Genomic DNA, 56,795 nt, shown 5'->3' with positions numbered 1-56,795 from the left:
GCAGCGGCTGGCCGATCGAGGTCTTGTAGGCGTAGGCGGCGATCGTCGGCAGCTTGGCGATCAGCCGGATGCTGGACTGGTCGACCTGCTCGGGGTCGAACGGGTCCAGGCTGTCCTGGTAGAAGGTCGACAGCGCGCTGACCGCCGAGGACAGCACCGCCATCGGGTGCGCCCGCCGCGGGAAGGCCGAGAAGAACGCCTTGAACTTCTCGTCCAGCAGCGTGTGGTTGCGGACCCGGTCGGTGAACGACGTGAGCTGGTCGGAGGTCGGCAGCTCGCCGTAGATGAGCAGGTAGGCGACCTCCAGGAAGGAGGACTTCTCCGCCAGCTCCTCGATCGGGTAGCCGCGGTAACGCAGGATGCCCGCCTCACCGTCGATATAGGTGATGGCCGAGGTGGTGGAGGCGGTGTTGGTGAAGCCGGGGTCGAGGGTCACATGACCCGTCTCTTTCAGCAGCTTCCCGACACCCAGGCCCGACGGGCCCTCGGTCGCCTGCGTCACTTCGAGGGGCATCCGACCGCCGCCGCCGTGGCTGAGCTCGAAATCCGACATACTCGCTCGCTCCCAACTCCGTCCACAACTGCGTAGACGTTCCGATCCTCATCGTATCCAGGCGATCATGCTGGTTTGATCCCGGGCGTCACCGTTGACGAACGCGCGTTCACGATGTTGCGCTGGGCGACATGGACTCCCACAGCGCACCCGAACTCGTCGCACGGGCCCGGGAGGAGATCTCGGTCACGCCGTTCCGCAACCGTTTCCTGGACCTGCTCGACACGGGCCGCATACCGCGCGAACGCCTCGCCTGGTTGGCCGGAGAGGAGTATCGCATTGTCGGCAGCGACCGGCGCAGCTTCGCCCTGCTGGCCTCCCGCCAGCCCGGACCGCCCGCCGACGAGCTGTTCCTCGGGCTCGCGCAGGGGGAGGGGCAGGCCCTGGCGCTGCTCCAGGACTTCGCCGCGGCCCTCGGCCTGAGTGAGAAGGATCTCAGAGAGTACGAGCCGCGACCCGCCGCCCAGGCCTATCCCGCCTACCTCGCGCAGCGCGCCGCGTTCGGAACGGCCGCCGAGGTCGCGCTGGCCATGCTCGCCAACCTGGAGGAGTGGGGCGGCTACTGCGCCCGCGCCGCGGAGGCGCTGCGCGCCCACTACGGGATGGACGAGAAGGCGGTCGCGTTCTTCCGCTTCTTCGCCGAGTCGCCGCCCGGCTTCGAGGAGCAGGCCACCGCCGTCGTCGCCGCCGGGCTCGCCGCGGGCGAGGACCCGAACGCCGTCCTGCGCGCGGCCCGCCTGCTGCACGCCTACGAGACCGGCTTCTGGGACTGCCTGGTGGAGGGGCTGGGGTAGGCCCGCCAGGTAGACCCGTCACCGGGTTTTCCACAGAACGCGGTTCGCCCTGGCGGGGCGGGGGCGCGGAAGCCGAGGCTGGCGGAAACGCCCCGGCGACAACGAGGAGCAGCCATGCCCGCCCCCACCAAGCCCACCGCCAAGCCCACCGCCAGGCCCACCACCAAGCCCGCCGCCCTGAACGCCCGCGACCTCGCCGCCGAGCTCGGCCTCACCTCCTGGCAGCTGCGCCTGGCCAGGGCGGACGGGATGATCCCCGAGGCCGATCTCGACGGCCGCTGGTCGCCCGAGCTCGTCCGCTCCTGCGTCGAACGGGTCCCCGACATGCTCGCCGCGTACGGCGACCGACCCCCGATCGGCGCGGTCCGCGCCGCCGCCCTGCTGTCGACCCGCGCCGGTATCGACGTGGAACGCGCCGACGTGGAGACGCTGGTCACACGCGGCGTCCTCCAAGTGATCGGGAATTACCGGGGCAAGCCCCTCTATCTACGGCGCGATCTGGAGGAACTGGATGACGCGACGGTCGTGGAGGTGGTCACGGCCCGCAAGGGAGTGCTGCACGACACCGTCGACGGGCACGGGGCGGCCCGCGTGCTCGGCTGGCCGAAAGCGGTCTTCGATCTGATCGCCGCACGGAGCGGCCTGACCGCCGACCGGCTCGGCCGCTACCCCCTGGACGGCGTCCGGGCCCTGGCCGCCGACCCCGAACTGTCCGAGCAGGCCCGCCAGAAGGCGCACGCCGCCGCGCTGGCCAAGGCGCGCAGGGACGAGAACCGCCACGAGGAGACCCTTCGCGACTGGCTCCAACGCTGCGCCGCCTACCTGGATCGGGCCACCGAACGACCACCCGACGCGACCCAGGTCGCCCGAACCCTGCGCGCCCTGATCACCGCGAGACGGCAGACCGCCGAGCCGCCATCCTGACCGCCACCCTGACCGTCGGCCCAGGCGAGGCCGCCGGAGAGGAACCGCATCTCGATCGGCGGTTTCGGCCCGGGTGCCATGGGTTGGCTGCCTGCGCGAGTGGAACGTCGGGGCGGCGGTGTGCCCGGACAGGCGGCCTGGCTGACCTGTCCGGTCTCCCCGGCCGTCTTCAGACCCTCCGATCCGGTGATCACGCACGAACCGAAGGCGGCCTCTCGGGAGCGTGGTCACGGGGCCCCGGTCGTCATGGAGGTGAGTCGCTGGACTTGAGCAGGTTGTCGGGACGGACGTGGTCGATCGGCTCGCCGGGCCCCGGCGCGGCGGGGGAGCGGCCTGGTCAGGGGCGTTTGGGACGTCGCTTCCTGGGGCGGCCGGCTTCGACCGCGGCGCGGAGCCGGTCGAGGGCCTCTCCCCGGGACATCGCGGGCACTCGTTCGGGCAGGTCGATGGTCAGTCCGGGAGGTGTGCGGACCAGGCCTTCGTCGTCCACCGCGACCCGGGCCCCGGGCCAGTCGCCGAGGAGGACCGCCGACAGGACCTCGGGGTGGCGGTCGAGCATCCGGAGGACGCGTTCGGCCTCGGCCTCGATGTCGGCCACCAGCAGCAGGCGGCGGGTGGAGGAGCCGTGCCCGTCGCGGCGGGCGGCCAGCTCGGTCTCCAGGTAGGCCAGCGCGGCGTCGAGATTGCCGGGGATGAACAGCTCCTCGGCGGTCTCGTCGGGCCACTCGTCCTCGGCGAGCCCGAACAGGGCGGTCGCGTCCGGGCGCGGCACCACCACCAGCGCGGTGTCCCGGCACTCCTCCAGCGCGGTCAGCGCCATCACCCGCGCGGTGTCGGCGGCCCCCGGGCCGGCCAGCCCCAGCACCGGGACGGCGAACGGGTCGATGCTCGGCCGATACGTGAAGTGAACGGTCTGCTCCGGGCCCTCGGCGCTGACGGCGGGGGCCGGCAACGCCGCGCCCGCCGCGGCGTAGATCCGGCGGCGCAACGGATAGGCGATGCCCGCGGCGGCCGGGATCAACAGCCCGAGCAGCAGCAACGGCTGCAACGCGCTCGCCTCGTCGGCCCCGCCGCCCGCGCGGGGCCTGACCGGCGGGGGCGCGGCGGTGCCGGACGGGCGCGCGGTCGGCGTCGGACTGTTCACCCTGGGAGAGGGGGACTTCACCGGTGGAGCGGGCTTCGCGGCGGGCGTGCGCCGGACGGCGCGCGGGGTGCGGTCCGGGGGCGTCCGGCGGTGCGGCCTGCGTTCGGCGGCGCGGGGACGCTTGATCCGTTTCGACGGCCCGTACATCACCCGCCACGCCTCCTCGCACATGCGCGCGGTGTACCAGTCCTCGAACGCGGCGGCCCGGCGGCACACGGCCGGGATCTCCTCGCGCGGATTCGGCCGCGCCGCGACGGCCGCTCCCGCCGTGGCGCTCGCCTGCGCCGGAACGGCCGTGACCAGCAGGGACGCGCCGAGCACGGCCGGAGCCAGCACGGCCGGAGCGAGAGCGCGGACTCCGGCCGCGGACACGCAGCCCAGCGCGCCGCACGCGCATCGCCAGGCCGCACCGGCGAGCCTGCGGTCTGCCAGGAAACGGTTCATCTATCGCCTCGGGGGATCGCGGTGGGCACCGTCAGGACGACGATCGTAGTCAATCCGGCTACGGAGCGTCGCGAATTACTCACAGTAGATCGTTCGCGGTGCCCGCGAAAGGCCGGCGGGCTTCCCGGTGGAACCCCGGACAGAAGTGGCAACGGTTTGTAAAATGATGGTCACCCGCAGTGAGTTCGCCGAACGTGGGGCTTGCATTCCGGCGACCGCTCGGGATTTCGGACGTGTTCCCCGCGGGGAGCGTCCGGGGCACCGGCTCATCCCGCGTATCCGGGCCGGAGAGAACACGGCACTACGGACGAGTGAGAGGTGACGGGATGTGCCGACTGTTCGGCATGAGCACCGGCGGACCGCGCGCCACGGCCGCGTACTGGCTGCTGGACGCTCCACAGAGCCTGCGGGCGCAGAGCCATCGCATGTCGCACGGGGCCGGGCTCGGCTGGTTCTCGCTGGGGAACGAACCGGTCCGCGACCGCGCGCCGCTGGCGGCGTTCCAGAGCACCGACTTCGCCCTGCACGCGCGCAACGTGGTGTCGCACACCTTCGTCGGGCACGTGCGCGACGCCTCGGTGGGCGGGCTCACCGTGCACAACTGCCATCCGTTCGTCATGAACGACCGGTTGTTCGCCCACAACGGCGTGGTCAAGGGCTGGGACACGCTGCGCTCCTGGCTGACCGACGTCGAGCGGGCGCACGTGGCGGGGGAGACCGACTCGGAGCTGGTCTTCGCCTACATCTCGGCGGAGATCCGTAGGCGCGGCGACACCACGAAGGGCATCATCGAGGCGGTGGGGCGCATCGGCGCCGAGCTCCCGCTGTTCTCGCTGAACCTGATCATCGCGGAGGCGGGGCGGCTCTGGGCGCTGCGCTACCCCGACTCCAACGAGCTGTGGGTGCTGTCGTCCGGCACCCGGGAGCCGGGCGGCGCTCCCGGCGGGCCGGGCCGCGCCCCGGGGCCGTCGGGGACGGTTCCGGCGGTGGTGGTCGCCAGCGAACCCATGAACGGGGACCCCGGTTGGCGGCTCATGACCCCCGGTGAGCTATTGATAGTGGAGGGGCTGGCGGAGACGTCGCTGACCCCGTTCGACCCGCCCCGCCATCCGCTGCGGCGGTCGGACCTGACCGCGCGCGAGGCCGCCTCCCAGGACCTCGGCGCGGGCGCGCTGCCGGAGGGGATCACCTTCGGGGAGACCGCTCCCCTCGGGTCGGTCACGGTGGGGAACGGCCCCGCCACGGAGCCGTCCCCGACGGACGGGATCGCCGATGGTGTCGCGGAGCCGTCTGTCCAGTGTTGACACGCCCCAAGCCACGAAAAAGACCGGCTGTGGCCGATCTCGTGGCGTTTCCAGTGGTATCGACAGGAAATTTGCGGGGAATGTGTACGTTGGGTAGATCAACAGCGTCGTGAGCTGCGGGGTCGTTCGCAGCCCGGCGTACCGCACCATCAGGAGGTACACGTGACTCGCACTCTGGCGAGGGGCACCCGCGTCACAGGGGCCGAACGCACCCAGCTGGCGGCCGAACTGGCACCGCGCTACGCGGCCGGGGAGAGCATCCGCGACCTGGCCGCCGAGACCGGTCGCTCCTACGGCTTCATCTACAACGTGCTGAAGGAGGCGGGCGTCACCCTCCGTGGCCGCGGCGGCAACACGCGCAAGAAGAAGGGCTGACGCGGTGTCCCCCTTGCCCCCCAGGGGGGCGCCGGCAGCCTAGGGACGGCCGGACGTCTCCGTGACAGCGGCGCGTCCGCCGAGGTCGGCCAGGTCTGCTGCCGCCCGCCCGGCCAACCATCCCTCATAGTTGGAAACCGAGCCCGTCCGGCCCCGAGACAGATTCGGGAACATCTCGTCAACGGCCCGCCGGACGGCACGGTCACGCTCGACCAGCACGGGAAGCAGATCCTTCCCGGCGGTCTCCGCGGCCACCCGGTCCACCGTCTCCCGCAGCCGCTCCCCGACACGCGTCGCGTACGCGTTGAGAAAGGCGTGGCGGAACGACCGGGTGCGTGACCTGCCCCGCGCGTCGCGTCGAGGCCCCGCGTGCACCATCTCCGCGGTCGCCTGCACCAGCAGCGAGGTGAACAACACCTCCACCGCGGCCAGGTCCGCCGGGAACCCCAGCACCGTGGAGAACCCCAGCTCGCGGTGCCACACCGCCCGGCAGCGGTTGGCCTCGGCCACCACCGTCAGCAGCACGGCCTTGGGAGCGTCGTAGGGGCTGTCGACGGCCACGCGGCGCCCCGCCGGGGCGAGTCCCGGGCCGTCGCCCGCGCCCAGCAGGGCCTGGTCGATGCTGTAGCGGGCCATCAGCTCCTGGGCCCGCGCGCTGAGCGCCTCGGCCTCCTCGGGGAACTCGGTCGACTCCGCCTTGGCCAGCAGCGCCCGGACCCGGCCCAGTATCCGCTGGTCCACCTCGTGCTCTCCCGCGCCGCTGAGCGGCCCGGCCCCGGCCCCACCGGGCCGCGGCCCGAGATGCGGAAGCCGGGGGAGCGCGACCAGCAGCCGCAGCAACTCCACGGCGCACGCGTCGAGAACGTCCGGGGCGACGCCCTCGCGTTCGCACCAGGCACGCGCGTGGTCGCCGTCCCCGCCCCACCACACCCGCGCGCCGAGCGTGGAAAGCTGATCACGCCACCGGCGGTCGAACGTCTCGGCGGGGTAGGCGCGGACCTCGGCGGCGACGGCGTCCACCAGCAGCCGCCGGTGCCGTGCGCTGAGCCTGCGGCCGGCGTAGTGGACCAGGTCGGCGGGTTGCCAGCCGCGCTCCCAGACGACCGTGACCGCCCGGCTCAACCGCCCCAGCTCCCGGCCCCCGCCCGCCGTCACATCCGCCTCCGTCGTCCCACGAGCCCCGGCGGTTCCAGGGCCCTGAGCATCCTGTCACGCGCCACCGACAAACATGCCGAACGACGAACATCCGTTCCCCGCCACGCCGACACGACACCGACCCGGCCGACCGCACCCACGCGAACAGCCTTGTCCACGCCCACCACGCCCACCACGCCAACGCCGCTCACGCTGCCAACGCCGCCCGTGCCGTCAACGCCATCTGGCCGTCAACGTTGCCGGGGCCGTTCGCGCCTCCAACGCTGTTCAGGCCGCCAACGTTGTCCAGGTCATCAACGTCGTCGGAGCGAGAGTGACTGGTCGTGACCGTCCGTTCTTACGCTGACCAGTGCCGTGCGGTGCGAGAGCGGCTCCTGTCCTTCGGCGCTGCCCGCATGACCGGCTCGCATGTGCTGGCGGTGTCTGGAAGGGGATGAGGAGGCTTCGACGGGGTGGAGCTGGAGTCGTGCCGTGCTCGATCGCTTGCGGCCGTCGACCGGATCCTGGCTCTCTGGGGGCGACACGGCCCGAGCCGGGCCGGGCGCCGTTGGCGTGGGTCATGCCCTCAACGCGTCGCGGCGCCGACGAAGTGGTCGGCGCCCCGGAAACCCATACGTGCGATGTTATGAACTTGTTTCATTATTCATAATGACACCGACGGTCATTGGTCCACTAGTGCTTGCGATATCGCCGATTTTTCTCAGTGCCATTGATGCTTATGGCGTCATTGGCTCTTGCGGCGGTCGTCCGCGCGGTCTCGGGGGCGTCGATCAGGGCTGGGCTTCGCCGCGGAGTTCCTCGTTCAGGACGCTGCGGTAGGCGCGGGTCGTGTCGGGGACGTAGGTGAGGCGGGCCAGGGCTTTGCCCCGGTCGTCGCGGATCTCGAAGTGGTAGCCCTCACTGGAGTCGCCGATGCGGGCGGCGGCCTGGTCGTGCCGCAGGCGGCATACCGTGTCGACCTTTTCCAAGGCGAGCCTGAGGCTTCCGGCGTCGCTGATGAGCCGGGCAGGTTCGCTCGTCTCCCAGATCTCGAACATGGTCGCGTCCCGTCGGCGGTTCGTTTCCCGGTGAATCGGATTCGGTTGCTTTGTGCGGTCTTTCGGACGTTCCTGGACAGGATGCGGCCGAACGGCGCTCCTTTCAAGCGCCATAGATTTCGGAAAGATCACTTTTCGGAGTCGGGCGCCTTCGCGGGGTCATCCGGGGAGGGAGGCGCCCTTCCACCGGTGTCGCGGCGTGGGTAGGGTCACATGCCGGATACCGAATGGCGTTCGGAAAGGGGTCGCTGTGGGCTACCGGGTCGTCTCGATCGTCCGTGACCACGCGCGGGAACGCGGCGCGGAGCCCGCTCTCACCGGCGGCGGCCGCACCGTCAGCTACGCCGGGCTCGACGAGCGGTCCAGCCGGGTCGCGCAGGCGTTGCGGGCCGCCGGGCTCGGATACGGCGCGCGGGTCGGGTACGTCGGCAAGAACGCCCCCGAGTACTTCGAGGTGCTGTTCGGGGCGGCGAAGATCGGGGCGGTCGTCGCCCCCGTGAACTGGCGGTTGACCCCCGCGGAGATCGCCGCCGTGGTCGCCGACGCCGAAGCCCCGGTGACGGTCGTGGACGCCGGGTTCGCCGCCCTCGCCCCCGATCTTCCCGGACAGACCGTCCTCACCGGCGACGACTACGAGAAGTGGCTCGCCGGTTATCCCGCCGAGGACCCCGGTTTCGTCGGCGAGCCCGACGACATCGTCGTGCAGCTCTCCACCTCCGGCACCACCGGCGTCCCCAAGGGCGTGCAGCTCAGCAACGTCAACTTCTCCGTCGGGGAACGCATGGCGGCCCGCTGGCGGCTGGACGCCACCTCCGTCAGCCTCGTCCCGATGCCCCTGTTCCACATCGGCGGCACGGGCTGGGCGCTGGCCGGACTGTACGCGGGGTGCCGCCAGGTCCTGGTCCGCGACATCGACCCGGCCGCGCTGGTGGACCTCCTCGAACGCGAGCGCGTCACCAATGCGTTCGTCGTTCCGGCGGTGCTGCGGTCCATGTGCGAGGTGCCCGGCGCGGCCGGACGCGACCACTCGGCGCTGCGCGCCATCACCTACGGCGCCTCACCGATCACCACCGACGTGCTGCGGCGGGCGCTGGAGACGTTCCGGGCCCCGCTGTTCCAGCTGTACGGGATGACCGAGACGACCGGCGCGATCGTCCAGCTCGACCCCGAGGACCACGACCCGGACGGGCCGCGCGGGCACCTGATGCGTTCGGCGGGCCGCCCCTACGACTGGGTGGAGGTCCGGATCGCCGACCCCGTGACCGGGGAGGAGCGCGCGCCCGGCGAGGTCGGGGAGGTCCTGGTCCGCTCCGACCAGAACACCCCCGGCTACCGGGGACGGCCGCAGGAGACCGCCCGGCTGCTGGCCGGGGACGGCTGGCTGCGCACCGGGGACGCCGGGTACCTCGACCCCGAGGGCTACCTGTTCCTCACCGACCGGATCAAGGACATGATCGTGACGGGGGCGGAGAACGTCTACCCGATCGAGGTCGAGGAGGTCCTGGCGTCCCACCCCGACATCGCCGACGTCGCCGTCATCGGCGTGCCCGACGAGCGCTGGGGCGAGACCGTCAAGGCCGTCGTGGTGCGCCGCCCCGGGTCCGCGCTCACCGAGGAGGAGGTGCTGGAGTACGCCCGGGAACGCCTGGCCGGGTTCAAGCGCCCCCGCTCGGCCGACTTCGTGGACGCCCTGCCCCGCAACCCCAGCGGCAAGATCCTCAAGAAGGACCTGCGCGCTCCCTACTGGAAGGGCGCGGGCCGTGCGATCGGCTAGTCCTCGACGACCACGCCGTGCTCGGCGGCGTCCGGCTCGGCGAACCGCAGCAGCGCCTCGCCCTCGGCCGTCAGCGCCGCCACCGCGTCGCCGTCCAGCGGCGCGAACGGCCGCAGCCGCAGCGTGGCGGCCCTGCGCCCGCGTTCGGTCTCCCACAGCCCGGCCACGAACCCGTCCCACAGGAACGTGGCGCGGACCCGCAGGTTCCTGGTGGTCAGGGCGGGCCGGTGGGTGTCGGCGACGATCCGGGAACGGTCGGCGTGCGCCAGCACCAGGCTGTCGAACTCCGGCAGCAGCCGCGCCGGGGCGGGCGTGTCCGGGTCGGGGCGCGGCGCGTCCGGCAGGTCGAACAGCTCCCGGCCGTTCTCGTCGCGGAACGTCCGGAGCACGGGCCGCAGCCGTTCGAACACCTCGCCCAGGCCGCGCAGCCCCGACCAGGTCTGCGCGTCGGCGACCGACGCGGGCCCGAACGCCGCCAGGTACCGCAGCACCAGCCCGTCCGGCTCGGCCCCGGGGCGCAGCGCCACGCCCGTCCACTCCTCGGCCAGGGTGAACTCCGCCGTGCGCGGGAAGCCCCACCGGTCCCGCGTCGGCACCATCGCCAGCGGCAGGAGCATCCGCACCGCGAACCCCAGCGCCCGCTCGTCGACGTCGGGGAACCTCTCCTGGAGCAGGTTCCGCAGCTCGGTGAAGGTGCGGGGCCGCTCGGCCAGCAGTTCCCGCGCGACCGGCGGCACCCGGTCGGTGTCCAGCCCGGCGGCGCGGTCGCCCAGCGCCTTCAGGCCCGCGTCCAGCACCGGTTGCAGCGGGCGGCGGAAGGCCGCGTAGTCCCCGGTGGCCAGCAGGTGCAGGGTGCCGCGCATCGCCGTCGCCCGCACGATCGCGCGGTCGTGCAGCGCGGCGAGCAGGTCGGCGGCGGCGAAGCCCTCGACCCGCGACCACAGCCCGAGGAACGGCGGCCTGGGCTCCTGCGCCTGCATCCCGCCCAGCCGCTCGACCGCCGGGACGACGCCCACCCGCTCCCGTGCCAGCAGCATCTGCCGCGCCAGCGTGGCGCGGTTGAGGTCGCGAAGGGTGAGCGCGTCCGCCATGGTCCGACCGCCTTACGTCCGGAGGTAGCGGTGACCCTACCGAGTGGCGGGGACGGTCAGGCGAGGCGGCCGAGGCGGGTGTTGCGGGCCAGGACGCTGAGGCCGATCAGGGCGGCCATCAGCGCCCCGATCACCGGGACGGGCCAGGGGGTCAGGCGGGCGGCGACCGCCAGCAGCCCGACCAGCGGCATCGTCCAGCCGAACGGGGCGTCCGCGCCGTGCGGGCGGACCAGCAGCAGCCAGGTCGTCAGCAGGTACAGGAACACCGGGACGCCCAGCGCGAGCCCGGCGACGGCGGTGGAGACGTGCGCGTGGTGGGCGGAGCGGGTGGCGTTGACGGCGATCCCGGCGCCGACCGCCGCGCCCGACGCGAAGATCACATAGTGGCCGTAGCCCCACAGGACGGCCGTGCGCCTGCCCTCCAGCAGACCCGCCGAGGACATCGGGAAGTACACCCACCACAGGGCGAACACGGTGACCAGCCCGCCCGCCGCGACCGGCCACAGGCCGGCGGAGTGCGCGCCGGCCAGCCCCTCGCGGACGGTGTTGGTGGACGACAGCACCACCTCGCCCAGCACGATGATGGTCAGCAGCCCGTACCGCTCGGTGATGTGGTGCGGATGCCAGGGCGTCCTCCCGGCGGATTCGGCCCACGGCGGGACCGCCAGCTCGCAGGCGGCCGCGAGCAGCCACACCGCCAGCATCCACCCCTGAGGCACCACAAAGACCGCCAACGCCCACAGCGCCATGCAGCCGAGGTCGCCCGCCACGCAGCGCAGCATCGCAGGACGCGCCCGCTGCGCGCAGCCGCTGGGAGTCCAGGCCGATCCGCATCACCAGGTAACCGGCGAACACCACCCGGAAGTCGCGCTCCTCGAACGCCTGCGGCACGCCCGCCGCCAGGATCAGCGCCCCGGCCATCACCACCATCGTGGCGAGCCGGTAGGGGGTGTCGAACGGAGGCGAACCAGGTGAAGTTCATCCACGCCCACCAGATCGCGAAGAAGATCAGCAGGAGCTCAGGGTCCCGCCGCCGAGATGCCCCTCGGCCAGCGAGTGCTCCAGCCGGGCGGCGTTCGCGCCGATGGCCACCACGAAGCACAGGTCGAAGAACAGCTCCAGCGGGGTCGCGACCCGGTGCGCCTCCCGCGGGTCGCGCGGGCGCATCCGCAGCCGCCACGGGCGCGGGTCCGCCTCGACATGATCGCTCATGCACGCGTCGTATGGATTCCCTCACAGAGGGTCGCGGGCCGGGGGTTCCCCGGCGACCTCGGCGACGGTCTCCCGGACCAGCCCGCGCAGCCAGGCGTGCGCGGCGTCGGCGTCGTAGCGGGCGTGCCAGGCCAGCGACATCCGCAACGGCGGCAGCTCCAGCGGGATCGGCGCGGTGACCAGGCCGAACCGCTCCACCAGCCGGCGGTGCGTCCGCTCGGCGGCGAAACCGACCAGGCCGGTCTCCACGACCAGCAGCAGGGACGTCACCACGTTCGACACCGACCCGACCAGGCGGCGCGACCGCCCCTGCCCGGCCAGCAGCTCGTCCACCGGGCCGCTCAGCCGCCCGCGCCGCGTCGAGACCAGCTGCGCGGCGGCGGCCCACTCCTCCAGGGTGAACCCGCCGCGCGCCAGGGGGTGGTCGGGCCGCACGACCGTCACGAACCGGTCCTCCAGCAGCGGCTCCACCCGCGTCTCGGGGCTCCGCTCGCCGATCACCCCGATCTCCAGGTCCACGGTGTCGCGGCGCAGCGCCCCGGTGTCGCGCGGCCCCTCGCCGAGGAACCGCAGCCGCAGCCCCGGCGCCTCGCGCGCGACGCGTCGCAGCAGCGGGCCGCCGAGCACCGCGACGATGCCCTCGTCGGCCTGGAACGTGAAGTCGCCGGTGAGGGTCCCGGGGTCCAGGTCGTCGCCGGCCGTGAACACCGCCCGTGCGCGCTGCACCAGCTCGTGCACCTCGGCACGTAGCACCAACGCGCGGGGCGTCGGCACCATTCCCCGGCCCGAACGCACCAGCACCGGGTCGCCCAGCGCCCGGCGGATCCGGCCGAGCGTGCGGCTCATCGCGGGCTCCGACAGGTGCAGCCGCTCGGCCGCCCCGGTGACGCTGCCCTCCTCCAGCAGCGCGTCCAGGGCCACGAGCAGGTTCAGGTCCATCCTGGATTGCACGAAACGCATTCCTCACGTGCGAAAGATGCATTTGAAAGCAGGTCACGGCCACCCTACGTTGAGGGCGCGGAGGCGACGCGCGCGGCCCGGATCCCGCCTCCGCCCCTTCCTTCTCCTCTCACCGAGTTCGAGGTGTGACCTCATGACGACTTCCGCCGTGCCCGTCGCCGCGCCCGTTCCGGGCCGCGAGCGGCGCCGGGCCATGACCCTCCTGATGTCGGCCTGCGTGGTGCTGGTGGTGGGGATGGTCGCCGCCGTCAACCTGGCCGTTCCCAAGCTGGCGGCCGGGGGCCTGCGCCCGTCGCGGACCGAGCTGCTGTGGGCGGTGGACGCCTACGTGCTGGTGTTCGGCTGCCTGCTCATCCCCGCCGGGGCGCTCGGCGACCGGTTCGGCCGCAAGGGGACGCTGCTGGCCGGGCTGGCGCTGTTCGCCGCCGGATGCCTGCTGACGGCCGCCGCCCCGACCGTGCCGGTGCTGCTGGCCGGACGGCTGGTCACCGGCGCGGCGGCGGCCCTGATCATGCCCGCGACGCTGTCGCTGCTGCTCCAGGTCACCGAGCCGGCCGCCCGCCCGCAGGCCATCGCCGCCTGGACGGCCGCCACCGGCGTCGCCGGGGCCGTCGGCAACCTCGCCGGGGGAGCGGTGCTGCAGTGGCTGCCCTGGCAGGCCCTGTTCCTGCTGGGCGTGCCCGCCGCGCTGCTGCTGGCGGCCCTGGTGGCGCGGCTGGCCCCGCGCGGCGAGCGGCACCCCGCCGACCTGGACCTGCCGGGCGCGGCGCTGCTCACCCTGGCGCTGTTCGCGCTGCTGTTCGGGATCATCGAGGGCCCCGAGCGCGGCTGGGCCTCGCCGCTGGTGCTGGGCGCGTTCGGCGGCGCGGCGCTGCTGCTGGCCGCGTTCACCGCGCACGCCCTGCGCGCCGCGCACCCGCTGCTGGACCCGCGGATCTTCGCCGACGGCGGGCTGCGCGCCGGGGTGCTGGGCGTGGGCGCCGCGTTCTTCGGGCTGTTCGCGCTGTTCTTCGTGAACGCCCAGTTCCTCCAGTACGTCAAGGGCTACTCGCCGCTGGTCACCGGCATCGCGATCGGTCCGCTGGTGATCGGGATGCTGGTGGTGTCCAGGCGGAGCGTGGGATGGGCCGCGCGGATCGGACGGCGCACGGTCGTGGCGCTGGGCCTGGCGAGCCTGGCGGCCGGGCTGGGGCTGCTGTCGACGGCCGACGCCGCCACCCCGTACCCGCTGTACGCGCTGTTCCTGACGATCATGGCGGTCGGCATGGGCCTGTGCGTGCCCTCGCTGTCGGTCGGGGTGATGGCGGCGCTGCCGCCCTCGCGCGCAGGTCTCGGCTCGGGCCTCAACGGCGCGGCCCGCGAACTGGGCAGCGCCCTCGGCGTCGCCGCCATCGGCACGGTGCTCGGCGCCCGGCTGGGGACCGGGCACGCCGCGTCCGGCGGGCGGGCGTTCGCCGACGCGACGGCGGCCGGCTTCCGGGTGGTGGCGCTGGTGGTCCTCGTGCTGGCCGTCGTGGTGGCCGCCGGTCTGCGAGAGCGCACGAGAGGTCACACCGAGTGACCGGGGATCCGGGCGACCGCTCCCGGTCAGAGAATTGTTTTCCCGGATTCACGGCCCGGTCACTCACGGTCCGGAGGCCGAGCCGTGAGTGACCATCCGGTCAGCTAGCAGCGGGAAGATCCTTCGGCGGGGGACGCGGCGGGGCGCCGGAAGAGGGAGCAGGGGCGTCTGCTCGGCCAGATGCACGTGCATCGGCTCTTGCACCTGCACGCCATACCTAGCAGGATTGCCCCGACCCCCGCACTTCCCCGCACGTGAACTCCCCGGAGATCGCGATGACCGCACACCTGAGCGACAGCGACCGACAGGCGCTGCGCCTCGCCCACGACCTGCGTGAAGAGCTGCGCCAGGCGCTTCCCGGCCAGGCCGCCCCTTCCATCTCCCCCTTCGTCGACCCCTCCGGCCGCCCCAGCGTGCTGATGCGGATGGACGCCGACACCGCCCACGCGCTGATGGCGTTGCTGGGGGAGCGGCGCGCGGCCCCGGCCGATCCGCGCCGGACCGAGGGGATGCCGCTGGCGGCCCCGGCCCCACCGCCGGCCTCGCCGCCGCCCTTCCCGGGTGAGGGCACCCTGTACGGCGGCTCGTCGTACCCCGGATCGACGCACACCGGCCCGATGCCCACGGTGCCGGGCGGCATGGTGTCCGGCGGCGCGATGCCCGGCGCCCCCGTGTCCAGCGGCGCGGTGCCGGGTGGCGCCATGTCCGGTGGTGCCCTGCCCGGCGGCATGGTGCCCGGCGGCATGGCGCAGACCGACGGTTTCGGCGGCGCGCCGCGCTCGTCGGCCGGGTTCGGCGACCCCGGCTCCACCGGGACCGGGGGCCTGCCCCTGATGCCGTCCGCATACCCGGGGCGCTGACCTCTCGTACGGGGCGACCAGAACGCGATCTCCAGCGACGCCCGGGGCGTGAAGCCCCGGGCGTCGCCTTTTTCATGTTCATCTCCAGATCGGTCAAGAACGCGCAAACCCCTATGCCATAAGGGTTTCAAGGAAAAAGATCTACCTAACCAGGGGCAAAGACGGCCTGGATTTGGCAGAAACGTGGTAAAGCTGCCTATACTCGCTGACGGGCCGCCGGCAAAGTGCCATTGACCGGGGCCCGTTCCTGAGCCGTCGTGTCCCGCCCGCCAGGCGGGTCCACCAGCCGGACCACGACCGTCCATGCAGCGGTCGTCTCCCCCTGAGGCCTGTGCGCCTCCCCGGCACCATTCCCGCTCTTCCACGTTCGCGTCGAACGCGCACGCCGCCATTCGGTCCTGCCCGTTCGCGTGGCTGACCCTGCCCTGTCGCGGGTCCTTCCCCCAGCGGGGTTCCTTCCACGACGGCCATTCATCCGAGCTTTCGACTCGGGCCGTACACCCCTTTTCGCCTGCCGTCGTGCGGGCGGGTGACGGCTGCCCAAATCCGCCGAACGAAGGATCCTCATGCAGAAGCGAGCGCTCAACGCCGTACTCACCGGTGTCACCGGCACCTGCCTGGCCGGAATGATGGTGGCCGGAGTCGCGGCCGCCAGCGGCGACAACGCTCCTGAGCAGAAGAAGATGCCGTCCCAGCAGCCGGCCGCCGCCCACGACCAGGCCCGCGCCGCCGCGCCGCCGCAGCGGGCGAGCCGGTCGGGGAACACCCGGAAGGCCGAGCCCAAGAAGAGCGAGAAGAAGGCCGAGCAGAAGGTCCTGCTCGCCGGCAAGACCACCGCGTCCTACTTCTGGGACGACGGTTCGGGCATCAACGGCGACACCGGCGCCCCGGCCGGTGGCAAGCCGATGCAGAAGGGCCTTTTCGCCAGCCCGAGCTGGCCGCTGCACACCAAGGTGAAGGTGAGCTACAACGGCCGCAGCGTCGTCGGTTTCGTCGGCGACCGCGGTCCCGGCGAGCCCTCGCACCGCGGTGTGATGCTGGACCTGGACACCTACACCTTCCGGTACCTGCTCGACGGGAAGAAGCCGGCGAGCAAGTACAACGCCGGTACCGGCGAGGGCCACCTGAAGGGCCTCAAGTGGGAGGTCCTGGAATGGGGCAAGGGCGCCGGCAAGAAGGGCGCGCCCCAGCCTTTCTGATCCCGCGCCCCACTCGCGGAACGTAAAGTCCCCGGCGACCGTCACGGTCGGCGGGGACTTTGCTCTGCGATGTGATGTGCCTTACTTCGCGAGGTTCTTCTCAAAGTCGGCCAGGACGCTCAGCGCCGCCGGGCCGCCCCAGACCGAGGCCGGGCCCCTCGTGGTCGCCGGTCAGCCGGGCCCCTGAGGCAGGCCCCCGCCGTCGTTTCCGGGGGGCGACCCGCGGGGACGGGCGGGCGGCGCGGTGCCTGGGGCGATCCCCAGCGAAAGGGCGTTACCACCTGCCCGATCCCCGCGGAGCTTCTTCCATGCTGACACGGGACCCCGCCCCGAGGTAAGGGCTCGGCTCGCGGGCCACGCGCAGCGCCTCGCGCACGCAGGACACCGGATCGTCCAGGTGGTAGATCCGTTCGGACGGCTCGATGCCGTCCAGGAACTCCTGGTAGCGGACCGCGTAGGCCAGGTGCGCGAGGGGCTCGGCGAGGGCGAGCGCGCGTTCCGGGCGGGACCCGGGCCGGTGCCGCCGCCAGGCGTCGGCCCAGGCGCGGGCGGCCACGGCCTTGCGGTCCTCGGGCAGGTAGTCGAACGCCCGCAGCCCGTCGAGCACCGGGTCGCCGAGGTGCGCGTCGGCGAAGTCGAGGACGACCGGCGGGCCGCCGCCGGACCGCCAGTTGCCGGGGTGGAAGTCGCCGTGGACGAGGGTGGCGGGCAGCCCGCACTCCGCCAGCGCGGCCCAGCGCCGGTTGAGGTCGTGGGCGGCGGCGTGCTCCTCCTCGGTCAGCCGCCCGGCCAGGCGCTCGTCGAGCAGCGCGGCGACCCGGCCGGCGAGCACCGGCGGGCGCCGGTCGGGCAGCGCCTCCCCACCGCCCTCGTAACGCGCCTGCGCGGCGGCCATGCGCGACACGGCGCTGACGACGAGCGGGGCGGCGGCGTTCCAGCAGTCCTCGCCGGGCAGGTCCTCCATCAGCAGCCGGCCGCTCCCCGCCGCCAGGACGGTCGGCACGACCCCCGGGTCGGTCCGGGCCAGGGCGGCGATGGCGGCGGCCTCGTCGGCGGCGAACGCGGGCAGGGCCTTCACCCACGCGGGCCCGGCGGCGGTCGGCAGCCGGAACAGGCCCGACAGGTTCCAGGTCCGGTGCTGCTCGGCGGGGCCCGTCACCGGACGGCCGAGGCCGGCCAGGGCGTCCGACGCCCAGTCCAGCAGCTCGCGCAGCCCGTCGAGCCGCGCCCACGGCGCCCGCGACGGCTCGGGGGCGGTGAGCGCGTCATGATCGACGGTGCCGGAGAGGACGCCGGGCGCGGGCCGCCGGAGGGCCTCGACGTGGTAGGTCACGTGCCCGTCCCGTCCACCCTCCCCGCCTGCCACCTCCAGCAGGCGCAGCACCACGACGGGAACGCCGAGCGCCTGCCGCAGCCGGGCCACGACGGGTCCGGTCTCGGCCCACCAGGGGGAGTCCACCGGGAACGGGCCGGCCACGCCGAGCCCCTCGCCGTCCGCCGTCACGTGCGCGCTGACCGTTCGCCCCATCGCACCAGGTTAGGTTCTCGGTAGCCGACGTTCACGCGAGGGAGACGATGACCGCTGCCCCGTCCCGCCGGATCGCCGAGGTCGACGCGGTCCGGGGGCTGGCCCTGTGCGGCATCCTGGCCGTGAACATCGTCGGGATGTCGGGCATGCCGCCCGGCTCCGGGGTCGCGCCCGCGCTCTACGAGACGGCGCTGCACCAGCGCTTCTTCCCGATCTTCTCGTTCCTGTTCGGGGTGGGCTCGGCGCTGTTCCTGCGCTCGGCGGCGCGGCACACCGACCATCCGGGAGCGCTGCTGCTGGCCCGCCTGGGCTTTCTGATCTTCATCGGGCTGGCGCACCGGACCCTCCAGCCGCGCGAGGTGCTGCTGTCGTACGCCGTGGTCGGGATCGTGGTGCTGCCGCCGTTCTCCCTGCTGCCCCGCTGGGCGGCGCTGGGCGCGGGGGCCGTGCTGACCGGGGCGGGCCTGGCCGCCTTCCACGGCGGCAGCGCGCTCATCCCGGGGCTGTTCCTGCTGGGGCTGGCCGCCGCGCGCTACGGCCTGGTCGACGATCTCGAACGGCGTCCCCGCCGGACGGCGGCGGCGTTCGGGGCGAGCGCGCTCCTGGCCCTGGCGGCCGACGGCGCGCAGCTCCTCACCGGCGCGCGGCCGGGCGACTCGTGGCTGCCCGCCACCGCGGGCCTGCTCACGGGGGCCGCCTACGTGACCGGCCTGCTGCTCCTGCTGCGGACGCGGGCCGCCCCTCCGCTGCTGGCGGTGCTGGTCCCGCTGGGACGGGCGGCGCTGACGAACTACCTGACGGCGACCGTGCTGATCGTGATCGCCCTGCGGGTGGTCCCGCTGGACGACGCTCCCCACCACGACCGGGTCCTGATGCTGAGCGTCGCGATCCTGGCCGTCCAGACGGCGTCCAGCCGCTGGTGGCTGGCCCGTTTCCGGTACGGCCCCGCCGAGTGGGCCTGGCGCTGCCTGACCTGGTGGAAACCCCTGCCGAACGCTATCGGTAGCGCCGGGAGAACGTCTGGTTGATCCATTCCAGCGCGAATCCGCGAGCGTCAAAGGCGGGTCTCTCCGGCGGCGGGGCCGCGCGCTCGCGGGCCGCCTCCTCCGAACGGTCCACGGAACCGACCAGGCGGCCGTTCTCGAACGTCAGCTCGTGGACGCGCTCGTACTTCCACGCCGCCTGGAAACCCATGTGCACGTAGAGGTCCCGGACGAAGTCCCGGCCGATCAGGAGCCCGCCGGTGAAGTCGACGGGGATCTCCAGCCCGGTGTGCGGGGGGTTGCCGTGCCCCCGGCCCCGGGGGCGCACCCCGAACACCTCGGTGTCCGGGTCCTCCAGCCCGAGCTCCACCTCGGTGAGGAGCAGGCGGTCCCCGACCACCGTGTACTCGGCGATGAAACCGCGCCAGCAGGCGGTCGACAGCGGCCGGACCTCCAGGCCGTGGTCGGCCGGGTCGAACAGCCCCTCGCCGTCCTCACCGACCAGCGAGTAGGTCTCGCCCTCGTAGACGACGCGGTCGTTGATCTGTCCCGTCATGGACGCAGTGTCGAGGGATTGTCACCCGGGTGACAAGACCCTGGCGCAACTGCGCCGTCCGGTCCATTGCCCCGGGGTGGGGCGGGCACGGATAGTCGGGGCGTTCCCGACGCTGGAGGTGCCGGTGGATCCGGTGGACACCGCCTGGTTCGACGTGCTCGTGGTGGGCTCGGGGTTCGGCGGCAGCGTGGCGGCGTTGCGGCTGGCGGAGAAGGGGTACCGGGTCGCCGTGCTGGAGGCGGGGCGGAGGTTCGGGGAGGAGGACCTTCCCCGCACGTCCTGGCACCTGCGCCGCTACCTGTGGGCGCCCCGGCTCGGCTGCCGCGGCGTGCAGCGCATCCACCTGGTGCGGGGCGAGGCCGGGGTGCTGGTCCTGGCCGGCGCGGGCGTCGGCGGCGGGTCGCTGGTGTACGCCAACACGCTGTACGAGCCGCCCGAGCCGTTCTTCGCCGACCGGCAGTGGGGCCACATCACCGACTGGCGGGACGAGCTCGCGCCGTTCTACGACCAGGCCCGGCGGATGCTGGGCGTCACCGTCAACCCGATCGTCACCCCGGCCGACGAGGCGGTCCGGCGCGTCGCCGAGCGGATGGGCGTCGGCCACACCTTCCACCCGACGCCGGTCGGCGTCTTCTTCGGCGACGGGACGCCCGGCAGGCCCGCCCCCGACCCCTACTTCGGCGGCGCGGGACCGGAGCGCACCTCCTGCACCGCCTGCGGGTCCTGCATGGTCGGCTGCCGCACCGGCGCCAAGAACACCCTGACCAAGAACTACCTCCACCTCGCCGAACGCGCGGGCGCGCGCGTCCTGCCCGACACCACCGTCACCGCGATCACCCCGGTGGACGGCGGCTACGAGGTGGAGGTGCTGCGGACGCAGGCGCTGCCGGGGCGGCGGCGCCGGCGGCTGCGGGCCGCGCACGTGGTGCTGGCCGCCGGGACCTACGGCACGCAGCGGCTCCTGCACCGCATGCGCGACACCGGGCGGCTGCCGGGGCTGTCGCCGCGCCTCGGCGAGGTCACCCGCACCAACTCCGAGGCGCTGCTCGGCGTGGAACGCATGACCGGCCGGCACCGCCCGGGCGACGTGGACCACAGCACCGGGCTGGCGATCACCTCCTCGTTCCACCCCGACGAGCGCACCCACATCGAGCCGACCCGCTACGGCGCGGGCAACAACGCCATGGGCCTCATCCGCACCCTCCTCATCGACGGCGGCGACGGCCCCCGCTGGCGGAGGTTCCTCGGGGAGGCGGCCCGCCGGCCGGGGACGATCGTGCGCGGGCTGTCCCTGCGGGACTGGGCGAGACGCACCGTCATCGCGCTGGTCATGCAGACCGACGACAACTCCGTCACCGTCGGCCTGCGGGGCCGCGGCCTGGTCGCGCGGCGCGGCGCGGGCGAGCCGCGGCCCACCTGGATCCCGATCGCGCACACCGCCACGCGGATGCTGGCCGAGGAGCTGGACGCGACGCCCGGCGGCACGTGGTTCGACCTGTTCGACATCCCGACCACGGCGCACTTCCTCGGCGGCTGCGTCATCGGGGACTCCCCGCGGACCGGTGTCATCGACCCCTACCACCGCGTCTACGGCCATCCCGGCCTGCACGTCGTGGACGGCTCGGCGATCTCGGCCAACCTGGGCGTCAACCCGTCCCTGACGATCACCGCGCAGGCCGAACGCGCCCTGTCGCTGTGGCCCAACAAGGGCGAGGACGACCCGCGCCCGCCCCTTGGCGCCCCCTACCGGCGGCTGAGGCCGGTCCCGCCCCGCGACCCGGCCGTCCCCGGCCACGCCCCGGCCGCCCTGCGGCTACCGTGACCCGTGCCGCGCCTCACAGCAGCTCCACCACCTGGGCGAACTCCTCCATCCGGCGATCGGGCACCAGGTAGTAGGAGAAGCCGTACCGGTCGCGGCGCGCGACCATCTGCTCGGCGATGTGCCCGGGCGGCCCGACGAACTGGCTCGGCATGTCCAGCACCAGGTCGGCGGGCAGGTCCCAGCCGCGTTCCCGGGCCGTCCGCTCGGCGACCCGGCGCGGGTCGGGGCCGAACCTCGGCGTCACCAGCATGCTGAGCTCCACCTCGCGCCCGTCGGCGGCCTCCCGAACCCGGTCGACCTTGCGGGCGATCGTGTCGGGGAGCCGTTCGGAGACCTCCTCGGAGATGGCGCCGCCCGGCAGCGCGCGCGGCAGGATCCCGACGATGTCGGCGTACCGGCCCGCCAGCCCCAGCATCCGCCCGCTGCCCGCCCCCACCAGGATCGGCGGCCTGCGCTCGGGGACCGGGAAGACCGTCAGGTCGCGCACCCGGTAGTGCGCGCCCTCCAGGGTGGTCTTGCGCCCGTCGAGGAGGCTCCGCAGCAGCCGCAGCGACTCCTCCAGCCGGTCCACCCGGACGCCCGCCGCGTCGAACGCCATCCCCGCCCGCTCGTACTCCTCCCGCAGCCACCCCGCGCCGACGCCCAGCTCGAAGCGGCCCCCGGAGACCTCGTCCAGGGTGGCGGCCTCCTTGGCGAGCACCACCGGGTGCCGGTAGTCGTTGGCCAGCACCAGCGTGCCGACCCGCAGCGTCCGGGTCGCGCACGCCGCCGCCGTCAGCGCCACCATCGGCGCGAGCTGGTCGCCGAACGGCTCGCTGACGAAGTGGTCCCGCAGCGTCAGCGTCGCGTACCCGAGCTCCTCGGCCCGCCGCGCGAGGGCGACCAGGTCCCGCGCGGTGCGGGCGGACTCGACGGCCACGCCGAAGCGGAAAGGTCTCACATCGTTCATCCGTCCATGCTGCGGGCGGTGGGAGGGAGGGTGCTGGCGGGAAAACGACATCGGATTTCCGTGAGGGCCCTGGTGCGGAGAGTGATCACCAAGCAGGATTGCGGGGACCGTGTCCGGCCGCTCCCCTCTGGAGGACCGCCCGTGAGTGAGACTCCCCCCGCGCGGACGCCCACGTTCCGACGCGTCCTGGCCGGTGTCCTGCTGGTCGTCCCGTTCGTCGTGTACCTGGCCGTTCCCAGTTACGCCAAGGTGACCCCGAAGCTGGCGGGGTTCCCGTTCTTCTACTGGTGGCAACTGCTGTGGGTGGTGCTCACCGCCGTGTGCATCGGCGTCGCGCACCGGCTGACCCGCGGGCGGGGAGGCGCCGGATGAGGAACGTCGACATCGTCCAGCTGAGCGTCTTCGTGCTGTTCCTGGCCGCGGTGACGGTCGTGGGGTTCCTGGCGGCGCGGTGGCGGCGCGGGCAGACCCTCATGCACCTGGACGAGTGGGGGCTCGGCGGGCGCGGCTTCGGCACGTTCGTCACCTGGTTCCTGCTCGGCGGCGACCTGTACACCGCCTACACCTTCATCGCGGTGCCCGCCGCGGTCTTCGCGGGCGGCGCGATGGGGTTCTGGGCGGTGCCCTACGGGGCCATCGCCTATCCGCTGGTGTTCCTGATCGGCCCGCGCCTGTGGTCGGTGTCGCACCGGCACGGCTACGTGACCACCGCCGACTTCGTCCACGGCCGGTTCGGGTCGCGCGCCCTCGGCCTGGCGGTCGCGCTCACCGGGATCCTGGCGATGATGCCCTACATCGCGCTCCAGCTCGTCGGCGTGCAGGCGGTGCTGACGGTCATGGGGATCACCGGAACCGGACCGGCGGCGGACCTGCCGCTGTTCCTCGCGTTCGCGCTGCTGGCGGCCTACACCTACACCTCGGGGCTGCGCGCCCCGGCGCTGATCTCCTTCGTCAAGGACACGCTGCTGTACCTGGTCGTCATCGTCGCGATCGTCTACATTCCGGCCCGGCTCGGCGGCTGGGGGAACGTCTTCGACAGCGCCGAGGCCGCGCTGTCGAAGCCCGACCCGGCCACCGGCAGGCCGTCGGGATCGCTCGTCACCAACGAGATGACGCACTGGGCGTACGGGACGCTGGCGCTCGGGTCGTCCCTGGCCCTGTTCATCTACCCGCACACCGTCACCGGCGCGCTCGCCGCCGGACGCCGCGACGTGGTGCGCCGCAACGCCGCCATGCTGCCCGCCTACTCGGTGGTCCTGGGCCTGCTGGCGCTGCTGGGCTACATGGCGCTGGCCGACCCGGGCGTCGTCGCCGCCGTCCGCGAGGCCGGGAACCCGCAGCTCGCGGTGCCGTTCCTGTTCGACGCGGCGTTCCCGGCCTGGTTCGCCGGGGTCGCGTTCGCCGCGATCGGCGTGGGCGCGCTGGTCCCCGCCGCGATCATGTCGATCGCGGCGTCCAACCTGTTCACCCGCAACGTCTACACCGCGTTCCTGCGGCCCGACGCGACCCCCGAGGAGGAGACCCGGGTGGCGCAGCTGGTGTCGCTGCTGGTGAAGGCGGGGGCGCTGGTGTTCGTGTTCGCGTTCGGCAGGTCCCTGGCGATCAACATGCAGCTGCTGGGCGGCATCTGGGTCGTGCAGACCTTCCCGGCCCTGGCGCTCGGCGTGTTCACGCGGTGGTTCCACCGGTGGGCGCTGCTGGCCGGGTGGGCGGCCGGGATGGTCTACGGGACGTGGACGGCCTACCTGTCCTCCTCACCGGCCCAGGAGCACTTCGCCTCGCCACTGGCGGAGATCCCGTTCCTGGAGCGGAACGGCTACGTCGCGCTGACGGCGTTCGTGCTCAACATGCTGGTCGTGGTGGCGCTGACGGTGGCGTTCCGCGCGTTCGGCGTCCCCGACGGCGCGGACGAGACCTCCCCGGCGGACTACACCGCCGACGCCGCCGACCGGCTCGCCGCCCCGGAGGACCCGGGCCGCGCCCTCACCGGGGAGGGCCCGCGCTGAGCGGCACCACGTGGAAGTGACGGACGGCCGGGTGCAGCCGCCACCCGCGAGGCGTGCCCAGAGCACATCACCGCGCACTGGACGGGGACCCGCCCCCTCATGTAAGCATTCGCTTATCATGGTGGACACGCGGAAACTGATCGTGCACGGCCCCGAGACCGTCTCCTGGCGGGTCGTCCTGGACCCGCTCATGATGGTCGCCGGAGTGCGGGCGCTGATGCTCCAGGCGTTGCAGCCGACGACGATGCGCGGTGTCTGGCAGAACTCGGACTTCCTGGAACGGCCGCTCGACCGGCTGTTCACCACCGCCGACTTCGTCGCCGTCACCGCCCTCGGCACCCCCGGGCAGGCCGAGGAGCTCGGCGCCCGCGTCCGCGCGGTGCACCGGCGGCTCCGCGTCCACGACCCCGACACCGGGCGCACCCGCCGCGTCGACGAGCCCGAGCTGCTGCTGTGGGTCCACTGCGCCGAGGTGTCGTCGTACCTGGAGGTCGTCGAACGCGGCGGGCTGAGGCTCACCCCCGCCGGACGCGACCGCTACTACGACGAGCAGAGGCACACCGCGACCTACGTCGGCCTGCACGCCGACGAGGTCCCCGGGAGCGCCGCCGCGATGGAGGAGTACTTCGCGCGGGCCCGCGCCGGGCTGGACCTGCGGGTCATCCCGGAGTCGCGGGCCACCCTGCGCTTCCTGCTGTGGCCGAGGACGCCGCGCGAGCTGCGGCTGCTCGCGCCGCTGAAACCGCTGTGGGTGCCGGTCGGGCTGATGGCCTACTACACGCTGCCGCGCTGGGCCCGCGACCTCTACCGCGCCCTGCCCGAGGTCCCCGGCGTCCAGCCGCTGGTCACCGCCGGCCTCCGGCTCACGCGGCTGTTGGCGACGGCGGTGCCGCCGGAGGTCCGGGGGAGGCCGTTCAAGCCGGAGACCCGGGCGCTGATGGCCGACCTGCACGTCCGGCTCGCCAGGTGCGGCGTGCGGCCGCGCCGCAACCTGATGAGGGCGTGGCGGCGCGCGGAGGCTACCGCCCCGAGGTGATCTCCCTGCGCGCGCCCAGCCGCACGGCGGTCTCCTCCGGCACCGGCACGGTGCGCTCGCGGTACTCCCCGGACGGCGACATGGTGATGATCCCGGTCTCGACGCCGTGCCTGAGCAGCAGCATGTCGCGGCGGCGCAGCCCCAGGCAGATCCGCCTGGTGACGACGAACGCCAGCACCGGCCCGGCCAGCAGGGCGATCCGGAGGAACCACGTGGTCGCGAACAGCGACAGCCGGAACGTCTCGGCGATCACGTCGTTGCCGCCCGCCGCCCACAGCACCCCGTAGAACACGATCCCCGCCACGCCCAGCGCCGTGCGGTCCGCGGCGTCGCGCGGCCGGTCCAGCACGTGGTGGACCGCCCGGTCCCCGGTGAGGCGCCGCTCCAGGAACGGGTACAGCGCGATCCCCGTGAAGAACACGGTGATGACCAGCAACGGCACCACGATCCCGAGCGCGACCGTGTGCCCGGCGACCGTGACGTCCCAGCCCGGCATCAGCCGCAGCGCCCCGTCGCCGAACCCCACGTACCAGTCCGGCTGCGACCCCGCGCTGATCGCGCTCGGGTCGTAGGGCCCGTACAGCCAGATCGGGTTGATCTGCAGGAACGTCGCCATCAGCGTGACGACGCCGGTCACGAACAGCAGGAACGCCGCCGTCTTCGCCATGAACACCGGGAGGAACGGCCGCCCCTCCACCGCCTTCTCCGTGCTGCGCCCGCGCCGGAAGTCGGTGTGCTTCTGCACCCACGGCAGCACGATCGCGTGGACCGGCACCAGCGCCAGCATCAGCCCCGGCACCAGCAGCACGTGCACGATGTAGAGCCGCGGCACCAGGTCCGTTCCGGGGAACTCGCCGCCCACCAGCAGGAACGAGGCGTACGAACCGACGATCGGCAGCGACTGCACCGAGCCCAGCACCAGCCGCAGGCCCGTCCCCGACAGCAGGTCGTCCGGCAGCGAGTAGCCGGTGAACCCGTTCGCCATGGCCAGCGCGAACAGCGTGAACCCCAGCAGCCAGTTCAGCTCGCGCGGCTTGCGGAACGCCCCGGTGAAGAACACCCGCAGCAGGTGCGCCACGATCGCCGCGACGAACACGTTCGCCGCCCAGTGGTGGATCTGCCGCATCAGCAGCCCGCCGCGCACGTCGAAGCTGAGGTGCAGCGTCGAGGCGTAGGCCTCGCTCATCTCGATCCCGCGCAGCGGCGCGTAGGAGCCCTCGTAGACGGTCTCGGCCATGCTCGGCTTGAAGAACAGCGTCAGGAACACGCCCGACAGCAGCAGCACCGCGAAGGAGTAGAGCGCGATCTCCCCGAGCATGAAGCCCCAGTGGTCGGGGAACGCCTTGCGCATCGCCCGCCGGGCGAAGCCCGCGCCCCCGAGGCGTTCGTCGATGGCCCGGGCCGAACGTCCGGCCGCTGACATCACACCACCCCCGGTGGTCGGTCGTCGAAGACCTGTACCACCGAACGTAATACGACAATCCGTAGTACTACAAGAGGTAGATTTCAGGGTCCGGGTGCGGTGCGCTCTCAGGAGGCGATGAACGCCTGCGCCCGCCGGAACAGCCCCAGCGTGATCGAGTGCAGCAGGTCCCCGGTCTCCTTCGGGGCCTTCCCGGCGAACGCGCGGGCGTGCGTGCCCTCCAGCACGATGCCCAGCTTGAAGGAGGCCAGCACCGCGTACCAGGTGATCGACGACAGGTCGCGGCCCGCCGCCGCCTCCGGGCGCTCGCCGTAGGCGGCCACCAGCTCCCCGGGGGAGGGCAGGCCGCCCGCCTCGCCCAGCGGACCGGCCAGCATCGCGCTCTCGGCGTCCCCCGCCGGCCAGGTCGCCAGCAGCCAGCCGAGGTCCAGCAGCGGGTCGCCGATCGTGCACATCTCCCAGTCCACGATCGCCGCGACGTCCGGGCCGTCCGGGGCGAACATCAGGTTCGCCAGGTGGTAGTCGCCGTGCATGACGCCGGGCCGCCAGGTGGCCGGCCGGTTGCCGTCCAGCCAGGACGCCACCTTGTCCAGGCCCGGGATGTCGGGGCCGGGGTAGCCGTCCAGGGCACCGTAGGACTCCAGCTCCGACATCCAGCGGCCGACCTGGCGCTCCAGGAACCCCTCGGGCTTGCCGAAGCCGACCAGGCCCACCGCCTCGTGGTCGACCGCGCCCAGCGCCGACAGCGCGCGGGCGGCGTTCAGGCCCATCGCATGGCGGACGTCCGCGTCGCCCCGGTGGAGGTCGGGGAGGGCGACGGTGGCGTTGAACCCCTCGATCGGCGTCATCAGGTAGAAGACCGCGCCGTTCAGGACCGTCTCGTCCGGGCACGCGGCGATGACCCGGGGCGCGGGGACGTCGGTGCCGTCCAGCGCCGACAGCACGCGGGCCTCGCGGCGCAGCACGTCGTTGGTGCGGGCCCGTAGGTGCCGGGGGCCGCGCCGCAGCACGTAGTCGCGGCCGCCGCGCCGGAAGCGGACCAGCACGTTCTGAGTGCCGCCCGACAGCGGGGTCACGTCCTCGAACGGCCCGCCCGGCAGCCCCTGCCGGTCCATCCATCCGGCGAGGACGGCGAAGTCCACCAGTTCGGGGTCGATCTGCTGCACGGCGGGTTCCCTCCCAGGCCACGGTCCTACCGGAGGGTAACAGTCATGCACTTGCATTAACCAATCAGGCAGGGCGATTATCACGGGGAGACCGAGCCCCGAGGCCCGAGGAGGCCGCCGATGGCGTGGGACTTCGAGACCGACCCCGAGTACCAGCGACTCCTGGACTGGGCCGACGCCTTCGTCCGCGACGAGGTCGAACCCCTCGACCTGGTGCTGGGCGACCCCTACGACAAGACCGACCCGCGGTTCAAGGAACTGGTCCGCCCCCTCCAGCAGCGGGTGAGGGACCAGGGGCTGTGGGCCTGCCACCTGGGCCCCGACCTCGGCGGGCAGGGCTACGGCCAGGTGAGGCTGGCGCTGCTCAACGAGATCCTCGGCCGGTCCCGCTGGGCCCCGTCGGTGTTCGGCTGCCAGGCCCCCGACTCCGGCAACGCCGAGATCATCGCCCACTTCGGCACCCCGTCGCAGAAGGAGCGCTATCTCGCGCCGCTGCTGGACGGCGAGATCTCCTCGTCCTACTCGATGACCGAGCCGCACGGCGGGGCCGACCCGACCCTGTTCACCACCCGCGCGGTCCGCGACGGCGACGGCTGGGTGATCAGCGGGGAGAAGTGGTTCTCCTCCAACGCCCGGCACGCCACCTTCCTCATCGTCATGGCCGTGACCGATCCCGACGTCAGCGCCTACGAGGGCATGTCGATGTTCATCGTGCCCGCCGACGCGCCCGGCCTGGAGATCGTCCGCAACGTCGGCGTCGGCGGCGAACGCGAGGGCTCCCACGGCTACCTGCGCTACGACGACGTCCGCGTGCCCGCCGAGAACCTGCTCGGCGAGGAGGGCGGCGCGTTCGCCATCGCCCAGACCCGACTGGGCGGCGGCCGCATCCACCACGCCATGCGCACCATCGCCCAGGTCCGCCGGGCCTTCGACATGATGTGCGAGCGCGCGGTGTCCCGGCAGACCCGCCACGGCCCGCTGGCGAGGCTGCAGATGACCCAGGAGAAGATCGCCGACAGCTGGATCGAGATCGAGCAGTTCCGGCTGCTGGTGCTGCGCACCGCCTGGCTCATCGACAGGCACCGCGACTACCGGAGGGTCCGCAGGGACATCGCCGCCGTCAAGGCCGCCATGCCCAAGGTCTTCCACGACGTCGTCCAGCGCGCCATGCACCTGCACGGCGCGCTCGGGGTGTCCAACGAGATGCCGTTCGCGTCCATGATGATGGGAGCGCAGGCCCTGGCCGTCGCCGACGGCCCCACCGAGGTCCACAAGATCACGGTGGCGCGGCAGGTCCTGCGCGACTACCGGCCCGTCGAGGGACTGTGGCCGACCGGCCATCTGCCCACCCGGCGCGCGGCCGCCCGCGAACGCTACGCCGCCGCCCTGGAACACCTGATCGGAAACGAGTGACCGACACCCGGGAACGCCTGCTGGACGCCGCCCGGCGCCTGTACGCCGAACGCGGCCTGGACGCGGTGAGCCTCCGCGAGATCAACCAGGCCGCCGGGGCGCGCAACGCCACCGCCGTCCAGTACCACTTCACCGACCGCGCCGGGATCGTCCGGGCGATCTTCGCCCGGCACTCCCCGCAGGTGGACGCGGGGCGGCACGCCCTGCTGGACGCGATCGAGGCCGCCGGGGAGACGGACCTGCGGGCGTTCGCCGCCGCGCTGGTCCGTCCCCTGGCCGCGCTGCTGGCCGACGAGGACGGCCGCCGGTTCCTGCAACTGTGGGCCGACGTCGTCAACCGCCCGGACCCGATCATCCCGGCGGCGGTGCTCGACGACCCCGCCGACAGCCTGTGCCGCTGGCGCGCCCTGGTCGAGCCGCTGCTGGCCGCCGACGCCGCCCGGCTGCACCGCCGCTTCACCGCGATCCTGCACGCCTCGATCGAGCTGGCCCGCCGCGCCCGGTCCGGCCCGCACGCCGACGACCGGCTGTTCACCAGCTACCTCATCGACGTGATCACCGCCGTGCTGGCCGCCCCGGTGTCGGAGGAGACCCGCCGCCTGGCCGCCGAGCGCGACGCCGTCCGCGCCCGCCGCCCCCACCCCTGACCGCCCGATAACGGGATGATCCGCCCCCGTCCCGGGTGCTAGCGTGCCGGTGCCGGCCGCGGGACTCCGGCAGCGACTTCCGGAACCCGCCTTTACAGCGATGATTCGCAGCTCGCGCCCCCACTCCCCGGCCGGCGCCGCGCTTCCTCCCGAGGGGGACCGATGGACGAGACGCTCGCCGACCTGGTCGCGTGCGAGGACGCGCTGACGTTCGTCAACGCCGCCGTCACCGCCACCGGCCAGCGCGAGTTCCACGACGACGCCCGGCAGCAGGTGCTGTCGCTGGGGTTCCTGCACGACTACACGCGGGAGAACTACCGGCACCTGTACGCCGCCGCGCTCGCCCTCGGCGTCAACGACCACAACGCCGCGCTGATCATCCGGAACCTGCTGGTCCACGCCGCCGCCGCCGTCGACGCCGGCCGCCGCCGCGCCGAGGGCCGCCTGATCGCCCGCCGGCTGGAGCTGCTGCCCGCCCAGCGCGTCTACAAGCTGTTCGGCGAGCTGCGGCGGCTCGGCGCCAACAACCGCCGCACCCGCGCGATCATGCGGGACTGGCTGGCGGCGCGCCCCGACCCGGCGTTCGACGCCGTCAAGTACCGGGGCCGCCTCAAGGTCGCCGCGCGCCACGCCCACCTGCGGCTGCGCGGCGAGACCGGCGACTTCCTGTTCGCCCCCACCGCCCGCAAGCGCTTCGAGACCCCGATGTTCGAGAGCTGGCGGCGCGCCCACCACGAGCAGGCCGCGATCTACGACCTGCCCTACACCGTCGCCGAGGGCTTCGCCGCCAGGCACGGCGTCCCCCGCGCGGTGTTCCTGGAACGCGTCGAACACCGCATGACCCGCCTGGAACGCCTGCGCCTCCAGGAGAACGCCCACGCCCGGAAGGTCGAGGCGATCCGCGAGCAGGCCGACCTGCCCGGCATGGGCCTCACCCGCCTGGCCACCTACGCGCTGTCGCTGAGGCTCGACGACCGCGCCGCCCGCCGCGCCGAGCTCACGCGCGCCCTGCGCACCGCCGCGCTGCGCGCCGCCGGGGAGCAGGCGGGCCGCTGGGGCACGGTCGCGGCCGTGCTGGACGACAGCTACTCGGCGACCGGCTCGGCGCAGAAGCGCCGCCGCCCCCTCGCCGTCGCCCTGGCCTGCCACCACCTGCTGGAGGCGCTGGCCGCGCCCGGCCGCTACACCGCGCACTGGACCTCCGGACGCGGCGACGCGCTGCTGCTGTACCCCTCCGGCCCGACCCCGCTCGGCACCCGGATCCTGGACGCCCTCGACACCGGCCCCGACCGCCTGGTGATCGTGTCGGACGGCTGGGACAACGCCCCGCCCGGCCTGGCCGCCGAGGTGCTGCGCGTCTGGCGCACCCGGCTGGACCCCGGCCGCCGCGTCACGGTCACGCACCTGAACCCGGTGTACGACGCCGAGGGGTTCGACGTGCGGCGGCTCGCGCCGACCGTGCCCACCGCCGGGATCCGCGACGCCGAGGACCTGCCGGTCCTGGTGGAGCTGGCCCGCTTCGCCGAGGGCCGCGCCGGCCTGGCCGAGCTGACCGCCTACCTCGACGACCGCGTCGCCCGCTTCCTGGAGCAGCCGTGAACCCGCTCGACCTCGACCTGTCGGGGCTGACCACCCGCCCGGCGCAGGTGTGGGGCTCGGTCCGCCTGGTGCCCCTGGTCCGCGACGAGCCGGTGCCGCGCCTGCGCCTGCACCGCCGCGCCACCGGCGACGCCCCGAGCGTGGTGGACGTGGGCGACGGCACCGCCTACGTGTCGTTCGTCCCGCACGCCTTCGTCGCGACCTGGGAGGGCGACCAGCTCCCGGCCGCCTCCTACGGCACCCGCCTGCTGGAGCGCGACACCCCCGGGGCCCCGCCGCGGATGCCGATCCGGACGGTGCGCCGCATGGCCCGCCGGATCGACAAGAACCGGCTGCGCTTCCTGCCGCTGCACCTGGCCGTCGAGGGCTATCTGGCGCTGCACTTCAACGGCCCGGACGTCCTGTGGGAGGAGTGGTCGCGGCGGGCCGTGCGCAACGGCCTGTCGCCGCGCGCCGAGGAGGCCTACCGCGGCGCGTGGGTGTCGGGCCTGGAGGACGCCCTGCGGATCTTCGAGATCCATCCCGGCCAGTGCGGAGTGATGATCTACGTCGCGGACGCGCTCGCCGGGGCGTTCGCCGTGCCGCACCCCGACGACTACCGGCAGTTGCACCCCACCCTGGTGGAGGACCTCTACGGCGAGACCGTCTACCACCACGCCCTGCTGACCCTGCACAACGACCTGTCGGCCCCGCTCGACGCGACCGCCGTGCGCTCCCTGGCCGACCTGCGCGCCCAGGCCGGGGCCAGGTGGCGCGAATGGGCCGCGTTCCACGACGAGGTCATGGCGGGCGGCCTGTTCGACCCGGACGGCTCGCTGGAGGACGTGCAGTACCTGAAGGGCTTCACGCTGAAGCGGTTCCTGCCGTCGTTCACCCCGCGCCGGGAGAACCACATCGGCGAGGCGATCGTGGGGGAGGACGGCCGCGTCGCCTACCTGAAGTCGTTCCGCCTGTCGGAGACCCAGATCCGCCGCGGCTACCTGGTCACCCGGCTGGCCGCCAACGACTGGCGGCTGTCGGCCGCCGCCGCCGACCTGGGCACCGACGAGGCGTCGCTGGCGCTGCGCCTGGAACGCGCCGGGTTCGGCCACCTGCTGCGCCAGGACGTCCTGGACCACCACCGGGCGCGGGCCCGCAAGGGGACCGGCGCGGGCTAGCGCAGCCCGGTGAACAGGTCGTCCTCCATCTCGGGGACGTCGACCCGGCTGAACACGCGGGTGAACGCCTCCCTGCCGAACATCTCCTGCCGGGCCTCCTCGGGCAGCCGCAGCAGGAAGATGCTGTCGCCCTGGCTGGCGTGCGCCTCCAGCGCCTTGAACTTGCGTCCGGCGTGCTCGGACACGTCCAGCACCGCGTGGACCATCTCGTCGGGCACCCCGAAGTCGTCGGGCAGCTCGTCGAACCCCTCGATGCCCAGCTCCCGCATCCGCCGTCCCATCTCCCGGACGGCGGAGCGGGGGACGGCGGGGTGGTAGAGCTTGTCGGCGATCCCGGTCCGCTCCACCGCCGCGACCGCGACCCGGTGGGCCTGGATGTGGTCGGGGTGCCCGTAGCCGCCGTTCTCGTCGTAGGTCACCACGACCTGCGGCCGGTACTTCCCGATCAGCTCGGCGACCCGCGCCGCGCCCCGCTCGACGGGCAGGTTCGCGAACGCCTCGGGATGGCCGTTGGCGTCCCACCCGTCCATGCCCGAGTCCCGGTAGCCCAGCGGCTCGACGTGGTCGATGCCGAGGATCCGCGCCGACTCGGCCAGCTCGGCCAGCCGCCGGCGCGCCACGCCCGCGTCGTCGTGGCCGGGCTCGCCGGGCTTGCGCCCGCCCTCGTCGTCGCCCTGCTCGCCGTTGGTGCAGGTGACCAGGACGGTCCGGATCCCCTCGGCCGCGCACCGGGCCAGCAGGCCGCCGGTGCCCAGCACCTCGTCGTCGGGATGCGCGTGGACCGCCATCAGGGTGAGCTGCCGCATGTTCCGGACTCCTCGGACGCACTGCTCGGACCGGGCCACTGTACGGCCCGGGACCGACAGTCCCGCGGACGGGCCCTACCGGGCGGGTCCGTCGTGGACGTCGCGCAGCATGATCACGGAGAGGCCCTGGCGTTCGGAGGCCTCGGCCATCTCCTCGACGGTCGGGACCCGCTCCACGTTGATCCGGAGGCCGAGTTCGCGCTGGGCGCGGCGCACGCCCATCGCCTCGATGCGGCGCACGTAGACCTCCCCGACGGTCGCGGGGTCCTCGACGAGTTCGCCGCGCATCGGCCGGACCCGGCCCCGGTGCAGCACCTCCACCTCGTGGCCGCCCCGGAAGTTGAGCCGCCATCCGGCGGCGGTGAGGGAGGCGATCCCGTCCCCGGCGGGGTGCGCGGTGACCGGGACGGCGTACCGGCGGCCGGTCCGGCGGCCGGTGAACCGCAGCACCATGCGGCGTCCGGGCAGCGGCCCGCGCAGCGGTCCGGGCAGCGGCAGGCCGAGCAGGAGCCTCATGGCCGGGTTGAGGGCGCGCAGCAGCGGCGCGGGCGGCGGGGACAGCTCCACGGGCGGGCGGCGATCGGGCATGCCCCCACCCTCACGCGACCGCCCGGCGCCGTCCAGGGCTCAGACCTGGGAGGTGGCCTCCTCCAGCGACAGGTCGTCGACGGTGAGGGGGTGGGCGGGCGGGTCGAACGGGAACAGCGACGTCGCCGTCAGGCCGTCGACCACCAGCAGCTCGCCGGGGGCCAGCAGCCGCCAGTCGGGGTCGTCGTCCATCCGTTCGCTGGCCACGACGTAGGCGGGGGTGGCGGCGTCGTCGGCCGCCACGTCCAGGCTCCCGGGCTCGTGCTCGGACTCCAGGTGCCGCACGTGCCCGACCCCGCCCAGCTCGGGGGAGAGGGCCCACAGCTCGTTGGGCTCGGGGTAGCGCAGCGCCCACAGCCGCCGGGGCTCGGCCAGCAGCAGGTTGAGGGAGTAGACGGGCAGCTCGGCGGCGATGCGCCGGACGGCCGAGACCAGCCCGGCGGTGGTGTCGCCCTGCCGCCGGATCTCGGCGGTGATGTAGGCGAACACCCGTTCGGAGTCGGTCTGCCCCTCCACCAGCGCCCGGTCCACGTCGGTCAGCCACGAGTCGAGGACGTCGAGTCCCTGCACCACGCCGTTGTGGGCGAACAGCCGGTCGTTCATGTCGAACGGATGGGAGTTGTGGACGCTGACCGCGCCGGTGGAGGCGTAGCGCACGTGCGACACGAACGTGTGCGACACCACGTGCCTGGCCATCGCGGAGAAGTCGGTGTTCTCGTACGCCGCGACCGGCGCCCGGTCCCGGACCGGTTCGTCGCCCAGCGAGAACCAGCCGAGGCCGGTGCCGTCGGGCATCCTGCGGCTCTGCGTCCGGAGGCTCTGCGGCGCGTCCAGCAGCCAGAACGTCGCCCGCACGCGGGGCCCTCCGGTGGTCATCCCGAACAGTCGGCACATGCCCACCACAATGGCCGAGGCCCCGGCCCCGCGTCAGCGGTTCCGGGACCCGGGCCTCAGGTGGGGACCGATCCTTTACACGGGGGCCGGCCCCGTCGCGGGAGCGGTCGCGGGGTCAGTCGCGCGCCCGCTCGACGCGCAGCGCCTGCTTCTCGCGGACCTGGCCGCGCACGCAGAACCAGCCGACCACCAGCGCCAGGACGATCACCGGGATGGCCAGCACGGTCATGTGGCCCGCGCCGTCGTAGTCGAACCACATGAGCACGATCACGGCCGCCAGGAAGACCAGCGTGACGATCTCCGAGACCGGCGACCAGGGCAGCCGGAACGCGGGCCGCCGCAGCTCACCGGTCTTGGTCCGGCGCACGAACAGCAGGTGGGACAGCATGATCATGGCCCAGCTGCCCAGGATGCCGATCGAGGCGAAGTTCAGGACGATCTCGAACGCCTTCTTCGGCACCCAGGCGTTCAGCCCGACGCCCAGCACGCAGACCGCGCCGGTCATGAGGATGCCGCCGTAGGGGACGTGCGAGCGGCTCATCGCGGTGGTGAACCTCGGCGCGGACCCGGCCGCGCCGAGGGAGCGCAGGATGCGTCCGGTGGAGTACAGGCCCGAGTTCAGCGACGACAGCGCGGCGGTCAGCACGATCAGGTTCATGATGTCGCCCGCGGCGGGCACGCCCAGCTTCGACATCACGGTGACGAACGGGCTGACGCCCTCCTTGTACTCGCTCCACGGCAGCAGCATGGCCAGCAGCACGACCGAGCCGATGTAGAAGACCAGGATGCGCCAGACGATCGAGTTGACCGCCTTGGGCATGACCTTCTCGGGGTTCTCGGTCTCACCGGCGGCGACGCCGACCAGTTCGGTGGAGGCGTAGGCGAACACGACGCCCTGGACGAGCACCAGCATCGGCAGCCAGCCGTGCGGGAAGACGCCGCCGTGGTCGAACATCAGCATCGGGCCGGAGTCGTGGCCGCCGACCTTCTCGCCGGTGACCAGCAGGAAGATGCCGATGCACATGAAGACGACCAGCGCGCCGACCTTGACGATGGAGAACCAGAACTCCAGCTCGCCGAAGATCTTCACCGAGATCAGGTTGACGGTCAGCACCACCGCGAGCGCGATCAGCGCCAGCACCCACTGCGGGATGGTGGTGAACATCTTCCAGTAGTGGATGTAGAGCGCGATCGCGGTGATGTCGACGATGCCGGTGGTCGACCAGTTGAGGAAGTGCATCCAGCCGGCGACGAACGCGCCCTTCTCGCCCATGAACTCGCGGGAGTAGGAGACGAACGAGCCGGAGGAGGGCCGGTGCAGCACCAGCTCGCCCAGCGCGCGCACCACCATGAAAGCGAAGAAGCCGCAGACCGCGTAGGCGATGGCCAGCGAGGGGCCCGCGTTGGCCAGCCGGCCGCCGGCGCCCAGGAACAGGCCGGTGCCGATGGCGCCGCCGATGGCGATCATGTTGACGTGCCGGGTCTTGAGGGTCTTGCTGTAGCCCTCGTCACCGGCGTCCACGACTCGCGCCGCCTCGGGGGGCGACGTTGCCGCCCGGAGCTGGTGCTCGCTCACGCCTGGTTACCGCCTTTCAACGGGGTGTCGGTGGGGGATGACCCGGGGCAGTTTCGGCCATGAGTCCCAAACGTGTCAAAACGTCGCCCAAAAATAACCCCGTAGGCACCCAAAAGTGACCGGTGACTGCTGGGACCGCCGGGCCGGGCGGGGCCGGTGGGGCGACCGCGACGGCATGCCCGTGACCAAGGCGCCGTAACGTCGCGGGCAACAAAGATCCACGACCCGGGCCCGGATGCCGTACGGTCCCGGTATGGGATCCCCGTTGGTGCTGCTGGACGTCGACGGCGTCCTCAACCCCTTCACCAAGCCGCGTCGCGGCGGCTACCGCCGCCACCGCTGCTCGCCGAACGGGGTGACCTACAAGCTGTGGCTGAGCGGCCGGCACGGCCCGTGGCTGCTGGAGTTGGTCCGGGCGGCGGGCGCGGAGCTGGCCTGGGCCAGCTACTGGTGCGACCAGGCCAACGAGTGGATCGCGCCCCGGGTCGGGCTGCCGGAGCTGCCGTTCGTGCCGATCCCGCGCTTCCCGGGCGTCGAGGAGGGGCGCACGCTGGGCGCGTGGAAGGCCCGCCACGTCGCCGGATGGACGGCGGGGCGGCCGTTCGTGTGGTTCGAGGACGAGCCCGACGCCACCGACTGCATCGCGGGCGAGCCGGACGTGGGCGAGCACCTGCTGGTCGCGATCGACCCCCATGTGGGGCTGACCGAGGACGACATCGGGCGGGCCGCCGCCTGGCTGCACGACCTGGGGCGCTGACCGGGCGTCCACCGGGACGCCGGTCGCGCGGCCGGGCGGCGGCGCGCCGGGTCAGCAGGCGCGGAGCATGCGGGACAGCGCGTTGCGCTCGGCGACGTCCACGGTCAGCTTGTAGCGGTGCTTCACGTCGATCCAGGACCGCGCGTACATGCAGCGGAACGAGGCCAGCGGGGGCGTCCACTCGGCCGGGTCCTTGTCGCCCTTGGCCTGGTTGACGTTGTCGGTGACCGCCCACAGCTGCGAGCTGGAGCGGTCGTTGGCGAACGCCCGCCGCTGCGCGGTGGTCCACCGGCCGGCGCCCGAGCGCCACGCCTCGGCCAGCGGGACCATGTGGTCGATGTCGACGTCGGAGGCGCGGCGCCAGGTGGCCCCGTCGTAGGGGCTCTTCCAGGCGCCCGCCACGGGGGAGCACCGGGAGTCGGTCCGCACGTTCCGGCCGTCGCGCCTGAGCACGGCCTCGCGGGTGTTGCAGGCCCCCGACACGGTCGTCCAGTGCGGGAACTTGGCCCGGCTGTAGCCGGTGCCCGGCCCCTCGGACGCGACCCTCAGCGCCGCCAGGTGGCGGGCGGCCTCGGCCTTGCCGGGCGGCGGGGGCGGCGCGGCCAGGGCCGGGGCGGGGCCCAGGGCGGGAACGAGCGCGGCCGTCGCGAGGGTGGCGACGATGATCCCCGTTCGCTTCACGGGTTCTCCTCTCCGTCTCATGATCATGAGGCGGCAAGTCTGGATTGCCCGCATTAAGAGGAAATGTCGATTAGATGATCAATGGGATCACAAATCGATCACACGGCGAACGGGATCCCGCCCCCTCCGTCAGGAGTCACTTACATTCCGGCCGGATCACCGGGCAGGATGGGATCCCCGGGAGAGGGTCGAAAAATCGGCCTGACCGAAAAGGAGTTTCGATGGGTTCCCTTACGGGTCGTCTCGCCCTGGTCACCGGCGGCGGTCGCGGCATCGGCCGCGCGGTCGCCCTCGCGCTGGCCGCCGACGGCGCCGAGGTCGCCATCGCCTACCGCCGGGACGAGGAGGCGGCGCGCAAGACCCTGGCCGACATCGGGAGCGCCGGATCGCGCGGCTTCGCCTACCGGGCGCCGGTCGACGACCTGGACGCCTGCCGCGACCTGGCCGCCCGGATCGAGGCCGACCACGGCCGCCTGGACATCCTGGTGCACAGCGCCGGGATCGCCAGCCGGGGCCACGCGGTCGCCGACACCGACCCCGCCGAGCTGGTCCGCGTGCTGGCCGTGCACGCGCTCGGCCCGCACCACCTCACCCAGGCCCTGCTGCCGCTGCTGCGCCGCGCCGACCGCGGCGACGTGGTCTTCGTCTCCAGCGCCATCACCGGGATCTGGCCGCCGTTCAGCGCCCCCTACGCCATGGGCAAGGCCGCCATGGAGGCCCTGGCGCACACCCTGGCCAAGGAGGAGCGGGGGCACGGCATGCACGTCAACATCGTCGCCCCCGGCCTGGTCGACACCGACATGGGCCGGCGCCTGGTGCGCGCGACGACGGGGGTCGAGGACATCCGCCGGCAGGACGCGGCCTCGCCCTACGGGCACGTCTGCTCGCCCGAGGAGGTCGCCGACGTCGTCCGCTTCCTGGTCTCCGACGCCGCCTCCTACGTCACCGACCAGCGGATCGTCGTGGACGGCGGGACGTTCTAGGCGGGCGCGTCAGGTCCGGGTCCAGTCCGGCTGCACGAAGTCGGAGACCCGGACCCGCCGCCCCAGCAGCACCACCTCGCGGAACTGCCACAGCATCGCCCCGGTCGGCGGGTGGACCAGACGTCCCTCGCCCAGCCGCATCTGGAGCAGCCTCCCGCCGTCCGGCTGCGGCAGCCAGTGCGGCGTGTCGTCGGCCGCGACGCGCCGCAGCGGCACCGGGTGCACCGAGTGGACCTCGTCCGGGCTGGGCCGCAGCGGTCCCGGATCGGCCGGGGCCACCACCACCGGCGTGATCGCGAACCCGGAGGCCGCCGGAAAGTCGTCCAGCCGTCCCAGCACCTCGCCGGGCGCGGCGCGCAGCCCCAGCTCCTCGTGCAGCTCGCGCAGCGCCGCCTGCTCCGGCGTCTCCCCCGGATCGACCCGGCCGCCGGGAAAGCCCCACTGGCCCGCGTTCCGGCCCCGGTAGGCCCGCTTGATCAGCAGGACGCACGGCACGCCGCCGTGCTCCACCACGCACACCACCACCCCCGCGCGCCGCATGCCGGGGGAGTCGGGGACGGTGGTGTGGGAGAACGCCTCCAGCCGTTCGGCGGCCGTGGCGCGGAACGCCGCCACGCCGTCGAGGAGGGAGCCGCCGGTGGGGAGGCCGTCGCGGGGATCTGCCATGCGCCCGATCCTCCCAGGCGCGTGGCGCGTTTCTTCAATACGCCCGCTCCCGCCGGTGGCTACCGTCCCCGTGATCGAACGTATGTGCGAGAAATGAGGCGTTGATGGAACTGCGCGATCTGATGGAGACCGCCGCGGAGGCCGCCGCGAAGATCGTCCACGGGGTTCCGGAGGACCGGCTGACCGCGCCGACCCCCAACCCCGGGTGGGACGTGCGGGCCACGGTCAACCACCTGTTCTTCTGGACGCGGTGCGCCGAGTTCGCCGCCCGCAAGCAGGCCCCCGACGACCTGCCCGAGGAGCACGACTTCACCGCCGAGCCCGGCTGGGCCGACCGGTTCGCCGAGCAGGCCCGGCACACCGCCCGCGCCTGGCGGGACCCGGCGGCGTGGGAGGGGGACACCAGCCTCACCGGCGCCGCGCCCGGGATGCCCGCCTCCGTCATCGGCGCGATGATCTTCAGTGAGTTCCCGCTGCACGGCTGGGACCTGGCCGTCTCCACCGGGCAGCCCGCCCAGCTGCCCGCGGAGGTCGTCCGCGCCGCCCACCGGGAGACCTCCGCGATCGCCGAGATGGCCCGCCGGTACGGGGCGTTCGGCCCCGAGGTCCCGGTGGCCGACGGCGCGCCGTTGCTGGACCGGCTGCTCGGCGTGGCGGGCCGCGACCCCCACTGGACCCCCTGACCCGGCGGGGAACGGCGTGGCGCGCGGATATCCGGGCGCGACCTGGGGTCCGCGCGCTCTACGCTTAGGGGCATGTCTTCCACGTCTTCGATCCGAGTACGTTTCGCGCCCTCCCCGACCGGCATGTTCCACGTCGGCGGGGCCCGTTCGGCCCTGTTCAACTGGGTGATGGCCAAGCAGTCGGGCGGGACGCTGGTGCTGCGGATCGAGGACACCGACGCCTCCCGCAACAGCCCCGAGTGGACCGAGGGCATCATCCGCGCGCTGGCCTGGCTCGGCATGGACGGCGGCGAGTACGAGGGCCCCTACTTCCAGTCCGCCAACGCCGACCGGCACGCCGAGGCGGCCCGGACCCTGCGCGAGCAGGGCCGCGCCTACTACTGCGACTGCACCCGCGAGCGGGTCATCGAGCGCACCGGCGACTCCAACAAGGGCTACGACGGCTTCTGCCGCGACCGCGGCCTGGAGGCGGGCCCGGGCCGCGCGCTGCGGTTCCGCACCCCCGACGAGGGCGAGACCGTCGTGGTGGACCTGCTGCGCGGCAAGCCGACCTTCGAGAACGCGGTGCTGGAGGACTTCGTCATCGCCCGCGCCGACGGCTCGGTGACGTTCCTGCTGGCCAACGCCGTGGACGACATGAGCCAGGGCATCACCCACGTGGTGCGCGGCGAGGAGCACCTGTCCAACGCGCCCAAGCAGCAGCTTCTGTGGGAGGCCCTCGGCGGCACCCCGCCGGTGTGGGCGCACGTCCCGGTGATCGTCAACGAGCAGCGGAAGAAGCTGTCCAAGCGCCGCGACAAGGTCGCCCTGGAGGACTACCGCGCCGAGGGCTACCTGGCCGAGGCCATGCGCAACTACCTGATGCTGCTGGGCTGGGCCCCCTCGGGCGACCGGGAGATCGTCCCCTGGGAGGTGATCGTCGAGGAGTTCCGGATCGAGGACGTCAACTCCTCCCCGGCGTTCTTCGACGTCAAGAAGCTCAAGGCGATCAACGGCGACTACATCCGGATGCTGCCGGTGGAGAAGTTCGTCGCCGAGTGCCTGCCGTTCCTGGAGGACGCGCCGTTCGAGGTCGACATGGAGGTCTTCAACCAGCTCGCGCCGCTGGCCCAGACCCGCGTGGCGCTGCTGTCGGAGATCGTCCCGATGGTCGACTTCGCGTTCCTGGACGAGCCGGTCTCCGACGAGCAGTCCTGGACCAAGGCGATGAAGGAGCCCGCCGCCGAGATCCTCGCCGCCGTGGAGGAGTCCTACCGGGACGCCCGCTGGACGGCCGAGGAGCTCAAGAACCGCCTGGAGCAGGTCGGCACGGCCCACGGCCTCAAGCTCGGCAAGACCCAGGCCCCGGTCCGGGTGGCGACCACCGGCCGCACCGTCGGCCTGCCGCTGTTCGAGTCGCTGGAGATCCTGGGCCGGGACCGCACCCTGGCCCGCATCGCCGCCGCCCGCGCCCGGCTCACCGCCTGACCCTCACCGCCCGAACCTCACCGGAAGGTGATCGTCCCGGGGTAGTGGCCGGAGGCGCACACGAAGCGCATCCGGCCCGGCCCCGGGGCGCCCAGGTCGATCCGGGTCTCCCCGGACGCCGGCAGCGCCACGTCCAGGCCGCGGCCGGGGATCGTGAACGCCCGGGTGTGCCCGCGCGTCCCGGCGGTCCGCACCACCAGCACGGTGCGGACCCCGGCCCGCGCCGTGACCAGCGCCGGCCGGTAGCCCCGGTCCAGCGCCCACACCGTCACCTCCTGGACCCCGGCGGCGTCGGTCCGCACGGAGTCGGTCCGCACGGCCCGGTCCGTCCCGGCGGCGCCCGCGGACGGCGCCCATCCCGCCAGCCGCAGCCCCGACGTCGCCGTCCACGCCGCCACGGCCAGCAGCGCCACCCCCGCCAGCGCCGTCAGGCGGCCCCGCAGCAGCGCCAGCGCCCGCCCGAGCGTCACCCCCAGCAGCCCGAACAGCGGGACCGTGCCCAGCACGAACCCCGCCATCACCGCCGCCCCGCCCACCGGTGACCGGGACGCGACCGCCAGCATCTCCGCCGACAGCGTCAGCCCGCACGGCACCAGCACGGTCGCCGCGCCAAGGACGGCGGGCCGCCGCATCCCTCCGGGACGCGGCGCGCAGTGCCCGGTGTCGGCGGCGGACCGGTCACGGCGCAGCAGCCGCCGCGCCCACCGCGCCCCCATCAGGTCGAGCGCGAACAGCACCAGCAGCGACGCCGCCAGCACCAGCAGCAGCCCCCGCACCCGCGGCCCCGGCTGCAACGCCGCGCCCACCAGCCCCAGCAGCGCGCCGAGCGCGGTGTGGACGACCAGCTTCGCCGCCAGGAACGCCGCCACCGGCACGACCGCGTCCCGCGGCCGCGCCCCGCCGGGTGGTGCTCCGCGCACCGCGCCCGTCAACAGCCCCAGCTGCACGGCGGCGCACGTCGTCCCCCCGGCCAGCAGCCCGGCCCCGGCCCCCGACAGCAACAGCGCGGCGGCGTCCATGGCCCCACCTCCGCAGCGGGACCGTCCCCGCAGCCCGCGCGGGCCAAGCCACCCGTTCGGTAACCCGTTGATTACCCTGCGGTGCCGCCCAACGGTCGGCGGCGGTCATGGACGCTCAGGCGTCCGGCCCCCCGTCGCCGCTCAGCGCCTCACCCTCCGGGGAGCCGCCGTCCGGGGAATCCCCGTCCAGGGCCTCGCGCAGCGCCGCGACCCGCTCGTCGAGCCGCTCCGCCTCGGCGCGCAGCTCGGCGGGCACCCGCTTGCCGAGCGCCGCGGCCTGCTCCTCCACGGCCGCCAGCCGCTCCGCCACCGCCGGGTCCGGACCGGCGGCCGGCTCCGGCGGGCGCTCCCGCAGCAGCGCCGCCTGCTCCCGCAGCAGCGCGGCCTGCTCGCGCAGCAGCGCCGTCTGGTCCCGCAACTGCCGGTTCTTGTTGTGCAGCTCGACGAACACCGACACCTTGGCGCGCAGCACCCACGGGTCGAACGGCTTGGAGATGAAGTCCACCGCCCCGGCGGCGTACCCCCGGAAGGCGTAGTCGGGGTCGCTGTTGACCGCCGTCAGGAAGATGATCGGCAGGTCGCGGGTCTTCTTGCGGCGCTTGATGTCGCGGGCGGTCTCGAACCCGTCCATCCCCGGCATGACGACGTCCAGCAGGATCACCGCGTACTCGTCGGTGAGCAGCGCCTTCAGCGCCTCCTCGCCCGAACGGGCCCGGACCAGGTCCTGGTCGAGGGAGGACAGGATCGCCTCCAGCGCGATGAGGTTCTCCTCGCGATCGTCCACGAGCAGGATCTTCGCCTTGTCGTCCACGCCTGCCTCTCTCCGCTTGCGTCCGGTCCCTCGGGCCTCGTCCCCGGCCGGCGTCACCGCACGGCCGAGGGCCGCAACCAGGTCCGCATGACGTCCAGCAGGTGGTCCACGTCCACCGGCTTGGGCACGTAGTCCGACGCGCCGGACGCCAGGCTCTTCTCCCGGTCGCCCTTCATGACCTTGGCGGTGATCACGATGATCGGCAAGTCGGCGAACTGGGGCATCTCCCGGATCGCCGCGGTGGTGGCGTACCCGTCCAGCCCCGGCATCATCACGTCCATCAGCACCAGGGACACGTCCGGGTTGCGGTGCAGCACGTCGATGCCGGCCTGCCCGTCCTCGGCGTACAGCACCTCCACGCCGTATCCCTCCAGCACGCTGGTCAGCGCGAACACGTTCCGCACGTCGTCGTCGACGATCAGCACCTTGCGGCCCGACAGCACGGTGTCCAGGAAGTCGGCGGGCGGCTCGGCGACCAGCCCGGCCAGCGCGGAGCCGTCCTCGGCGGCCCGGTCGTCCGCCGCGGCGACGGACCGTCCGCCGCCCCCGGTGACGGCGGGCACCGGGGGGGTCCCGTTCGAGGCCGGCGGGGCCGGGACGACGGGCTCGTCGGCCATCGGGCGGCGCCGCCCGTCCGACTCGGTGTACTGGGCGGGCAGGTACAGCGTGAACACGCTGCCCCGGCCCGGCTCGCTCTCGGCGTGGATCTCCCCGCCGAGCAGCCGCGCGATGTTCCGGCTGATCGACAGGCCCAGCCCGGTGCCGCCGTAGCGGCGGCTGGTGGTCCCGTCGGCCTGCTGGAACGCCTCGAAGATCACCTGGAGCTTGTCGGCGCTCACCCCGATCCCGGTGTCGATCACCCGGAACGCGACCACGTCGGGGGTGTTCCACAGCGCCGGGAGCGTGAAGTCGGTGTCCCCGGCCCGCTCCACCACGAGCTTCACCTGCCCCTCGGCGGTGAACTTCACCGCGTTGGACAGCAGGTTCCGCAGCACCTGCTGGAGCCGCTGCTCGTCGGTGTACATCACCGCGGGCACGTCCGAGGCGACCGCGGTGTCGAACGCCAGGCCCTTGTCCACCGCCAGCGGCCGGAACGTGGCGTCCACGTAGTCCACCAGCGCCGTCGGCGTCAGCCGCTGGGGGTGCAGCTCCATCTTGCCCGCCTCGACCTTGGCCAGGTCGAGGATGTCGTTGATCAGCTCCAGCAGGTCGGTGCCCGAGTCGTGGATGGTGCGGGCGAACTCCACCTGCTTGTCGGTGAGGTTCCCGCCGGGGTTCTCCGACAGCAGCTTGGCCAGCACCAGCAGGCTGTTGAGCGGCGTGCGCAGCTCGTGCGACATGTTCGCCAGGAACTCGCTCTTGTACCGCGAGGAGATCGCCAGCTGCTCGGCGCGCTCCTCCAGGGTGCGGCGGGCCTGCTCGATCTGGAAGTTCTGGATCTCGATGGCGCGGTTCTGCTGGGCCAGCAGCGCCGCCTTCTCCTCCAGCTCGGTGTTGGAGTGGCGCAGCTCGCCCTGCTGGCGCTGCAGCTCGTCGGAGCGCTCCTGGAGCTCCTGCGCCAGCCGCTGGGACTCGGCCAGCAGCGCCTCGGTGCGGGTGTTGGCGCTGATCGCGTTGAGGGTGACCCCGATCGTCTCGATCAGCTGGCTGAAGAACGCCAGGTGCACGTCGGTGAACCGGCTGAACGACGCCAGCTCGATCGCGCCCAGCACGGTGTCCTCGAACGTGATCGGCAACACGATGATGTTGACCGGGGACGCCTCGCCCAGCCCGCTGCGGATCTTGAGGTAGTCGGCGGGGGCGTCGGAGATCAGGATGGTGCGGCGCTCGGCGGCGGCCTGCCCGACCAGACCCTCGCCCGGCCCGAACCGCACGCCGCCGATCCGGCCGCGGCCGGCCCCGGACCCGGCGATCAGCTTCAGCTCGGCGTTCTCGCCCACCCCCTCGGCCAGGTAGAACGCCCCGAACTGGGCCCCGGCGGTACGGGTCAGCTCCCCGATGATCAGCTCGGCGACCTGCATGAGGTCGCGGTGGCCCTGCATCAGGCCGCCGATCCGCGCCAGGTTGGTCTTCAGCCAGTCCTGCTCCTCGTTGGCGCGGGTCGTCTCGCGGAGCGTGGCCACCATCAGGTTGACGTTGTCCTTCAGCGCGGCGACCTCGCCGCGCGCCGCCACGGTGATCGTGCGGGTCAGGTCGCCGGTGGCCACGGCGCTGGCGACCTCGCCGATCGCGCGGACCTGGGTGGTGAGGTTGGAGGCCAGCTCGTTGACGCTCTCGGTGAGCCGCTTCCAGGTGCCCGACACGCCCTCGACCTCGGCCTGCCCGCCGAGGCGGCCCTCCGAGCCCACCTCGCGGGCCACGCGGGTGACCTCCGAGGCGAACGACGACAGCGTGTCCACCATCGTGTTCAGCGTCGTCTTCAGCTCCAGGATCTCGCCCTGGGCGTCCACGTCGATGCGGCGGGTCAGGTCGCCGTGCGCGACGGCCGTGGCGACCTGGGCGATGTTGCGGACCTGGTAGGTCAGGTTGGACGCCATGCCGTTGACGTTGTCGGTGAGGTCCTTCCACATGCCGCCGGCGCCCGGCACGATCGCCTGCCCGCCGAGCCGGCCCTCGGTGCCCACCTCGCGGGCCACGCGGCTGACCTCGTCGGCGAAGGCGGAGAGGGTGTCGACCATCGTGTTGATGGTGTCCTTGAGTTCGAGGATCTCGCCCTGGGCGTCGACGGTGATCTTCTTGGTGAGGTCGCCCTTGGCCACGGCCGTGGTGACCTGCGCGATGCCGCGGACCTGCGTGGTCAGGTTGTTGGCCATCGAGTTCACGTTGTCGGTGAGGTCCTTCCAGACCCCGCTGACCCCGTGCACCTTCGCCTGGCCGCCCAGCCGCCCCTCCGCGCCGACCTCGCGGGCCACGCGGGTCACCTCGTCGGCGAAGGCGGAGAGGGTGTCGACCATCGTGTTGATGGTGTCCTTGAGTTCGAGGATCTCGCCCTGGGCGTCGACGGTGATCTTCTTGGTGAGGTCGCCCTTGGCCACGGCCGTGGTGACCTGGGCGATGTTGCGGACCTGGTAGGTCAGGTTGGACGCCATGCCGTTGACGTTGTTGGTCAGGTCCTTCCAGACCCCCGACACGCCCGGCACCCGCGCCTGGCCGCCCAGCCGGCCCTCGGTGCCGACCTCGCGGGCCACGCGGGTCACCTCGTCGGCGAACGCCGACAGCGTGTCCACCATCTGGTTCACCGTCAGCTTCAGCTGCAGGATCTCGCCCTGCGCGTCCACGGTGATCTTCTTGCCGAGGTCGCCCTCCGCGACCGCCGTGGTGACCTGGGCGATGTTGCGGACCTGGTAGGTCAGGTTGTTGGCCATCGCGTTGACGTTGTCGGTCAGGTCCTTCCAGACCCCCGACACGCCCCGCACGTTGGCCTGGCCGCCCAGCTGCCCCTCGGTGCCGACCTCGCGGGCCACGCGGGTCACCTCGTCGGCGAACCCCGACAGCTGGTCCACCATCGTGTTGACGGTGGTCTTCAGCTCCTGGAGCTCACCGCTCGCCTCCACCGTCACCTTGCGGGTCAGGTCCCCGCGCGCGACCGCCGTGGTCACCTCGGCGATGTCGCGGACCTGCGAGGTCAGCCGCCCGGCCATCGTGTTGACCGCTGCGGTCACGTCCCGCCATCGCCCGCGGGTGCCGCGCAGCGGCGCCTGCCCGCCGAGCCGGCCCTCGGTGCCGACCTCCCGCGCGAACTGGGTGACCTCCCAGGTGAACTCGTCCAGCATCTCGACCATGGAGTTCACCGACTTGCCCATGCGCAGCAGCTCGCCGCGCATCGGCCGCCCGTGCGCCCGCAGCTCGACCCGCTGGGTCAGGTCGCCGGCGCTGACCGCCTCCACGACCCGGTGCATCCCGGTGGCCAGGTCGGTGAGCTTGTCCAGGATGCCGTTGGCGTCCTCGGCCGCCACCGCCCACGAGCCCTTCATCGTCCGCGGCGACAGCCGGCCCATGATCTGGCCCTCCCGGCCGATCTCGCGCCGTACCCGCGCCAGGTCGCCCGACAGGTGGGCGCCGTTGTCGCGGATCTCCGCCACCAGCGCCATGGCCTCGTGCAGCGCGCCGTCCTCCTCGGGGAGGTCCGGCTCGAACGCGAAACGCCCGTCGCGGACCGCGGTCAACATCTTGATCAGTGGCCGCAGGTCCGCGTCGCTGTAACGCGGAGTGTCCGCGGACGCGCCGGGGCGCGGACGGGACGGGTGTCGGGGCATGCTCTTCATCCTCCAGGCCCGGGACACGGGGTAGGCGGAAGCGACGGACACCTCCTTCGGGCCGCACCAGTACTCTACGTCGCCGAACGGTGGGCCACCCGCCGCGCGACGACCCGGACGGGGCCGAACCGGGCTCGTAGCCTTCGTGTTACGGTCTGTCGTGTTCGTGGCGGGCGTGGCGCGCAGTCTGTCACGATAGCCAGGACGGGTGGTTAACGCAGTGATCGAGGGACGACTGTTGGAGCAGACGGCGTCGGCCACCTTCCCCTCCGCCTCGGCGTCGGTGGCGGAGGCGCGCCGGTTCGTCCGGCGCGTGCTGGCCGACTGGGACCTGGAGGACGCCGTCGACGACGCCGTGCTGGCCACCAGCGAGCTGGCCACCAACGCCGTCGCCTACGCCGGCACGTCCTTCGAGGTCTCCTGCCGCCTGCTGGACGGCGAGATCCAGGTCGAGGTCCGCGACCTGCATCCCACCCGCACCCTCCCCATGCCCGGCGTGAGCGCCTCCAGCGGACGCGGCCTGCCCTCCATCGCCCGGCTGGCCGCCTCCTGGGGCGTCACCTACGACCGCGACGCCAAGGGCGTGTGGTTCCGGCTGCCGCGCCCCGGCGCCCACGTCAACGGCGCCTCCCCGCGCGTCCCGGCCGACCGGCCCGCCCCGTCCCCGCGCGGGACCGCCCCGGCGACCGGACCCGCGGCGGGATCTGCGGACCCGGCGGCGCGGTCCGCCGTCATCGCCCCCGCCGCCGACCGGATCCTGCGCTCGCCCGCCGCCCAGGAGTCCCTGGAGACCGCCGTCGCCACCGTCCGCGACGTCCTGGACGCCGACTCCGCCGCCGTGCTGCTGACCGAACGTGACGGACGCCTCGTCCTCGGCGCCGCCGCCGGGCTGCCCGCCGGGCTGTCCCTCGGCGAGCTGTCGGTGGTCAACCTCGGCCCCGACGCCCGCGCCGGGGAGCCCTGGGTCTCCACCGACGCCTCCGACCCGATCGCCGCCGCGCTGCGCGCCCGTTCCCTGGCCGCCGCCCCGCTGGAGGCCCAGGGCCGCCTGACCGGCCTGGTCGTCGCCGTCGCCGCCGAACCCGGCCGGTTCGACGACTCCGCCGGGACCCGCCTGGGCCGGCTGGCCGACGAGATGTCGCTGTCGCTGGAGAAGGCCCGCATCGGGGAGCTGGAGCGGTCCTGGCGCGGCTGGCTCAGCTTCGTCGCCGAGGCCAGCGACCTGCTGGCCGGCACCCTGGACCAGGAACGCACCATGGCCTTGGTCGCCCAGCTGATGGTGCCGCGCCTGGCGACCTGGTGCGCCGTCTACACCGCCTCCGACGAGACGCCCCGTCTCGCCTATGTCTGGCACGCCGACGAGACCCGCGCCGACGGGCTGCGCGAGCTGCTCACCCGCGCCGAGGCCCCGCCGCCCACCGACGCACCCGGCCCCTGGGGCGGCTTCGGCGGCGCGCCCGCCGAGGCCCGCGCCGCCGCCGGGGAGACCGTCACCGACCAGGCCTACGCGTTCCCGCTGGTCGCCCGGGGCCGCCGCATCGGCGCGATCGTGATCGGCCGCCCCGGCGGGGACCGCTTCCCCCGCAACGCCATCGAGCTGGCCGAGGAGCTGTCGCGCCGCGCCGCCCTGGCCGTCGACAACGCCCGCCTGTACTCCGAGCAGACCGCCATGAGCAGCGCGCTGCAACGCAGCCTGCTGCCACCCGGCATCCCCGAGATCCCCGGCATGGAGACCGCCGTGGTCTACGAGCCCGCGGGGGAGGGCAGCGAGGTCGGCGGCGACTTCTACGACGTGTTCGAGGTCGGCGAGGGCGCGGCGCCCGCCGCGCCCACCGCCGACCGGCGGGGCCGCTGGCGCTTCGCGATCGGCGACGTGTGCGGCACCGGCCCGCAGGCCGCCGCCGTCACCGGCCTGGCCCGGCACGCCCTGCGCATCCTGGCCGCCGAGGACCTCCCCGTCCCCGACGTGCTGGCCCGCCTCAACCGCCTCATCCTCGGCGAGGGCGAACGCGGCCGCCTGCTGACCCTGCTGCACGGGGAGATCACGCCGCGGCCGCTGCGCGACGGCGTCACCATCGGACTGACCAGCGCCGGGCACCCCCCGCCGCTGGTGCTCGACCCCGACGGCACCGTGCGGGAGGTCGCCTCCCCGCAGCCGCTGCTGGGGGTCTTCGACGGCGTCGAGTTCCACACCGACACCGTCGAGCTGCGCCGCGGGCAGGTCCTGCTGTGCGTCACCGACGGCGTCACCGAGCGGCGCGACGGCGCCCGGCTGCTCGGCGACGGCCACGGCCTGGAGCGGATCCTGGCGGGCTGCACCGGCCTGAGCGCCGGCGCGGTCGCCGCCCGCATCCAGCGCGCCGTGCGCGACTTCGGGCCCGAACCCTCGAACGACGACGTTGCCCTCATCGTTCTGAGGGCGTCATGATGAAGCACAACAATCGGTAAGGTGGGGTGGCGTGGGGCTGGCCTTGCACACGACACGACAGGACGGGCGCGCGACGATCGCCGCCCGCGGGTCCATCGACCTGCACTCCTCCGACGAGCTGCGCACGCGGCTCACCGAGCTGGTCGACGCGGGGGAGCGGGAGGTGGTCGTCGACCTGACCGCGGTCGACTTCTGCGACTCCTCCGGACTCAACGTCCTGGTACGGGCCTACAAGCACGCCAGGGCGCAGAACGCCACGCTGACCGTCACCGGCGCCTACGGCCGGGTCGAGAACGTTCTGCGCACCACCGGTCTGGACCGGTTCCTGATCAAGGGACCGGCCGGAGAGGGGGTCGGGTGACGACCCGCGGCCGACATGACGGCGGCCGAGGCTGAATGGCGGAGCCGATGACCGAGACGACTCTGCGCGCGGCGCCCCAGACCGAGGCCGTGGAGTATGCCCGCCGGCTGGCCGCCCGCACCATGCGCACCTGGGCGCTGATGGAACGCGAGGAGCTGGTCACCGCCATCGTGGCCGAGCTGGTCGCCAACGCCGTCCGGCACGCCGGGACCGCCCTGGAACTGCGGCTGCTGCGCAGCCCCGGCCGGGTCCGCGTCGAGGTCCGCGACCGCGCCGCGCAGATGCCCCGCATGACCGTTCCCGGACCGCTGGACGAGTCGCACCGCGGCCTGTTCATCGTCGACCGGTTCGCCACCTCCTGGGGGGCCGACCCCGTCAGCGGCGGCAAGGTGGTCTGGGCCGAGGTCACGATCTGACGCCCCGGGAGCCCGGACGGGCAAGGCCCCGCGCCGTGGGCGCGGGGCCTTCGCCGTTCTCCGGGGGCGTCGCGTGATCAGGCGGACTTGCGGTACAGCTCCGCCACCATGAACGCCAGGTCCAGCGACTGGCCGCGGTTCAGCCGCGGGTCGCACGCCGTCTCGTACCGCTGGTGCAGGTCGCCCTCGACGATCTCGTGGCCGCCGCCGACGCACTCGGTCACGTCGTCGCCGGTGAACTCGATGTGGATGCCGCCCGGGTGGGTGCCCAGGGACCGGTGCACCTCGAAGAACCCGGCGACCTCGTCCAGCACGTCGTCGAACCGGCGCGTCTTGTGCCCGCTGGGCGCCTCGAACGTGTTGCCGTGCATCGGGTCGCAGATCCACGCCACCGGCGACCCCTCCTGGGTCACCTTCTCGATCAGCGGCGGCAGCGCGTCGCGGATCTTCTTGGCGCCCATCCGGGTCACGAACGTCAGCCGCCCCGGGTCGCCCTCGGGGTTCAGCTTGTCCATCAGCGCCAGCGCGTCGTCGGCGGTGGTCGTCGGGCCCAGCTTCACGCCGATCGGGTTGCGGATGCGGCTGAGGAAGTCCACGTGCGCCCCGTCGATCTGCCGGGTCCGCTCGCCGATCCACAGGAAGTGCGCCGACACGTCGTAGGGCTGCCCGCTCAGGTGGTCGATGCGGGTCAGCGCCCGCTCGTACTCCAGCAGCAGCGCCTCGTGGCTGGAGTAGAACTCCACCCCGTGGAACTCGTCGGGGTTCGCGCCGCACGCCTTCATGAACGACAGCGCCCGGTCGATCTCCCCGGCCAGCTGCTCGTACCGCTGCCCCGCCGGGCTCGTCTTGACGAAGTCCTGGTTCCAGGCGTGGACCTGCCGCAGGTCGGCGTAACCACCCTTGGTGAACGCCCGGCACAGGTTCAGCGTGACCGCCGAGCAGTGGTAGGCCTGGAGCAGCCGGTGCGGGTCGTTGCGGCGCGACCCGGCGGTGAAGTCGAACCCGTTGACCGCGTCGCCCCGGTAGGCGGGCAGCTCCACCCCGCCGCGCACCTCGGTCGGCTTGGACCGGGGCTTGGCGAACTGCCCCGCCATCCGCCCGATCTTGACCACGGGCACGCTGGCGGCGTAGGTGAGCACCACCGCCATCTGCAGCAGCGTCTTGAGCTTGTTCTTGACGGCGTCGGCGTTGGAGCCCTCGAACGTCTCGGCGCAGTCGCCGCCCTGGAGCACGAACGACTCGCCCCGGGCGACCTCACCGAGCCGCGCGCGGAGCTGGTCGCACTCGCCGGCGAAGACCAGCGGAGGCTGCTTGGCCAGCTCGGCGGCCACGGCCCGGATCTCGGCGGGATCGTCCCAGTCGGGCTGCTGGAGGGCGGGGAGAGCGCGCCAGGCGTCGAGATCCCCCGTGATGCTGGATGTACTCACGCTTCCCAAGGCTATGGCACAACGCTCCGAACGGCATTAGCAAGCCGACGTATTCGTTCCGGAACGAGCGGGCCCGGAAACGGACCGGGGCGGCCCCCAGGACCGCCCCGTTGATCGTCTTCCCGGGCGTCAGGCCGCGCGGCGGCCCGCCTCCCGCACGCCCGCGCCGACCGGCTCCGGCGCCTGGGCCGGCACCGGGCGCCGCCCGGCGAGGTCGGTCTCGTTGGCCATCTGCCGCAGCCGCCGCAGCGACCGGTCGGTGATCTGCCGGACCCGGTTGTGGCTGAGCCCGTACCGGGCGCCGATCTGCGCGTAGGACAGCGGCTGGCCGTTGTCCATGCCGAACCGGGCCCGCACGATCGCCGACTCGCGTTCGGGCAGCCGCTCCAGCAGCCGCCCCAGCCCCTCCAGGTCGTCCAGCGCCAGGACCTCCGCCTCCGGCGTCACCGCCTCGGGGTCCTCCAGCAGGTCGCCCATCGGGGTCTCGCCCGCCTCGTCGACGGTCGCGTCCAGGCTCGCCGGGTCGCGCCGCCAGCTCAGCAGCTCGTCCACGTGCTCGGGCGCCACGCCCACGGTCTCGGCCAGCTCCTCCCGGGTGGGCTCGCGGCCCAGCTCCCGGCCGAGCTGCCGCTCGGCGCGGCGCAGCCGCGACAGCTCCTCCTCCACGTGGACCGGGAGCCGGATCGTGCGGGCGGTGTGGCTCAGCCCGCGCCCGATCGCCTGCCTGATCCACCAGGTGGCGTAGGTCGAGAACTTGAAACCGCGGCGGTAGTCGAACTTCTCCACGGCCCGCATCAGGCCGAGGTTGCCTTCCTGGATGAGGTCGATCAGGGGCAGGGCGTCGGTGGGGTACTTGCGGGCGATCGACACCACGAGACGGAGGTTGGCCTCGACGAAGCGCTGCTTGGCGCGCAGCCCCGCCGCGACGAGCTCCTCCAGTTCCTCGCGAGTGGTCCCCGCGGGCAGCGTGCCCTCGTCGAGCAGCTGTTCGGCGTACAGGCCCCCCTCGATCGCCTTGGCCAGATCGACCTCCTCCTCCGCCTCCAGCAGGGGCGTGCGGCCGATCCGGTCGAGGTAGGCCCCGACGAGGTCCTTGTCGGGGGCGTCGATCCTGTCGCCCTTGGTACGGGTTGCAGCCATCTGGACCCTTCTCCGGTGCGATCTCCCTAAGAGGAGAACGCTAATTACCGCTCTGTGATTCCCGACTCGGGAATACTTGCGAGCTGCCTGCCCTTCTACGGATCTGATACCCCGAGCGAGGAGAAATCGACATGGCGACGGTCACACTGACCACCGACAAGTTCGACGAGGTGGCCCGGAGCGCCGACATCGTGCTGATCGACTTCTGGGCGGCCTGGTGCGGCCCGTGCCGCCGGTTCGCCCCGGTGTTCGAGGAGTCCTCCGACAAGCACGGGGACATCGTGTTCGCCAAGGTCGACACCGAGGCCGAGCCCGCCCTGTCGGAGCGGTTCGGGATCGCCTCGATCCCGACGCTGATGGCGATCCGCGAGGGCGTGATCGTCTACGCCGAGCCGGGCGCGCTGCCCGCGCCGATGCTGGAGAGCGTGATCGAGCAGGTGCGCGCCCTCGACATGGCCGACGTGCGCGCCCGCATGAACTCCTGACCTGCGGGGAAGCCTGTCGGAGGGGCCCGTTCCGGCGATGGGCGCTGACCGGTAGCGGACTACTTGTTTGGCCGATTGCTGCCTGCTTGTGGGTATATGTCGGCATCTTCGTCACCCTTCCGGCGGACGCTGGACGCCGGAAGGGAACCCGATGAGGACGCATCGCCGCCCCACGGCGACGGTCAAGGAGGAGAGGCCGTGATCACCGCCCCGTTCCCCGCGCCGCGCGCGGTCGTCCGGCGGATCGCCCGCTCGGCCCCGGTCGCCCTGCTCCGCCAGGCCGGACGGCCCATCCCCACCGAGAAGTACGTCCAGGACGGCCGCTGCGTCATCCGCGCCGACCTGCCCGGCGTCGACCCGGCCCGCGACGTCGACATCGCCGTCCACGACGGCTCCATCGAGATCAGGGCGGTCCGCCGCGACGGCGGCCACCACCCCGGCGACATCCACTACGGGCTGTTCCGCCGCGTCCTGACGCTGCCCCGCGACGCCGACCCCCGCACCCTCACCACCCGGTACCGCGACGGCGTCCTGGAGGTCGCCCTCGACCTCCCCGGAGCCGACCTCACCTGACGGGACCGGCCCCGCGCATGCCCGATGATGGACGGATGCTGTCCGACGTCGTCGACTACCTGCGCTGCCCCCTGTGCGGGGCCGACCTCGCCCTGGCCGACCGGGGCCTGCGCTGCCCCGCCGGCCACGCCTTCGACGTCGCCCGGCAGGGCTACGCCAACCTGCTGCCCGGCGACGCCCGCCCCGGCACGGCCGACACCCCCGAGATGGTGCGCGCCCGCACCGCGTTCCTCGGCGCCGGACACTTCGCGCCCCTCACCGGCCGCCTGGCCGAACAGGTCACGGGCGCCCGGATCCTCGACGCGGGCGGCGGCACCGGCCACTACCTGGCCGCCGTCCTCGACCGGACCCCCGACGCGACCGGCCTGGGCCTGGACCTCTCCAAGCACGCCGCCCGCCGGGCCGCCCGCGCCCACCCGCGCGCCGGAGCCGTCGTCGCCGACCTCTGGCGGCCGCTCCCCGTCCGCGACACGACCGCCGACGCCATCCTGAACGTCTTCGCACCCCGCAACGCCGCCGAGTTCCACCGCGCCCTGCGACCCGGCGGGCACCTGCACGTGGTCACCCCGTCGCCCCGCCACCTCGGCCCCCTGGTGCGCGAACTCGGCCTGCTGAAGATCGGCGAACACAAGGACGACCGCACCGACGCGACCCTCGCCGACCACTTCACCCTGACCGACCGGCAGCCCCTGGAGACCACCGCCCGCCTCACCCACGAGGAGATCGCGACGCTCGTCGGCATGGGCCCCAGCGCCCACCACATCCCCGCCGACGAACTCCACCGCCGGATCGGGAAGCTAACCGACCCGTTCGAGGTGCCGCTGTCGTTCACCCTGTCGATCTACCGCCGGAGCTGACGCCAACTCCACCAGCACCTGCGCGACCTCACCGGGGGAGCCCACCCCCCGGCCGAAGGCCTCATCGACGGCCTCATAGAGGAACGACACCGACACCGAACGCGTCACCCCGGCCAGCAACACCTGCTGGAGAGCCTGCCCCGCACGCAGCCACGCCCCAGGGGAATCCCCCGCCGTGGTCAGCACGGCCCGCAGAGCTCCTTCGCCAGGCAGAACACGCAACGCCGCACCTTCGAGCCGAGCCGCGACCCCCAACTCGCCGAGCACCGCCGCGGACGGCCGCCCGGTCACGACCGGCCCCCTCGCGACGAACGGCCGCAACGTCGCCGCGTACAGGAGCCGTTCGGCCCGGATCACCCGCCGCCTCCGCGCCAACCGCACCGAAGCGAGCAGCGTGGGTCTCTCCCCATCCGGAAGCAACCGGACCACGGCCTCCCGCCCGAGCTGAGCGGCCGCCAGCCGCAGATTCACCAACGCGGCCCCACAACCGAGATGCAGCCCCCGCCCCGACGGATCGTGCATGCCCTGAAACCGCGCGGGATCGGCGTGCACCTCGATCCCCCCGGGCACCACACGGAACCGCCAGGCATGCACATCGTGAACGGCCGGCCCCATGGTCGCCGCCACCACGAGTCGTTCGGTGCTCACGCGATATCCCTCCCACCCGGCCGGCCGCCGCACGAGGGGAAAGGAGGACTTCCCGGACCAGAGGCGGCAAGACGAGCGAACGGTACCGCACTGTGAGCCACCACACATAGCCTCTGAACTGCGGCGACATCAGCGGGGGAGGGGCTCCTCGATTTGCTGGTTCCGGCGGGTGCCCGTAGTGTTCTCACCACCCCGAGGGATGCGGGACGCCGCAAGGCGGACGGCCCCGGGGAACCAGACGGAAAACCGGTTCGGGCGACGCTCGGACTGAGGTACTCTGGTCTGGTCAGCCCGAGACGGGACGCAGGACGCCGCAAGGCGGCCGGCCCGGTGGGCACTCCTGGTAGGCCGAATCTGACCGATCTTTGGATCGTTCGCTGATCGACGTCCAGGACTCGGAGAAACTCCAGGCGGTCGAAACGATCTTTACAGGTCGATTTGACGCGGGAGCGGATCTGAGTAAGCTTGAAGGGTTGCCCCGGAGCGAGAGACGCGCGAGCGGATCAAGCGCGGTGGGTGTCCGTTTCTTGAGAACTCAACAGCGTGTTAAAAGCCAGTGCCTTTATCGATCAGGCAAGGTCCTGATCGCCCCGTCCGGCTC

At 73.1% G+C, this 56,795-nt stretch carries 50 protein-coding genes and 1 pseudogene (1 of these 51 running past the window's edge); 27 read left to right on the top strand and 24 right to left on the bottom strand.

Going from position 1 to position 56,795, the window contains the following annotated elements:
* On the bottom strand, positions 1–553 hold the 5' portion of the coding sequence (locus HNR61_RS42600) for a citrate synthase (RefSeq protein WP_182848838.1). 734 nt of this gene lie to the left of the window's left edge; 553 of the gene's 1,287 nt are visible here — the first part of the coding sequence; the start codon lies at positions 551–553; its stop codon lies beyond the left edge, outside the window.
* A gap of 131 nt (positions 554–684) precedes the next feature.
* Between HNR61_RS42600 and HNR61_RS42595 the strand changes: the two genes are divergently transcribed.
* Both HNR61_RS42595 and HNR61_RS42590 read left to right on the top strand, forming a co-directional pair.
* Positions 685–1,347 carry a thiaminase II/PqqC family protein gene (locus HNR61_RS42595; RefSeq protein ID WP_182848837.1) on the top strand — a complete coding sequence of 221 codons (663 nt, stop codon included), beginning with the start codon at positions 685–687 and terminating at the stop codon, positions 1,345–1,347.
* A 114-nt stretch (positions 1,348–1,461) separates the two neighbouring features.
* Positions 1,462–2,271: a hypothetical protein gene (locus tag HNR61_RS42590; protein ID WP_182848836.1), complete on the top strand. Its 810-nt coding sequence runs from the start codon at positions 1,462–1,464 to the stop codon at positions 2,269–2,271.
* 337 nt (positions 2,272–2,608) lie between these two features.
* Here HNR61_RS42590 and HNR61_RS42585 read toward each other — a convergent pair whose 3' ends face one another.
* Complete coding sequence (locus HNR61_RS42585) at positions 2,609–3,751, bottom strand: hypothetical protein (protein ID WP_182848835.1); 1,143 nt, start codon at positions 3,749–3,751, stop codon at positions 2,609–2,611.
* 434 nt (positions 3,752–4,185) lie between these two features.
* Here HNR61_RS42585 and HNR61_RS42580 point away from each other — a divergent pair, with 434 nt between their 5' ends.
* Together HNR61_RS42580 and HNR61_RS42575 are read left to right on the top strand one after the other, a co-directional pair.
* Positions 4,186–5,163, top strand: coding sequence for a class II glutamine amidotransferase (locus HNR61_RS42580; RefSeq protein WP_182848834.1), 978 nt, complete (start codon positions 4,186–4,188; stop codon positions 5,161–5,163).
* 162 nt (positions 5,164–5,325) lie between these two features.
* On the top strand, positions 5,326–5,538 hold the full coding sequence (locus HNR61_RS42575; protein WP_067825317.1) for a helix-turn-helix domain-containing protein: 213 nt from the start codon (positions 5,326–5,328) through the stop codon (positions 5,536–5,538).
* Between the two features lie 39 nt (positions 5,539–5,577).
* Here HNR61_RS42575 and HNR61_RS42570 read toward each other — a convergent pair whose 3' ends face one another.
* Positions 5,578–6,693 carry a DUF2786 domain-containing protein gene (locus HNR61_RS42570; RefSeq protein WP_182848833.1) on the bottom strand — a complete coding sequence of 372 codons (1,116 nt, stop codon included), beginning with the start codon at positions 6,691–6,693 and terminating at the stop codon, positions 5,578–5,580.
* A gap of 770 nt (positions 6,694–7,463) precedes the next feature.
* Positions 7,464–7,730, bottom strand: coding sequence for a hypothetical protein (locus tag HNR61_RS42565; protein ID WP_067825321.1), 267 nt, complete (start codon positions 7,728–7,730; stop codon positions 7,464–7,466).
* Positions 7,731–7,980: 250 nt separating this feature from the next.
* Between HNR61_RS42565 and HNR61_RS42560 the strand changes: the two genes are divergently transcribed.
* A complete protein-coding gene (locus tag HNR61_RS42560) occupies positions 7,981–9,504 on the top strand; it encodes a long-chain-fatty-acid--CoA ligase (RefSeq protein WP_182848832.1) in 1,524 nt (507 codons plus the stop codon).
* On the opposite strand, the gene HNR61_RS42555 is transcribed toward HNR61_RS42560, so the two are convergent.
* From HNR61_RS42555 to HNR61_RS42545, 3 genes and pseudogenes are all read right to left on the bottom strand, one after another.
* Positions 9,501–10,595: a winged helix DNA-binding domain-containing protein gene (locus HNR61_RS42555; protein WP_182848831.1), complete on the bottom strand. Its 1,095-nt coding sequence runs from the start codon at positions 10,593–10,595 to the stop codon at positions 9,501–9,503. The two genes, HNR61_RS42560 and HNR61_RS42555, sit on opposite strands and share 4 nt — an antisense overlap.
* 56 nt (positions 10,596–10,651) lie before the next feature.
* Positions 10,652–11,762: pseudogene (locus tag HNR61_RS42550) on the bottom strand (low temperature requirement protein A).
* A 66-nt stretch (positions 11,763–11,828) separates the two neighbouring features.
* On the bottom strand, positions 11,829–12,758 hold the full coding sequence (locus HNR61_RS42545) for a LysR family transcriptional regulator (RefSeq protein ID WP_220510469.1): 930 nt from the start codon (positions 12,756–12,758) through the stop codon (positions 11,829–11,831).
* Between the two features lie 142 nt (positions 12,759–12,900).
* Here HNR61_RS42545 and HNR61_RS42540 point away from each other — a divergent pair, with 142 nt between their 5' ends.
* The 3 genes from HNR61_RS42540 to HNR61_RS42530 all read left to right on the top strand — a co-directional run bounded on the left by HNR61_RS42540 (position 12,901) and on the right by HNR61_RS42530 (position 16,387).
* Positions 12,901–14,328: an MFS transporter gene (locus HNR61_RS42540; protein ID WP_182848829.1), complete on the top strand. Its 1,428-nt coding sequence runs from the start codon at positions 12,901–12,903 to the stop codon at positions 14,326–14,328.
* Positions 14,329–14,603: 275 nt separating this feature from the next.
* Positions 14,604–15,188 (top strand): hypothetical protein, encoded by a 585-nt coding sequence (locus HNR61_RS42535; protein ID WP_182848828.1) that lies wholly within the window; start codon positions 14,604–14,606, stop codon positions 15,186–15,188.
* A gap of 566 nt (positions 15,189–15,754) precedes the next feature.
* A complete protein-coding gene (locus HNR61_RS42530) occupies positions 15,755–16,387 on the top strand; it encodes an RlpA-like double-psi beta-barrel domain-containing protein (protein ID WP_182848827.1) in 633 nt (210 codons plus the stop codon).
* A 274-nt stretch (positions 16,388–16,661) separates the two neighbouring features.
* Here HNR61_RS42530 and HNR61_RS42525 read toward each other — a convergent pair whose 3' ends face one another.
* Positions 16,662–17,915 carry an aminoglycoside phosphotransferase family protein gene (locus HNR61_RS42525; protein ID WP_182848826.1) on the bottom strand — a complete coding sequence of 418 codons (1,254 nt, stop codon included), beginning with the start codon at positions 17,913–17,915 and terminating at the stop codon, positions 16,662–16,664.
* Between the two features lie 47 nt (positions 17,916–17,962).
* Here HNR61_RS42525 and HNR61_RS42520 point away from each other — a divergent pair, with 47 nt between their 5' ends.
* The gene (locus HNR61_RS42520; protein ID WP_182848825.1) at positions 17,963–18,943 is read left to right on the top strand and encodes a DUF418 domain-containing protein; all 981 of its coding nucleotides are present in this window, start codon (positions 17,963–17,965) and stop codon (positions 18,941–18,943) included.
* Here HNR61_RS42520 and HNR61_RS42515 read toward each other — a convergent pair.
* A complete protein-coding gene (locus HNR61_RS42515; protein WP_182848824.1) occupies positions 18,912–19,454 on the bottom strand; it encodes a hypothetical protein in 543 nt (180 codons plus the stop codon). The two genes, HNR61_RS42520 and HNR61_RS42515, sit on opposite strands and share 32 nt — an antisense overlap.
* Positions 19,455–19,578: 124 nt before the next feature.
* Between HNR61_RS42515 and HNR61_RS42510 the strand changes: the two genes are divergently transcribed.
* Positions 19,579–21,276, top strand: a complete 1,698-nt coding sequence (locus HNR61_RS42510; protein WP_312898366.1) for an FAD-dependent oxidoreductase — start codon at positions 19,579–19,581, stop codon at positions 21,274–21,276.
* A gap of 13 nt (positions 21,277–21,289) precedes the next feature.
* Here HNR61_RS42510 and HNR61_RS42505 read toward each other — a convergent pair whose 3' ends face one another.
* A complete protein-coding gene (locus HNR61_RS42505; RefSeq protein ID WP_182848822.1) occupies positions 21,290–22,225 on the bottom strand; it encodes a TIGR03621 family F420-dependent LLM class oxidoreductase in 936 nt (311 codons plus the stop codon).
* Positions 22,226–22,366: 141 nt separating this feature from the next.
* Between HNR61_RS42505 and HNR61_RS50320 the strand changes: the two genes are divergently transcribed.
* The 3 genes from HNR61_RS50320 (at position 22,367) to HNR61_RS42490 (ending at position 25,267) form a co-directional block, all read left to right on the top strand.
* Entirely contained in the window at positions 22,367–22,597 is a 231-nt protein-coding gene (locus HNR61_RS50320; protein WP_220510468.1) for a DUF3311 domain-containing protein, read from the top strand.
* Complete coding sequence (gene mctP / locus HNR61_RS42495) at positions 22,594–24,231, top strand: monocarboxylate uptake permease MctP (protein WP_182848820.1); 1,638 nt, start codon at positions 22,594–22,596, stop codon at positions 24,229–24,231. Before HNR61_RS50320 ends, mctP begins: the two co-directional genes overlap by 4 nt.
* A gap of 118 nt (positions 24,232–24,349) precedes the next feature.
* Positions 24,350–25,267 carry an oxygenase MpaB family protein gene (locus HNR61_RS42490; protein WP_182848819.1) on the top strand — a complete coding sequence of 306 codons (918 nt, stop codon included), beginning with the start codon at positions 24,350–24,352 and terminating at the stop codon, positions 25,265–25,267.
* Here HNR61_RS42490 and qcrB read toward each other — a convergent pair.
* Together qcrB and HNR61_RS42480 are read right to left on the bottom strand one after the other, a co-directional pair.
* Positions 25,251–26,690, bottom strand: a complete 1,440-nt coding sequence (gene qcrB, locus HNR61_RS42485) for a cytochrome bc1 complex cytochrome b subunit (protein ID WP_182848818.1) — start codon at positions 26,688–26,690, stop codon at positions 25,251–25,253. The genes HNR61_RS42490 and qcrB overlap by 17 nt on opposite strands.
* 107 nt (positions 26,691–26,797) lie before the next feature.
* Complete coding sequence (locus HNR61_RS42480; protein WP_312898364.1) at positions 26,798–27,856, bottom strand: phosphotransferase family protein; 1,059 nt, start codon at positions 27,854–27,856, stop codon at positions 26,798–26,800.
* Between the two features lie 120 nt (positions 27,857–27,976).
* Here HNR61_RS42480 and HNR61_RS42475 point away from each other — a divergent pair, with 120 nt between their 5' ends.
* From HNR61_RS42475 to HNR61_RS42460, 4 genes are all read left to right on the top strand, one after another.
* A complete protein-coding gene (locus HNR61_RS42475) occupies positions 27,977–29,269 on the top strand; it encodes an acyl-CoA dehydrogenase family protein (RefSeq protein WP_182848816.1) in 1,293 nt (430 codons plus the stop codon).
* Positions 29,266–29,916 (top strand): TetR/AcrR family transcriptional regulator, encoded by a 651-nt coding sequence (locus tag HNR61_RS42470; RefSeq protein WP_182848815.1) that lies wholly within the window; start codon positions 29,266–29,268, stop codon positions 29,914–29,916. Before HNR61_RS42475 ends, HNR61_RS42470 begins: the two co-directional genes overlap by 4 nt.
* 162 nt (positions 29,917–30,078) lie before the next feature.
* Entirely contained in the window at positions 30,079–31,515 is a 1,437-nt protein-coding gene (locus tag HNR61_RS42465; RefSeq protein ID WP_182848814.1) for a hypothetical protein, read from the top strand.
* Positions 31,512–32,672 (top strand): ARPP-2 domain-containing protein, encoded by a 1,161-nt coding sequence (locus tag HNR61_RS42460; protein ID WP_182848813.1) that lies wholly within the window; start codon positions 31,512–31,514, stop codon positions 32,670–32,672. The genes HNR61_RS42465 and HNR61_RS42460 overlap by 4 nt, the downstream gene beginning before the upstream one ends.
* Here the strand turns inward: HNR61_RS42460 and HNR61_RS42455 are convergent.
* From HNR61_RS42455 to HNR61_RS42440, 4 genes are all read right to left on the bottom strand, one after another.
* A complete protein-coding gene (locus HNR61_RS42455; RefSeq protein ID WP_182848812.1) occupies positions 32,669–33,478 on the bottom strand; it encodes a PIG-L family deacetylase in 810 nt (269 codons plus the stop codon). The two genes, HNR61_RS42460 and HNR61_RS42455, sit on opposite strands and share 4 nt — an antisense overlap.
* Positions 33,479–33,553: 75 nt before the next feature.
* Positions 33,554–34,066, bottom strand: a complete 513-nt coding sequence (locus HNR61_RS42450) for a hypothetical protein (protein WP_182848811.1) — start codon at positions 34,064–34,066, stop codon at positions 33,554–33,556.
* Positions 34,067–34,105: 39 nt separating this feature from the next.
* Entirely contained in the window at positions 34,106–34,960 is an 855-nt protein-coding gene (locus tag HNR61_RS42445; RefSeq protein WP_182848810.1) for a class II glutamine amidotransferase, read from the bottom strand.
* A gap of 115 nt (positions 34,961–35,075) precedes the next feature.
* Positions 35,076–36,536 carry an amino acid permease gene (locus tag HNR61_RS42440; RefSeq protein ID WP_312898363.1) on the bottom strand — a complete coding sequence of 487 codons (1,461 nt, stop codon included), beginning with the start codon at positions 36,534–36,536 and terminating at the stop codon, positions 35,076–35,078.
* Between the two features lie 253 nt (positions 36,537–36,789).
* Here HNR61_RS42440 and HNR61_RS42435 point away from each other — a divergent pair, with 253 nt between their 5' ends.
* The gene (locus HNR61_RS42435) at positions 36,790–37,293 is read left to right on the top strand and encodes an HAD domain-containing protein (protein WP_182848809.1); all 504 of its coding nucleotides are present in this window, start codon (positions 36,790–36,792) and stop codon (positions 37,291–37,293) included.
* Between the two features lie 51 nt (positions 37,294–37,344).
* Here the strand turns inward: HNR61_RS42435 and HNR61_RS42430 are convergent, their stop codons facing one another.
* On the bottom strand, positions 37,345–37,974 hold the full coding sequence (locus tag HNR61_RS42430) for an HNH endonuclease family protein (protein WP_312898362.1): 630 nt from the start codon (positions 37,972–37,974) through the stop codon (positions 37,345–37,347).
* A 221-nt stretch (positions 37,975–38,195) separates the two neighbouring features.
* Between HNR61_RS42430 and HNR61_RS42425 the strand changes: the two genes are divergently transcribed.
* On the top strand, positions 38,196–38,957 hold the full coding sequence (locus tag HNR61_RS42425; RefSeq protein ID WP_182848807.1) for an SDR family NAD(P)-dependent oxidoreductase: 762 nt from the start codon (positions 38,196–38,198) through the stop codon (positions 38,955–38,957).
* A 9-nt stretch (positions 38,958–38,966) separates the two neighbouring features.
* Here HNR61_RS42425 and HNR61_RS42420 read toward each other — a convergent pair whose 3' ends face one another.
* Positions 38,967–39,623, bottom strand: a complete 657-nt coding sequence (locus tag HNR61_RS42420) for an NUDIX hydrolase (RefSeq protein ID WP_182848806.1) — start codon at positions 39,621–39,623, stop codon at positions 38,967–38,969.
* A gap of 104 nt (positions 39,624–39,727) precedes the next feature.
* Here HNR61_RS42420 and HNR61_RS42415 point away from each other — a divergent pair, with 104 nt between their 5' ends.
* Together HNR61_RS42415 and gltX are read left to right on the top strand one after the other, a co-directional pair.
* Positions 39,728–40,306, top strand: coding sequence for a TIGR03086 family metal-binding protein (locus HNR61_RS42415; RefSeq protein WP_182848805.1), 579 nt, complete (start codon positions 39,728–39,730; stop codon positions 40,304–40,306).
* Between the two features lie 72 nt (positions 40,307–40,378).
* The gene (gene gltX / locus HNR61_RS42410) at positions 40,379–41,773 is read left to right on the top strand and encodes a glutamate--tRNA ligase (RefSeq protein ID WP_182848804.1); all 1,395 of its coding nucleotides are present in this window, start codon (positions 40,379–40,381) and stop codon (positions 41,771–41,773) included.
* Positions 41,774–41,790: 17 nt separating this feature from the next.
* Here gltX and HNR61_RS42405 read toward each other — a convergent pair whose 3' ends face one another.
* From HNR61_RS42405 to HNR61_RS42395, 3 genes are all read right to left on the bottom strand, one after another.
* On the bottom strand, positions 41,791–42,792 hold the full coding sequence (locus HNR61_RS42405; RefSeq protein WP_182848803.1) for a sulfite exporter TauE/SafE family protein: 1,002 nt from the start codon (positions 42,790–42,792) through the stop codon (positions 41,791–41,793).
* 115 nt (positions 42,793–42,907) lie between these two features.
* Complete coding sequence (locus HNR61_RS42400) at positions 42,908–43,603, bottom strand: response regulator (protein WP_182848802.1); 696 nt, start codon at positions 43,601–43,603, stop codon at positions 42,908–42,910.
* 53 nt (positions 43,604–43,656) lie between these two features.
* Positions 43,657–47,772, bottom strand: coding sequence for a hybrid sensor histidine kinase/response regulator (locus HNR61_RS42395; RefSeq protein ID WP_246444928.1), 4,116 nt, complete (start codon positions 47,770–47,772; stop codon positions 43,657–43,659).
* 307 nt (positions 47,773–48,079) lie between these two features.
* Between HNR61_RS42395 and HNR61_RS42390 the strand changes: the two genes are divergently transcribed.
* Genes HNR61_RS42390 through HNR61_RS42380 form a run of 3 tightly spaced genes read left to right on the top strand, consistent with a single transcriptional unit; the run spans position 48,080 to position 51,064 of the window.
* Complete coding sequence (locus HNR61_RS42390; protein WP_312898361.1) at positions 48,080–50,287, top strand: SpoIIE family protein phosphatase; 2,208 nt, start codon at positions 48,080–48,082, stop codon at positions 50,285–50,287.
* A gap of 31 nt (positions 50,288–50,318) precedes the next feature.
* Positions 50,319–50,648, top strand: coding sequence for an STAS domain-containing protein (locus HNR61_RS42385; protein WP_084000886.1), 330 nt, complete (start codon positions 50,319–50,321; stop codon positions 50,646–50,648).
* Between the two features lie 47 nt (positions 50,649–50,695).
* The gene (locus tag HNR61_RS42380; RefSeq protein ID WP_245682061.1) at positions 50,696–51,064 is read left to right on the top strand and encodes an ATP-binding protein; all 369 of its coding nucleotides are present in this window, start codon (positions 50,696–50,698) and stop codon (positions 51,062–51,064) included.
* A 77-nt stretch (positions 51,065–51,141) separates the two neighbouring features.
* Here HNR61_RS42380 and HNR61_RS42375 read toward each other — a convergent pair whose 3' ends face one another.
* Both HNR61_RS42375 and HNR61_RS42370 read right to left on the bottom strand, forming a co-directional pair.
* Complete coding sequence (locus HNR61_RS42375) at positions 51,142–52,491, bottom strand: class II 3-deoxy-7-phosphoheptulonate synthase (RefSeq protein ID WP_182848800.1); 1,350 nt, start codon at positions 52,489–52,491, stop codon at positions 51,142–51,144.
* 129 nt (positions 52,492–52,620) lie between these two features.
* The gene (locus tag HNR61_RS42370; protein ID WP_067832497.1) at positions 52,621–53,631 is read right to left on the bottom strand and encodes a sigma-70 family RNA polymerase sigma factor; all 1,011 of its coding nucleotides are present in this window, start codon (positions 53,629–53,631) and stop codon (positions 52,621–52,623) included.
* 131 nt (positions 53,632–53,762) lie between these two features.
* Here HNR61_RS42370 and trxA point away from each other — a divergent pair, with 131 nt between their 5' ends.
* The 3 genes from trxA (at position 53,763) to HNR61_RS42355 (ending at position 55,546) form a co-directional block, all read left to right on the top strand.
* Complete coding sequence (gene trxA / locus HNR61_RS42365) at positions 53,763–54,116, top strand: thioredoxin (protein WP_182848799.1); 354 nt, start codon at positions 53,763–53,765, stop codon at positions 54,114–54,116.
* Positions 54,117–54,314: 198 nt separating this feature from the next.
* Positions 54,315–54,689, top strand: coding sequence for an Hsp20/alpha crystallin family protein (locus tag HNR61_RS42360; RefSeq protein WP_182848798.1), 375 nt, complete (start codon positions 54,315–54,317; stop codon positions 54,687–54,689).
* A 35-nt stretch (positions 54,690–54,724) separates the two neighbouring features.
* Positions 54,725–55,546, top strand: a complete 822-nt coding sequence (locus HNR61_RS42355; protein WP_182848797.1) for a putative RNA methyltransferase — start codon at positions 54,725–54,727, stop codon at positions 55,544–55,546.
* Here HNR61_RS42355 and HNR61_RS42350 read toward each other — a convergent pair.
* Positions 55,487–56,194 carry a nitroreductase family protein gene (locus HNR61_RS42350; protein WP_312898360.1) on the bottom strand — a complete coding sequence of 236 codons (708 nt, stop codon included), beginning with the start codon at positions 56,192–56,194 and terminating at the stop codon, positions 55,487–55,489. The two genes, HNR61_RS42355 and HNR61_RS42350, sit on opposite strands and share 60 nt — an antisense overlap.
* Between the last annotated feature and the right edge of the window lie 601 nt (positions 56,195–56,795).

Origin of the sequence: Actinomadura kijaniata (genome assembly GCF_014138665.1) — a bacterium.
Classification (GTDB): Bacteria; Actinomycetota; Actinomycetes; order Streptosporangiales; family Streptosporangiaceae; genus Spirillospora; species Spirillospora kijaniata.
This window is presented reverse-complemented; position numbering and strand designations above follow the sequence as displayed.

Coding starts and splice junctions, on each gene's coding strand:
- HNR61_RS42595 (WP_182848837.1), top strand. CDS start 685: ATGGACTCCCACAGCGCACCCGAACTCGTCGCACGGGCCCGGGAGGAG.
- HNR61_RS42590 (WP_182848836.1), top strand. CDS start 1,462: ATGCCCGCCCCCACCAAGCCCACCGCCAAGCCCACCGCCAGGCCCACC.
- HNR61_RS42580 (WP_182848834.1), top strand. CDS start 4,186: ATGTGCCGACTGTTCGGCATGAGCACCGGCGGACCGCGCGCCACGGCC.
- HNR61_RS42565 (WP_067825321.1), bottom strand. CDS start 7,730: ATGTTCGAGATCTGGGAGACGAGCGAACCTGCCCGGCTCATCAGCGAC.
- HNR61_RS42555 (WP_182848831.1), bottom strand. CDS start 10,595: ATGGCGGACGCGCTCACCCTTCGCGACCTCAACCGCGCCACGCTGGCG.
- HNR61_RS42540 (WP_182848829.1), top strand. CDS start 12,901: ATGACGACTTCCGCCGTGCCCGTCGCCGCGCCCGTTCCGGGCCGCGAG.
- HNR61_RS42535 (WP_182848828.1), top strand. CDS start 14,604: ATGACCGCACACCTGAGCGACAGCGACCGACAGGCGCTGCGCCTCGCC.
- HNR61_RS42530 (WP_182848827.1), top strand. CDS start 15,755: ATGCAGAAGCGAGCGCTCAACGCCGTACTCACCGGTGTCACCGGCACC.
- HNR61_RS42525 (WP_182848826.1), bottom strand. CDS start 17,915: ATGGGGCGAACGGTCAGCGCGCACGTGACGGCGGACGGCGAGGGGCTC.
- HNR61_RS42520 (WP_182848825.1), top strand. CDS start 17,963: ATGACCGCTGCCCCGTCCCGCCGGATCGCCGAGGTCGACGCGGTCCGG.
- HNR61_RS42515 (WP_182848824.1), bottom strand. CDS start 19,454: ATGACGGGACAGATCAACGACCGCGTCGTCTACGAGGGCGAGACCTAC.
- HNR61_RS42505 (WP_182848822.1), bottom strand. CDS start 22,225: ATGAACGATGTGAGACCTTTCCGCTTCGGCGTGGCCGTCGAGTCCGCC.
- mctP (WP_182848820.1), top strand. CDS start 22,594: ATGAGGAACGTCGACATCGTCCAGCTGAGCGTCTTCGTGCTGTTCCTG.
- HNR61_RS42490 (WP_182848819.1), top strand. CDS start 24,350: ATGGTGGACACGCGGAAACTGATCGTGCACGGCCCCGAGACCGTCTCC.
- qcrB (WP_182848818.1), bottom strand. CDS start 26,690: ATGTCAGCGGCCGGACGTTCGGCCCGGGCCATCGACGAACGCCTCGGG.
- HNR61_RS42475 (WP_182848816.1), top strand. CDS start 27,977: ATGGCGTGGGACTTCGAGACCGACCCCGAGTACCAGCGACTCCTGGAC.
- HNR61_RS42465 (WP_182848814.1), top strand. CDS start 30,079: ATGGACGAGACGCTCGCCGACCTGGTCGCGTGCGAGGACGCGCTGACG.
- HNR61_RS42455 (WP_182848812.1), bottom strand. CDS start 33,478: ATGCGGCAGCTCACCCTGATGGCGGTCCACGCGCATCCCGACGACGAG.
- HNR61_RS42450 (WP_182848811.1), bottom strand. CDS start 34,066: ATGCCCGATCGCCGCCCGCCCGTGGAGCTGTCCCCGCCGCCCGCGCCG.
- HNR61_RS42445 (WP_182848810.1), bottom strand. CDS start 34,960: ATGTGCCGACTGTTCGGGATGACCACCGGAGGGCCCCGCGTGCGGGCG.
- HNR61_RS42435 (WP_182848809.1), top strand. CDS start 36,790: ATGGGATCCCCGTTGGTGCTGCTGGACGTCGACGGCGTCCTCAACCCC.
- HNR61_RS42425 (WP_182848807.1), top strand. CDS start 38,196: ATGGGTTCCCTTACGGGTCGTCTCGCCCTGGTCACCGGCGGCGGTCGC.
- HNR61_RS42420 (WP_182848806.1), bottom strand. CDS start 39,623: ATGGCAGATCCCCGCGACGGCCTCCCCACCGGCGGCTCCCTCCTCGAC.
- HNR61_RS42415 (WP_182848805.1), top strand. CDS start 39,728: ATGGAACTGCGCGATCTGATGGAGACCGCCGCGGAGGCCGCCGCGAAG.
- gltX (WP_182848804.1), top strand. CDS start 40,379: ATGTCTTCCACGTCTTCGATCCGAGTACGTTTCGCGCCCTCCCCGACC.
- HNR61_RS42405 (WP_182848803.1), bottom strand. CDS start 42,792: ATGGACGCCGCCGCGCTGTTGCTGTCGGGGGCCGGGGCCGGGCTGCTG.
- HNR61_RS42395 (WP_246444928.1), bottom strand. CDS start 47,772: ATGTTGACCGCGGTCCGCGACGGGCGTTTCGCGTTCGAGCCGGACCTC.
- HNR61_RS42380 (WP_245682061.1), top strand. CDS start 50,696: ATGACCGAGACGACTCTGCGCGCGGCGCCCCAGACCGAGGCCGTGGAG.
- HNR61_RS42370 (WP_067832497.1), bottom strand. CDS start 53,631: ATGGCTGCAACCCGTACCAAGGGCGACAGGATCGACGCCCCCGACAAG.
- trxA (WP_182848799.1), top strand. CDS start 53,763: ATGGCGACGGTCACACTGACCACCGACAAGTTCGACGAGGTGGCCCGG.
- HNR61_RS42355 (WP_182848797.1), top strand. CDS start 54,725: ATGCTGTCCGACGTCGTCGACTACCTGCGCTGCCCCCTGTGCGGGGCC.